Origin of the sequence: Phytopseudomonas straminea, from assembly GCF_900112645.1 — a bacterium.
In the GTDB taxonomy this organism is placed as follows: Bacteria; Pseudomonadota; Gammaproteobacteria; order Pseudomonadales; family Pseudomonadaceae; genus Aquipseudomonas; species Aquipseudomonas straminea.
This window is the reverse complement of sequence record NZ_FOMO01000001.1, coordinates 623,883-681,153: the sequence shown is the minus strand read 5'-3', so window position 1 is coordinate 681,153 and position 57,271 is coordinate 623,883. Positions and strand designations below refer to the sequence as shown.

The window sequence follows — 57,271 nt, the reverse complement described above, 5'->3', positions numbered from 1 at the left end:
TCCGCCGGGGAAGTCGCTGGAGTGGTTCGTGCCTGCCACCAGGCCGGCGTGGCGCTGGTGCCACAAGGCGGCAATACCGGCCTGTGTGGTGGGTCGATCCCCGACGACTCGGGGCACCAGGTGGTGCTGTCGCTGACCCGCCTGACCCGGATTCGTGACGTCGATGCGGGTAACGAAACCATCACCGTCGAGGCCGGCGTGGTGCTCCAGCAGGTGCAGGAAGCCGCCGCCGCGGTGGGCCGCCAGTTTCCCCTGTCGCTGGGCGCCGAAGGCAGTTGCACTATCGGCGGCAACCTGGCGACCAACGCCGGCGGCACCGCCGTGCTGCGCTACGGCAACATGCGCGACCTGACCCTAGGCGTCGAAGTGGTGCTGCCCGACGGGCGACTCTGGAATGGCTTGCGCGGCCTGCGCAAGGACAACACCGGCTATGACCTCAAGCACCTGTTCATTGGCAACGAAGGCACTCTGGGCATCATCACTGCGGCGGTACTCAAGCTCTACCCGGCGGTGCGCAGCCGCACCACGGCCTGGGTCGCGCTGCCCAGCCCGCAGGCGGCGGTGGCGCTGATCGGTCGTATGCGTGCGTTGTGCGGCGATCGGCTGACCGGGTTCGAACTGATGTCGCGGCAGAGCGTGGCGTTCGTGCTGCGCCACGTACCGGGTTGCAGCGATCCCTTCGCCGAGGAGCATCCCTGGTACGTGCTGATCGAACTTAGCGACACGCTGCCCGAGGCGCCACTCAACGCCATGCTGGAAAGCGGCCTGGGTGCAGCATTCGAGGAAGGTGAGGCGCTAGATGCCGTGGTGGCCAGCAGCGAGGCGCAGGTCGCGGCATTGTGGAAGCTGCGCGAGGGCATTTCCGAAGCGCAGAATCACGAGGGGCCGAGCCTCAAGCACGACATCAGCGTGCCGGTCAGCTCCATCGCCGTCTTCATCGCCCTGGCGGACGAACGCCTGCAGCAGGCGTTTCCCGGCGTGCGCATCGTCTGCTACGGCCATGTCGGCGACGGCAATCTGCACTACAACATCAGCAAACCGGTGGGCAGCGAGGATGCCCCGTTCAAGGCTCAGGCCGAGGCGATCATGCAGCAAATCTACGATGTAACCGCGGCGTTCGCCGGCAGCATCAGCGCCGAGCACGGCATCGGCCAGGCCAAGCGCGAGGCCGCGCAGCGCTACAAGGACCCGCTGGAACTGGAGCTGATGCGCAGCCTCAAGCAGACGCTTGATCCCGCCGGGCTGATGAACCCCGGCAAGCTGCTCTGACCCGGCGTCTGGAGTTCGCGCTGGGCCTGGCGGATACTGCGGGCCTCTCGTGACTGCAATAAGGACCTGCCGTGCGTCTGCTGCTACTGCCCCTGCTCGCCATCGCCTTGCCGGCGCTGGCCGATGTGCGTATCGACGATCTCACCGACAAGCGCAGCGACTGGGAAACCTACCGCTTCCCGCTGCTGGTCGGTGACAGCCCGGCCATCGCGCGCATCAACACCTTCCTGCATGTGCGCGAACTGCAGGCATTGCCCGGGCGCTTCGCCAAGTCGCCGTTCGAGAAGGTGCGGCCCAAGGAGGGCGAAATCGGTGGCGTGAACAGCCTCGATTATCAGGTGGTCGGTCAGGGCCCGGGTTATCTGTCGCTGAACGTCGACAGCGAGTACACCGCTGCCTACAGCAGCCAGAATTCGACTGCCTACAACTTCGACCTGGCCAGCGGGCGACCCATCGGCCTGGCGCAGTTGCTCACTCCTCAAGGGTTGGCGCGCCTGCAAACCGAGCTGCAGGGCAAACGGGCCAAACGCATGCAGGACTTTCTCAAGGCCATGCCGCCCAGCAAGCCGGTGGACCCGGACGAGCTGAGCGACGACGAGCAGCAGCAGGAAGACCAGCGCGCCCTCTACAGCGAATGCCTGGAGAGCCTTGGCGAGGCCAGCTTCGACTTCGACCGTCTGCAGCTGAGCACAGACGGCATGACGGTGATTGGCGGCAGCTGTGCCAACCACGCCAGCCGCGCGCTGGACGAGCTGGGCGAGTTTCCCGAGAGCATCAGCTACCAGGCCCTGAGCGCCGACATGAGCCCCTACGGCCGCTGCCTGCTGCTGGAAAAACGCAGCGACTGTGCTCTGCCGGCGAATAGCACGGCGCAGGGCGTTTACCACGGCAGCCTCGGCGCCTATCCGATCACCCTGGTGATCGAGCAGCTGTATAGCGACCGCAGCCTGACCGCCAGCTACTTCTACGACAAGCACGCCAAGTACATCGAGCTGGGCGGTGAATTCCAGCAGGATTCGCTCACCCTGCACGAAAGCGGCGAACCGCCGGCGCGCTTCGAGCTCGAATTCCAGGCCGACGGCAGCCTGACCGGCACCTGGCAGCAGGGCGAAAAGCGCGCGCTGGCTGTCAAGCTCAGCCCGTAACCCGCGACGAGGAGGATAAGGTATGTGGCATCTGGTCTGTGGTGACAACGCCGTCGCTGGCGTGAGCCATGTGATCGGCCCGGAGGCGACCGAGGCCGGCCTGCGTGTGCTGCGCGACGACCTGGCCGTCGGCCCGCTGGGCGATGTCGACGCGCCGTCCTGTGCGGCCCGCGCGGCGTTCTGGCGTGGGGTATGGCCGGCGGGCGTGACGCCGGTACCGGATTTCGAGGCGGACCTGCCCGCCGATGCGCAGTGGCTCGCCGATCTGGCCCGTCAGCAGCGGCCGGTGACCGTCTGGCACGGCGACAGCGCCAGCGAGCAATTGCTGCTGGCGCGGGTGGCCAATGCTCTTGAAGGTAGCGGCGTCGCGCTGATCGAGGTGGCCTGCGGCACCGGCAACAGCTGGGTGCAGAGCCGCAAGGCGGTGGCCATGCATGCGCCGCAGGCGCTACTGGAGCTGGCCAACCCGCAGCCGGTCGGCCCCGAACGCCTCGCCGAGCTGGCGGCGCAGTGGCGTGCTGCGGTCACCGATGGCGGGCTGATCCATCGCTGGCAAACCGGCGCGTTCAGCGCTGAGGACTACCAGTCCATCGACGCGGCGCTGCTGCGCCACGCTCGCGCCGAGCCACAACCTTTGGCACGGGTGATGGCGGAGGTGATGGCGCGCTGCGACGGCTTCTTCGCCACCGACTTCTTTCTGTTCTGGCGTGCCCGCGAGCTGGCCGGCAGCGGCCAGCTGGTGCTCGGTGGTGAGCCGGGCGATCACGGTTATTCGGGCTTGCAGGTACGCCGCAGCAGCTGAGTTAGCTGCTGAAGAACTCACCGGGCGTGGCGCCGAACTGCTGGCGAAAGGCGGCGATAAAGGCCGAGGTGGAGTCGTAGCCGCAGAGCAGGGCGACATCGGTGACCCGCTCGCCGCGCTCCAGCGGAGTCAGCGCGCCAAGCAGGCGCAAGCGCTGGCGCCAGGCGCGGAAGGTCAGGCCGGTGTCGCGCAGGAACAGGCGGCTGAGGGTCTTTTCCGACACGCCAAGTTCGTTTCCCCAGGCGGCCAGGGTGCGGTCGTCGTCGGGCCTGTTCTGCAGGCGGCTGCAGAGTTTCTTCAGCCGCGCATCGCTCGGCAGCGGCAGCGACAACAGCACCTCTGGCGCCGCACGCAGGCGGTCGAGCAGCACCTGGGCCAGGCGCCCGTCCGGGCCATCTTCGTCGTACTCCACCGGCAGCTCGCAGAAACTGCGGATCAGCTCGCGGGTCAGCGCATCCACGCCCAGTACCCGGCAGCTCTCGGCGACGCTTTCAGGGTTCTCGTCCTGCAGATACAGGCTGCGCATTTCGGTGTTCGGCGAGCTCAGCACCTCGTGCTCCAGGCCGGCGGGAATCCAGATGGCCCGCTGTGGCGGCGCGACGAAGCTGCCGGCGGCGGTGCGCACGTGCAGTACGCCCTGGATGGCATAGGTCAGCTGCACCCACGGATGGCTGTGGCGCGGCGTGCCGGTCTGGCGCAGCAACGACTCGTTGCGCGCATAAAGCGGCCGAGGCAGGCGTTCCAGCTGAGGAATACTGCGTTCTGCGATGCTGTTCTGTCCGTTAGGCGACATGATCTGACTTTATGGCGTTAGTCGGCAATTGCCGCTCAGGGTAGAGTGGCGCCCTTTCTGTGGCAACTTTGCCATCGCCTGCCCGGAGTCCTGCCCATGGCCCGTTCCCGTTTACTGCCCGACAACTTCACCCTGACGCTGATCGCCGTCGTGCTCACCGCCACCTTCCTGCCGGTCAGCGGCCAGGCGGCCGTGGCGTTCGGCTGGATCACCAACCTGGCCATCGGCCTGCTGTTCTTCCTGCACGGCGCCAAGCTGTCGCGCGAGGCGATCCTCGCCGGCGCCGGTCACTGGCGTTTGCACCTCTTGGTATTCAGCTGCACCTTCATCCTCTTTCCGCTGCTCGGCCTGGCACTCAAGCCGCTGCTGTCGCCGCTGATCGGCACCGAGCTGTACCTGGGCATGCTCTACCTGTGCGCGCTGCCGGCCACCGTGCAGTCAGCCATCGCCTTCACCTCGCTGGCGCGCGGCAACATCCCGGCTGCGATCTGCAGCGCGGCGGCGTCCAGCCTGTTCGGCATTTTCCTCACCCCACTGCTGGTGGCGCTGCTGATGGACGTGCACGGCAGCGGCGGCTCGATGCTCGACGCCATCGGCAAGATCACCCTGCAACTGCTGGTGCCCTTCATCGCCGGGCAGATCGCCCGCCGCTGGATCGGTGCCTGGGTTGGTCGCAACAAAAACTGGCTCAAGTACGTCGACCAGAGCTCGATCCTCCTGGTGGTCTACACCGCGTTCAGCGAGGCAGTGGTCGAAGGCCTGTGGAATCAGGTGTCCTGGCCGACCCTGGGTCTGCTGATTTTCGCCTGCTGCATTCTGCTGGCCCTGGCGCTGGGCATCACCGCACTGCTCGGCAGGGTGTGCGGGTTCAACCAGGAAGATCGCATCACCATCCTGTTCTGTGGCTCGAAGAAGAGCCTGGCCACCGGCGTGCCGATGGCCCAGGTGCTGTTCGCCGGCGGCAGCATCGGCCTTATGATTCTGCCGATGATGCTGTTCCACCAGATCCAGCTGATGGTCTGCGCGGTGCTCGCCCAGCGCTACGCGCGCCGCCCGGAAGTCGCCATCGAGGCACAGGCCGCGCAGCCTGCGCCCGTCGCCAAGGCGCCGTGACGCGTATCGCGCCGAGGCCCGCTAGAACAGTTTGTGCACGAAGCTGAGCACGAACTTGTTGCCCTCGGTGCGGTTCTCGGCGTCCTGCTCGAAGTAGCTGTTGGCAGTCACGATGGTCTCCTTCGAAAAGCTGTAGGTCAGGCCCGGCCCGATGGCCCAGACCTTTTCACGACGGCCGCTGACATCGCGGCCGTCGATCTCGGTATCCGTGATCTGCTTGAGCCAGTAACCGGTCAGGCCGACGCTCAGTTGGTCGGTGAGTGCGTACTGGGTGGCGAAGTTGGCATGCAATGCCTGGCCGGCCTGGGTGCTCGACACGTCGCCGAACGACGTTAATGGATCGCGGTTCTTGGCATTCCACAGGTACCAGAAGCGCCCGCTCACCGACCACCTGGGTGTGAACCAGTAGGTCGCCGCGTAGTAGGGGTTGAACGACCAGAAGTTGCTGCCCGGGTTGACCGCCTTGTCGCGGTCGTAGGCGCCGGTGGGGAGGATCACTTCGGCTTCGATACGTTGGGCGAACAGCGGCGAGCCGTCAGCGCGAGTACTTACCGGCGATTGCAGGAAGGCCCCCAGCACGATGTCGCCCACACCTTCGCGCGAGCTGAGCACGGCGTTGTCGAGGCCGTCGTCCACCTTGGCGTGGGCCAGCCAGGGCACGATCACCGTGGCGCCGGGCATCCAGCCATTGGCCAGCGGCTGGGCCAGGTGGATGTACTGAGTGACCGGCGCGAAGGTTTCGATTTCCTGCTTGGGCAGCGGCAGCTTGTCGCCGTTCTGGTCGTTGAAGCGCGAAGCCTTGCCGTAGACCAGGTACTCGACCACGTAGCCGCCCGGCCCGCCGGGCAGTGGCGCGCCGTCGTAGAAACTGGTGGAGCCAAGGTTGACCGTGGGCAGGTCGTAGGCCTGGGCGGTGCCCGCCAGGGTAGCCAGGCCGAGGGTCAGAGCCGAAAGACGTGATGCGTGCATGGTGGTGATCCTTCTTGTTGTTTTGGTAGATCGCTGCGCCGCGTTGGCGCGACTCACACGTAGCTGGCTGCCAGCCCGCCATCGACCGGGATGTTGGCGCCGCACACCCAACGCGCCGCATCCGAGCAGAGGAACAGCACCACTGCAGCTACTTCGTCGGCCAGGGCCGGGCGTTTCATGTGGCGGCCGTCGCGCTCCAGGCGTTCATCGCTGAGCATCTGTACGAAGTCGCCGAGGATCGGCGTGAACACCGGGCCGGGGGCCACGCAGTTCATGCGCACGTCGTGCTCGCGGAACCAGGGCGAAGCGTTCTGGTACGACCAGACGATCATCGCCTCCTTGAAGTACTGGTAGCAGGTGGCCTGCTCGACCGGATTGGCATCCAGCCAGTCACTACCGGCCTCGAAACCCGCGGTGGCGGCCAGCGCTTTGTGGGCTTCAAGGCGCTGCTGCCATTCGGCGCCAAGAATCGACGCAGCATTGACGATGCAACCGCCAGCCAGACGCGGCAGCAGGCCTTCGCTAAGGTGACGTAGGCCCAGGTAGTTGACCCGGCCGACCAGTTCGGCGGGCGCGGTACCGGGCACGCCGGCGATGTTGCACAGGCCGTCGATGTGCCCGGGCAGGCGGGCGATCACCTGGTCGATGCTCGCCGGGTCGCCCAGATCCACCTGGTGATAGGCGTGCACGCTGATCTGTGGCTCGTTACGGTCCAGAGCGATCACCCGCGCACCGGCGCAGCGCGCCAGGCGGGCGACTTCGGCGCCGATGCCGGAAGCGGCGCCGGTGACGATCAGGGTCTTGTCGTGCAGATTCAGGTTCATGGTGCGTCCTCTTGTTCTTGTTGTGAGTCAGTCGGGTGAGACGTCAGAAGGGGTACTGCGGCGGCGTGTCCTTGACCGTCACCCACTGCCACTGCGTGAACTCGTCCCAGTTGGCCGGGCCGCTCATGCTGCCGCCGTTGCCGGAGTTACCGCGGCCGCCGAACGGGTTGACGCCGTCGTCGTTCACCGTCTGGTCGTTGATGTGCAGCATGCCGGCGCGCAGCTGGGCGCCGACCGCCATGGCGCGGCCCACGGAGCGCGAGATCACTGCCGCGGCGAGGCCGTACTCGGTGCGGTTGGCCAGGTCGATGGCCTCTTCGTCGTTGGCGAAGCTGGCCACGCAGGCCACGGGACCGAACATCTCGGTATCGAAGGCCGGCATGCCCGGCGTCAGGTGGCTGAGCACGGTGGGTTGGTAGAACAGGCCGTCGTACTGACCGCCGGTATGCAGGTGAGCGCCGGCCACCACGCTGTCGAGCACCAGTTGATGGGTACGCACCAGCTGGTTCTCGTTGATCATCGGGCCGAGCTGCACATCGCCGCCGGCCGGGTCGCCGACGCGCAGGTGCCGGGCGCGCTCGACCAACCCTTCGACGAAACGCTCGTGCAGCGACTCGTGCACCAGGATCAGCCCACTGGCCATGCAGATCTGCCCCTGATGAAGAAAGGCGCCCCAGCTGGCGCAACTCAGGGCGCGCTCCAGATCGGCGTCTTCGAGGATGATCAAAGGGTTCTTGCCGCCGAGCTCCAGGGCCACCTTTTTCAGATGGCGGCCGGCGGTTTCCGCCACCTTGCGGCCGGCAGCGGTGGAGCCGGTGAAGGAGATCATCCGCACATGCGGGTCGCTGCACAGCGCCGCGCCGGCATCGGCGCCGCCGGGTAGCACGTGCAGCACGCCCTCTGGTAGGCCGGCCAGCTCGAACAGGCGGGCGATCAGGAAACCACCGGCAATCGGCGTCTGCGGATCGGGCTTGAGCACCACTGCATTGCCGGCGGCCAGGGCCGGCGCCACGGCGCGGATCGACAGGATCAGCGGGAAGTTGAATGGCGAAATCACCCCCACTACGCCGTGGGGCAGACGCCGTGCGTAGGAGAGCGTGCCGGTGTTGCTCGGCAGTACCAGGCCGTGGGGTTGCATCACCTGGCCGGCGGCGAGCTGCAGGAACAGCACCGCTTCGCGCACCTCATGCTGGGCCTTGGGCAGGATGCCGCCGGTTTCCCGGGCGATGAACAGCGCACACTCGTCTGCCTGGGCCTGCAGTAGCTGAGCGGCGCGCAGGAAGATATCGGCGCGCTGGCGCGGTGGCACAGCCTCCCAGGCTGGCTGTTGGGCGGCTGCCGCGGCGGTAGCCATGGCGACGTCCTCAGCGCGAGCCTGGCCGGTGGTGGCCAGACACTTACCGGTAGCCGGCTCGCTGACTTCGTTACGCCCGCTCGCTATTGGCGTGCGCCAGGTGCCGGAAAACAGCCGGGCCTCCCAGATCTGCTCATCCAGCAGGGCAGGGTTCGATTCTGAACGGGGCAGTCGAGACATGGTGTCTCCTTGGAGTATTGTTGTTTTGAGTGATGTGCCGATGGCATTGACACTGATCGCAAGGAGCGTGCCCAGCCGTATCGCGGTATTGGGTGGCGCAGAGAATCCATAACAATTTCAATAAGCTGGCTGTATTCATCGAATTTCTACGATCCATCAGGTGTGGTTTTGAAAGGCTCGCTGTTAAGCAAATGAGCAATCCAGAGCCTGCCCGCCACGGATCGAAGTGATGAATTGCGTAAGCGAGGAGTCGTGCGTGATCGATACCCGTCGTATTTCCCTGGATGCGTTGCAGATCACCGAAGTACCGCACTACCGAGGTGCCAGCGATGCGCTGGACTGGCAGAGTGCGCCGACACTGCGTGACCTCACCGAGTGCCTGTTCTTTTCTCCGGGGGACGGACGCATCTGGCTCAACGATCAGCGCATGGTGCTGCTGCATTGCGAGGCATTGGGCGCGCTGCGCCGCGAGCTGATCGACAGCCTGGGCATGGAGCGCGCCCGCGGTTTGTTCACCCGCGTTGGCTACCTCTCCGGCGCCCGGGATGCGCGCCTGGTGCAGCAGCGCTGGGCAGGCGCCGAGCCGGCCTCTATATTCGCCGCCGGCATCCGCCTGCATGGGCTCGAAGGCATGGTCAAGGTCGAGCCGCTGCACTTCGAGTTCGATGTCGACCGCGGCCACTACGACGGCGAATTTCTCTGGCACCACGCCCACGAAGACGACGAGCACATCGCCGCCTACGGCATCGGCAACGACCCGGCCTGCTGGATGGAAATCGGTTATGCCACCGGCTACGTAAGCGGGCTGTTCGGCCGCCTGGTGGTGTTTCGCGAGGTGGAATGCCGCGCCATGGGCCATCAGGTGTGCCGCGTGCTGGGCAAGACCGCCGAGCTGTGGGGCGATGTGGAAGAGGACCTGCGCTATCTCAACGCCTCAGCCGAGGAAGGCGAGGGCGGCGGCCTGGAACGCGCCGCCTACCAACCGTTGCCGGCCAGCGCGGGTGAAACCGACGAAGGCCGCATGATCGGCGCTTCGGCTGCCTTCAACGCCGCCTTCCAGTCGCTGCAGCGGGTGGCGCGCACGCCGGCCACGGTGTTGTTCGGCGGCGAGTCCGGGGTCGGCAAGGAACTGTTCGCCAGCAACCTGCACCGCATGAGCGAGCGCCGTGATGGGCCGTTCGTGGCGCTCAACTGCGCGGCCATCGCTGAAAGCCTGATCGAGGCCGAACTGTTCGGCGTCGAGCGCGGCGCCTTCACCGGCGCCAGCCATTCGAGGCCTGGCCGCTTCGAGCGCGCCCAGGGCGGCACGCTGTTTCTAGACGAAGTCGCCTGCCTGAGTCTGCCGGGCCAGGGCAAGCTGCTGCGCGCCCTGCAGGAGCGCGAGATCGAACGGGTCGGCGGCACTTCGGTGATCAGCGTCGACGTGCGGGTGATCGCCGCCACCAACGTCGACCTGCGTGCGGCGGTGCGCCGTGGCGAGTTTCGCGAGGATTTGTACTATCGCCTCAACGTCTACCCGATCCATATTCCGCCGCTGCGCGAACGGCGCGACGATATTCCGCTGCTGGTGGATTTCTTCATGCGCCGCTACTGCGAGCACTACGGGCGCACGCCGGTTGGCCTGACCATGCGTGGCCTGAAGGCGCTGCTCAACTACAGCTTTCCCGGCAATATCCGCGAGCTGCAGAACCTGATCGAGCGCGGGGTGATCGCCAGTAACGACGGCGCACCCATCGATCTCAACCACCTGTTCCGCGACGAGGAGCTGCCGGCCGAGTTCTATTCGCTGTTGCAGCAGGGGCGCCTGGTACAAGACCAGGAGCAGCCCGGCGAGGTGGATCTGCTGACCCGCCTTGGCTGCCCGGATTTGCCTGATGCCAGCCTGTCGCTGGAGGCCGTTGAAAACCAGCTGCTGGAGCAGGCCCTGCAACGCAGCGCCGGCAACCTGGCTGCAGCGGCGCGGCTACTGGGGTTGAGCCGGGCGCAGTTTGCCTATCGGCTCAAGCGGGCGCGGGGAAGCTGAGAGCGTTCGCGGGCATGGTCCGCTCCTACAGGTCGGAGGGCTCATACACATCCTGTGGGAGCGCGCCATGCGCGCGAAGCGATATCAAGGGCTAGACTGACCTCGCTGAATCAACACGGAGGTCGATTCATGCCGATGCCATCCAAACCCGGTTATCGCGCCCTGTGCCGAGGACGCGCTTCCTGCCCGGGATCGGCCTATCTGATCACCACCATCACCCGTGATCGCCAGCCGATATTCAGCCATTTCCCTGCTGCCTGTGCGGCTGCCCGCTGCTTTGAGACTCCATCGCTTTTGCGCGACAGCCATATGCTGGCCTGGGTGCTGATGCCGGATCATGCCCACTGACTGATTCAGCTGGGCGAGGTGGACAGCCTGGCTGCTTTGGTGAATCGGCTGAAGTCGTCGAGCAGTCGGTTGGTGGGCAGGTGCGCGGGCACCGAGCGGGGGATCTGGGTGGCAGGCTTCCATGAACACGGTCTGCGCGCCGAGGAGGATTTGCTCGGTGTGGCGCGCTATATCGTGGCCAACCCGCTGAGGGCGGGGTTGGTCAGGCGTATTGGTGACTACCCATTTTGGAATGCGGTCTGGCTTTAGGGTTGAGGTGACTGCCTTATTTTTCGCGGGCATGGCCCGCTCCCACGGAATCTGAGCGCCCCGCCAAACCTGTGGGAGCGGGCCATGCCCGCGAAGGGCCTATCGAGCACCATCAATCTCACTGACAGCACGCGATAGGCCATTCACCTCAAGCCGGCGCCTTCTCCCGCTCCTTTTCCGACGGCTCCTCAATCCGATACCACGCCACATACAGCGCCGGCAGGAATAGCAACGTCAGAAGGGTGGCGCTGAAGATGCCGCCGATCATGGCGTAGGCCATCGGGCCCCAGAACACTTCGCGGGCGATGGGGATCATGCCCAGGCTGGCGGCAGCGGCGGTCAGCAGGATCGGGCGGCGGCGATGGTGGGTGGCGTCGATCACCGCTTGCCAGGGCGAGTCGCCAGCGTGTTCGAATTCGTCGATCTGGGTCACCAGAATCACCGAGTTGCGGATGATGATGCCGATCAGCGCCAGTACGCCGAGAATCGCCACGAAACCCAGCGGCGTGCCGGTCGGCACCAGGGCCAGCACCACGCCGATCAGGCCCAGAGGCGCCACGCTGAACACCAAGAAGGTCTTGGCCACGCTGTGCAACTGGATCATCAGGAAGGTGACCATCAGGAACAGCATCAGCGGCAGCACGCTGGCGATCGGACCCTGGGCCTTGCCGCTTTCTTCCACGGTGCCGCCGGTATCGACGCTGTAGCCGTTGGGTAGCCCACCCGCGAATTTCTTGATGTCCGGCGCCAGGTTAGCGACCAGGTCGGTGGGCTGGATGTCGCTGACTACGGCGGCCTTGAGGGTAATGGTCGGCTTGCGGTCGCGACGCCACACCAGCGGTTGCTCCAGCTCGTAGCCGACGGTGGCGAAGGCGCGCAGCGGAACGGCCACGCCATTCGGGTTGACGATCTGCAGGTTCTCCAGGGTTTGCGGCGAGCTGCGTTCGCTGTCTTCGGCGCGGCCGATCACGTCGATCAGGTAGATGTCGTCCTTCACCTGGGTGACCGTATTGCCGCTGACCACGCTGTTAAGCAGGTTGGCGACGTCCTCGGAAGACAGCCCGAACTGGCGCGCCTTGTCCTGGGCGACGTCGATGCGCAGCACCTTACCGGGCTCGTTCCAGTCGTAAACTATCTCGCCGATGTCCGGGTTCTTGTCCAGCAGGGTGGCCAGCTCCAGGGCGTGCTTGCGCACCTGATCGACGTTCGGCCCGCTGATCCGGTACTGGATCGGCCGGCCCACTGGCGGGCCCATCTCCAGAGGCTGCACGAAGGTGCCGATGCCGACGAAGTCCTCGCGCAGGCGCTTGTTGAGCTTGGCCACCAGGCGGTCGCGGGCATCGATGTCCTTGGCGACGATCACCAGCTGGGCATAGAAGGGGTTCTGCAATTGCTGGTCGAGCGGCAGGTAGAAGCGCAGGGCGCCCTGGCCGATGTAGGTGCTCCAGCGGGCGATGTCTTCATCGCCCTCCAGGGTGGCTTCGAGGCGGTCGACCTGGGCGCGGGTCTCGTTGATCGAGGCGTTCTGCGGCAGGTTGAGGTCGACGAGCAGCTCCGGGCGATCCGAGGCAGGGAAGAACTGGCTTTGCACCATCGTCATGCCGGCCAGTGAGGCGGCGAACAGGGCGATGGTCAGGCCGATGGTCCACCAGCGGTGCCGCATGGCCAGCAGCAGGCCGCTGTCGAAGGCTCGGGCAATGCGGCCCGGGCCTTTTTCCTTGGCCTGCAGGCGCTTGGGCAGGATGTGCACGGCGATCACCGGGGCGAACACCACGGCCACCAGCCAGGACAGCAGCAGTGCCACGGCGATCACGGCGAACAGGGTGAAGGTGTACTCGCCCGCCGAGCTGGAGTTGAGGCCGATGGGCACGAAGCCGGCCACCGTGACCAGGGTGCCGGTGAGCATCGGAAAGGCCGTGGAGGTGTAGGCGAAGGTGCCGGCATCGTGCAGCGAGTCGCCTTTCTCCAGGCGGGTGACCATCACTTCGACAGTGATCATCGCATCATCGACCATCAGCCCGAGGGCGATGATCAATGCACCCAGGGAAATACGCTGCATGGTGATGCCGCTGTATTCCATGAACATGAACACCATGGCCAGCACCAGCGGAATCGAGCAGGCGACCACCAGGCCAGCGCGGATGCCGAGGCTGACGAAACTCACCAGCATGACGATCACGACCGCTTCGAACAGCGCACGGGTGAAGCCGCTGACCGCCTCTTCGACCACCTCGGCCTGGTCGGACACCACGTGCACGCCCACCCCTACTGGCAGTTCGGCGGTCATCTCGTCCATGCGTGTATGCAGAGCCTTGCCGAAGGTCTGGATATTGCCGCCGTCGCGCATGGCGATGGCCAGGCCGATGGCCGGTTTGCCGTTGTAGCGGAACAGCGCTTGCGGCGGGTCGACGTAGCCGCGGGTGATTTCCGCGATATCGGTCAGCCGGTAGAAGCGGTCGTCCAGGCGCAGGTTGACGTTGCGCAGGTCGGCTTCCGAGGCGAACTGGCCGCTGGTGCGCACGGAAATCCGCTCCGGCCCGGCTTCGATCACCCCGGACGGCGTGACCGCGTTCTGCGCCTGCAGGCTCTGGATCACCTGGCTCTGGTCGATACCCAGGGAGGCCAGCTTGCGGGTCGAGAAGTTGAGGTAGAACACCTCGTTCTGCTGGCCGACCATCTGCACCTTGCCCAGGTCCGGCACGCTACGGATCTCGGCGCGCACTTTTTCCACGTAATCGCGAAGCTGGCGCATGCTCAAGCCGTCACCGGTGAAGGCGTAGATGGAGCCGAACACGTCGCCGAATTCGTCGTTGAACGACGGGCCCTGCAAGCCTTGGGGAAACTCACCGCGAATGTCGTCGATCTTCTTGCGGACCTGGTACCAGATGTTGTCGATGTCGCCAGCGCTGGTGGTGTCGCGCAAGAACACCATGACGGTCGACTCGCCGGGCCGTGTGTAGCTCTTCACGTAGTCGAGCGAGTCCAGTTCCTCGAGCTTTTTCTCGATGCGGTCGGTGACCTGGTTGAGGGTTTCGTCCACCGTGGCGCCCGGCCAGCGAGTCTGAATGACCATGGTCTTGATGGTGAACGCCGGGTCTTCCTCGCGGCCCAGGTTCATGTAGGAGATCACGCCCATCAGCAGCGACACGAACATCAGGTACCAGACGAACGACTGGTGGCGCAGCGCCCAGTCCGAGAGGTTGAAGCCGTCCTTGCGCGGCGCCTGCTGGGTCATGGTGCGACGCCCTCATCGATGCGGATCTGCTGGCCGTCCCTGAGTTCGCTCAGGCCGGCGCTGACTACCTTGTCGCCGGCCGCAAGGCCTTCGACGCTGATCTGTTCGCCTTCGCGGCCGACCACCTGCACGGTGCGCGGGTGCACGGTGTTGGCCTGGGTGTCGATCACCCATACGCGGCTCTGGCCGTCGACTTCCTGTACGGCGGCGGCCGGCAACAGGCTGCGCGGCTGCTGGGCGCGGGTCATGCTGATCGCCACCGCAGTGCCCAGGCGCAGGCCGGGCGGTGTTTCTTCCAGGGTCAGGCGGGCGCGGCGGGTACGGGTGGCGGCATCGGCGCGCGGCTCCAGTTCGCGCAGCCGGCCGCGGGTGGCGATGCTCGGGTCGAGCTGGGAGGCGACGTTGAACTGCACTTGATCGTCCAGGCCGTCGGCCAGCTCCACGGGCAGGTCGAACACCGCTTCGCGCAAGTCCGGGCGGGCCAGGGTGACCACTTCCTGGCCGGCGCCGACCACCTGGCCAGCCTCCACGTGCCAGGCGGTGACCACTGCATCGAAGTCGCTTTTCAGGGTGCCGTAGTTCAGCCGGTCGCGGGCCTGGCGGGTGGCCGCTGCGGCCTGGTCGCGGTTGCTGCGGGCGTTGCTCAGTTCGGTCTGGGCTTGCTCCAGGTTGGCCTTGGCGCCGACGCCGCGGTCGAACAGTTCCTGTTGGCGCCGGGCATTGGCCTGGGCGTTGATCCACTGCGCTTCGGCGCGTGCCTGGTCGCCTTCGCTGGCGCGCAGAGCGTTCTGCTGGTCGGTGGGGTCGAGGGTGGCCAGCGGCGTGCCGGCCGTCACTTCGGCGCCGGCGTCCACCATGCGATGGGAAACCCGACCGCCGACGCGAAAGCCCAGGGTGCTCTGCACCCGCGCCTCGATGGTGCCGGCAAAGCGGCCAAGCACCTGCTGGTCCTGCTGCTGCACTTCGGTGTAGAGCACCGGGCGGATCGGCTCGGGTTTCTCGTCTTCGGCGCAGCCGGCGAGCAGGGCGGCGAGCAGCACTAACGGGATAGCGCGCTTCATGGCTGCTGCTCCTGCTGTTGCTGCTGATTCTGTGCACGAGCCTCGGCGATTTCCACCTTCTGGCCCGGATGCAGCAGTTGCCCGCCAGCCACCACCACGCGGTCGCCGTCATTCAGGCCGGCGCGGATGATCACCTTGTCGGTCAGGTAGCGGCCGACCTGCACCGGGTGCAACTGCACGGTATCGTCCTCACCCAGGCGCCACACCGCGGGCTCGCTTTCCGCCTTGGTCAGCGCCGACCAGGGCAGCTCGACGCTGCGCACCACCGGGTTGCTGACATGGGCGCTGACCGCCGAGCCCAGGGTCATCGCTGCCTGCACTTCTTCGAGGCTGACCTTGACCTGCACCGTGCCGCTCTGCGCCGACACCTGCGGGTTGACCTCGCGCACCACGCCACGGGCGGTCACCTCGGGGTTGTCGAGCAGGCTGACCTGCACCGCCTGGCCAGGCTCGACCAGCAGCGCTTCAAAAACGTTGAACACCGCATCGCGGGCGCCTTCGCGGGCCAGGCCGAAGATCGGCGTGGCGGCCTGCACCACCTGGCCGACTTCGGCCTGGCGGGCGGTGATCACCCCGTCGCTTTCGGCGCGCAGCTCGGTGTAGCCGGCCTGTTCGCGGGCGTCGGCCAGTTGCGCTTCGGCGGCAGCCAGGCTGTTGCGCGCGCTGCGGTCGCTGGCCACGGCGCTGTCGTATTCACTGCGGCTGGTGTAGCCCTTGGGCAGCAGTTGCTGCTGGCGCCACAGGTTGGCGGCACTGAGCTTGACCTGGGCGCGGGCGGCTTCAGCGGCCGCTTCGGCGGAGCGCACCGCGTTGCGCTGGTCCTGCGGATCGAGGCGCGCCAGCACCTGGTCGGCCTTCACCGTGTCGCCGACATCCACCAGGCGCTCGGTGATCTTGCCGCCGACGCGAAACGACAGGTCGGTCTGCACCCGCGCCTGCACGTCGCCGGTGACGGTGGCATCCGCCGCGTAGTCCACCTGGCTGACGGTCGCCACCTTGACCCGCGGACTCTTCGGCGCGGGCGGCGGCTCGTCGCTACAGCCGGCCAGCAGCGCGAAAGCCAGCAGGGCCACGGCAAGGCGAGGCAACGCAGAGGTCGGTACGGGCGGCATGGAGGCTCCGGCACAGCAGGGACGCGAAGGTGTGTGCAGATGCGACCATGCCAGGCGACGAACGGTTCAGGCAACCGTTTCAGGGCAACGTGCGCCGGGTAGCGTTGCACTACCCGGGCTCAAGCAGCAGCGAGCCGAGGGCCGGCCCGCTGCTGCGGTCAGGCGGCGCGCTGCCGGGCTACGCGACGCCTGCGCGCCAGCAGCCAGACGATCAGCCCGAGGGCGACCAGCGCGCCGGCCAGCATGCCGAGGCGGGCCAGTAGCAGGAGGTTGGAGGCCGGGCCGCCCTGGCGGATGGTCTGCACATCGTCGGCGCTGACCGCCTGCTTGCCGTCGCCGTACTGTCGCACCAGGTAGTTAGCCAGCGCGGCGATCTCGTCGTTGTTCAGGCGATTGAGTGCATTAGGCTGGTCGCCAAATGGCGGCATGAACACGTGGCCCTGGGTGGTCTTGCGGTCGACTCCATAGAGGATAGTCGCCAGCAGGTTGCTGGTGTTCACGCCGGTCAGCGCCGAGTTGCTGAACAGGCTCGGGTAGTAGGCGTCCGTGGTGCCCTGGCCGTTGTAGCCGTGGCAGGAGGCGCAGCTGCCGGAGTAGATGCGCGCGCCCTTGGCGTCCTCGGCGTTTTCCACACCGCGCAAATCACTCAAGTGGTTGCCGGCCTGGCCCTGGTTGAAGCGTGACTGCTCGCCGCTGAAACCGTCGGCACTCGCTACGGCCGGCACGCTCATCACGTACTCGGCGATGGCGCGCAGGTCGTCGTCACGCAGGTGCTGGAAGCTGTGGCTGATCGCCTCGGCCATACTGCCGGCGGCCTGCGCCTTGCCTTCCAGGTGGCCGGTCTTGAGGTACTGCACCAGCTCATCGGCCGTCCAGCTGCCAATACCGCTGTTGCGGTGCGGCGTGATGTTCGGCGCGTACCAGGGGCCGACTTGGGCGCCGGCGAGGAACCTGTCGTTCTGCTCCTGCATCAGCAGGCCGCGCGGCGTGTGGCAGGTGCCGCAGTGCGCCGCGCCTTCGACCAGGTAGCGGCCGCGGTTCCAGGCGGCCGAGTGCTCGGCGTCATCGCTGAGCGGCTGGTCGTCGTGAAACAGCAGGTTCCATGCCTTCATGGACAGGCGGATGTTCATCGGGAACGGCAGGCTGGTTTCGGCCACCGGCTCGTCGACCGGCGCCACGCCCTGCATGAAGTAGGCGTACAGGGCGTGCACGTCGTCATCGCTGAGCTTGGCGTAGGCGGTGTAGGGCATCGCCGGGTAGAGGTTGGCGCCGTCAGCGCGCACGCCCTTGCGCAGGGCGTCGGCGAACTGCTGTTCGATGTAGTAGCCGATGCCGAACTGCTTGGACGGGGTGATGTTGGTGGCGACGATTTCGCCAACCGGCGAGGCCATCACCAGCCCGCCGGCCATCGGCTTGCCGCCATGGGCGGTGTGGCAGGCCACGCAGTCCGACGCGGTGGCGGTGTACTCGCCACGCTTGACCAGCTCCTCGGGGAAGCTCTGCGCGGCGGCCAGGCCCGGTAGTACGATGAAAGCGGCGGCGAGCAGGGTGTTGAGGCGGTTCATGCTCAGGCCCCCTTCAGCTGGCTGACGATGGCGTCAGCGGCGCGCAGGCCCAGCGCCACCATGGTGATGGTGCTGTTGCCGCAGGCGGTGCTCGGCATGGCGCCGCCGCCGGGTAGGAACAGGTTGTCGTGGTCGTGGGCGCGGCAGTGGGAATCGACCACCGAGTCGCGCGGGTCCAGGCCCATGATGGTCCCGCCCATGATGTGCTTGCTCTGGGCGAACTTGGGCGCGACCTTCACGTCGGTGGCGCCCATGGCTTCGGCGATGCGCAGGGCGATGGGCCGCGAGTAGCGCTCGAAGGATTTGCGCACGTAGTCGCCGACGTCGTAGTGAATCGCCGGCTTGGGCAGGCCCAGCCAGTCCTTCTTGTTCGACAGGGTCAGGCGGTTGTTGGCGTCCGGCAGCATCTCGTGGGCGATCACCACGTTGGCGGTGCAGGCGGTCAGGCGGCGGATTTCTTCGTCGAGCGCCTTGCCGACCAGGCCCTTGCCAAGAGCTTCGAAGGTGACGAAGCGGTTGCGCGCAAAGTTGTTGAAGCGGAAGTAGGCACCGGCGTGCTCGCTGCGGAAGTCGCCTTGGGAGGTCTGCATGATGCCGCTGTTGACCACCGGGCCGACGCCGGACCAGTACGGCTCGGCCAGGGTCAGGTTCAGGCTGATCTGCGGGTGGTCCATCATGTTGCGGCCCACCTGGTCGGAGCTGTTGGCCACGCCGTTGGGGTTGCGCTCATCGGCCGACATCAGCAGCAGCTTGGCGGTTTCCAGGCCATTGCAGGCCAGCACGAACAGCTTGCCGCCGAGGCGATGACGCTGCTTTTCCTTGTCCAGATAATGCACGGCCTGGATGCGGTTACCTTCGCCAGTCTCGACCTGGTAGACCACCGCATCGGTGGTGATCACCGCGCCCTTGGCTTCCAGGCGACCGAGGGCCGTGGCGGCGTCGTACTTGGCGCCCACCGGGCACACCGGTACGCAGTTGTTGTTGGCGCAGCAGGCCGGGCGGTCGTCGTAGGGCATGCCGCTGTTGCGCGCCTGGGCCACCGGCACGTTGCGGTAGCCCAGAGTCTGCACCACTTCGGTGAAGCGCTGCTCGCCGGGGCTGAACGGCAGCGGCGGCATCGGGTATGGCTTGGAGCGCGGCAGCGGCGGCCACTGATCCTCGGGCTTGGACGGGCCGCAGATGCCCAGCTTGTATTCGGTGCGTGTGTAGTAGGGCTCCAGCTCCTGGTAGTCGAAGGCCCAGTCGCGGCCCACGCCGTACAGGGTGTGCAGGCGCATGTCCTCGGGCGTCAGGCGCCAGCTGGTGCCGGCCCAGTGCCAGGTCGAGCCGCCGGCGTAACGGATGAAGGTCTGCGCGTAGGCGTCGGGGCCGCTGAGCTGCAGGTAGGTGTCGTCCGGCTTCTCGAACGAGGGCATCGGGTGCGGCGCCCAGGGGCGCGGCGGGTAGCAGGCCGTGGAGTCGCCCTTGAGGCCCAGGGGCAGGTTGCGAAAGTTCTCGACGATTTCGGCGCGGGTGACTCGCGGGCCGGCTTCGAGGAGCAGCACGCTAAGGCCGGCGTCGAGCAGTTGTTCGGCGATGGTCACACCGACCACGCCGGTGCCGACGATCACGACGTCGGCGCTGTTCAGGCTTTTCATTTTTCTGGAATTCTTCGAGGGGATCAGAAACGGGGCAGCGGGCTCAGGGCGACGGTGACCTGGCTCCAGCCATTGGGCGCGCTCAGCCCGTAGGACGGGATGGCAACCACATCGGCGGTGGTCTTGAAGGTCAGTGCTTCTTCATAGGTGAACAGCTGGGCGTCCGCCGCGGGCGAGGACACGCCGCTGTACCAGGCGAAGATCACCCAGTACGCCAGCTCGCGCAGTTCGCCTTCGGGAACATCGGCGAAGAAATCTTCCACGGTGCGGGCCTGGCGCTGCTCGGCGATGGCGATGATGCGGTTCATCATGTCGGTCAGCTGCGGGTACTTTTGCTGCGCGGCGTCGGCGATGCGCATGCCGACCGCGGCGCTGAGCTGGTGGTTGATCAGCAGCGTGGAGAGGCGCATGAAGCGCGTATAAGGCGCGGGGCTCTCGGCCGACAGGGCCCAGGCGGGCAAGCCGGCGAACGCCGCACAGCCGCCCGAGACCAGCAGCGTACCCAGCAATTGGCGACGCGAAAGGTTCATTGATGAGTCTTCTGATAGTTAGCAAAACAACTATTTTAACGTCATGTAACCAGATGTGTGCGACTTTTCCGCGCACCGTTCAGGTCGAGGTGCCGGCGGCCATTGATCGGGCGTGCTAGGAAAACTTTCCGTGCTCAATTACTGTATGTAAATACAGTATTCGTGAGATCTCCCATGTCTGATTTCGTCCGCGGGCGCGGCACCGCCAGCAAGCCGCACAATCGCTTCGCGCCCACCACCAGCGAGGCCGAGGACGACGGCTGGTATCAGGAACAGACGCCGCTGACCTTCGTCACCGAAGTCCGTCATGAAAAGGCTAAGACGGTGATCAGCCGCAACAGCTCGCCGGACGTGGGCTTCGACCGTTCGGTGAATCCCTATCGCGGCTGCGAGCACGGCTGCATCTACTGTTTCGCCCGGCCCAGCCATGCCTATTGGGACCTGTCGCCGGGCATCGATTTCGAGACCAAGCTGATCGCCAAGACCAACTTGGCCGAGCGCCTCGAAGAGCAGTTGAGCAAGCCGGGCTACGTACCGGCGCCCATTGCCTTGGGCATCAATACCGACGGCTACCAGCCCATCGAGCGCGAACACCAGCTGACACGCCAGGCTCTAGAGATCCTGCTGCGCTATCGCCACCCGGTGAGCATCATCACCAAGAGCGCGCTGATCCTGCGCGACCTGGATCTGCTCGAAGAGCTGGCCAGCCGTAATCTGGTCAGCGTGGCGTTTAGCGTCACCACCCTGGACGACGAGCTCAAGCGCATCATGGAGCCGCGCACCGCAGCGCCCAAGGCGCGTCTGCGGGCGATGAAGGCCCTGCACGAGCATGGCGTGCCGGTCGGCCTGATGGCTGCGCCGATGATCCCGATGATCAACGACATGGAGCTCGAGCGCCTGCTCGAAGCGGGCCGTGAAGCCGGCGCCAGTTCGGCCGGCTACGTGTTGCTGCGCTTGCCCCTGGAGATCGCCGATTTGTTCGAGCAATGGCTGCAGACCCATTTCCCCGACCGCGCCGAACACGTGATGAGCCTGATCCGCCAATCCCGCGGCGGGCAGAACTACGACAGCCGTTTCGGCGCGCGAATGAAGGGGGAGGGGCACTTCGCCGAGCTGCTGGCCCAGCGCTTTCGCCTGGCGCGCCGCCGTTATGGGTACGATGGCAGCAAGCGCGGCGTACTGGATTGCTCGCAGTTCGCGCCGCCAGGGCAGCAGATGGGCTTGTTCTGAGCGAGCCGGTTTCCGGGTGTCGCTGCGCTCGACCCGGGCTACGGGCTCTGTAGCCTGGCGTTGAGCGTAGCGATACCCAGGTTGGCTATTGGCCGTGTCATGGATGATTAGCTCGGCGCACGACCCAGCGAAAATACGGTCGATATATCCGGCCGCTCGACGATTTATCGCGCCGACGTGTCCTGAAGGGATTTGCCACAGTCAAATGCCCCAATCCCTTGCCGGTGATCCTGCCGGCTGGGAAGCTGTGCGCTGTCGCACGCGCCGTCCCCCATCCGTAAGCGAGGTAATGCTATGCCTGGTAATCGTCGTCCTGCTGATAGCAAATCCGAAAAGAACGCCGCATCGGCCGCCGAGGCGCTGGATCATCTGGTCGATGGCTTCCTGCGTTTTCGTCAGGATGTATTCCCGCAGCAGCAGGCGCTGTTCAAGAAGCTGGCCCATGCCCAGTCGCCGCGCGCCATGTTCATCACCTGCGCCGACTCGCGCATCGTTCCCGAGCTGATCACCCAGAGCGAACCGGGCGACCTGTTCGTGACCCGCAACGTCGGCAACGTGGTGCCACCCTATGGCCAGATGAACGGCGGCGTGTCCACCGCCATCGAATACGCGGTCGCCGCCCTGGGCGTGCAGCACATCATCGTCTGCGGCCACTCCGACTGCGGCGCGATGAAAGCTGTACTCGATCCGGCAACCCTGGAGCGCATGCCCACGGTAAAGGCCTGGCTGCGCCACGCTGAAGTCGCCAAGACTGTGGTGGCCGACAACTGCGGCTGCGCTGACCACACCACCCTGGGCGTGCTCACCGAGGAAAACGTGGTGGCCCAGCTCGACCACCTGCGCACCCATCCCTCGGTGGCCTCGCGCCTGGCGGCCGGCCAGTTGTTCATCCATGGCTGGGTGTACGACATCGAAAGCAGCGAGATCAAAGCCTACGATGCCGAAACCGGCGAGTTCCGCCAGATCGGCGACGGCCCACTGCCGATGGCCACGCCGCGCGCGCGTTATCCACAGGGCTGAGGGCTCGTAGGATAGTGCGAGCCGCGTAGGTGACGCGTCGTCCACCTTACGCCTGTGGGAGCGGGCCATGCCCGCGATTCGCGCGCATGGCGCGCTCCCACAGAATGTAGATCCGTAGGATGGGTGAAACCCATCACCGCATTGATGGGTTTTACCTACGCGGCCCGACCCATCCTACAATCCGAGTCGAACAAGCGAACCCGACGGGTTGTGCTAGGGTCTTTAGTCGGTCGGTGGGTTGCGCGACGAGCGCGGCCCCCGGCAATCACCGACAAGAACAAGACGATGCCGGCCCGCCATGTCCCGATCGCAGAGAACGCTCGACCCGTCCTATGAGCTGATGGATGACCACGAAGGTCATTCGCTGATCTATCGCCAGCACGGCTTTCCCAGCCCGCTGGTGCGCTGGCATTTCCACAAGGAATACGAGCTGCACCTGATCGTCGCCAGCGCCGGCAAGGTTTTTATCGGCGACTACATCGGCAATTTCTCTCCCGACACCCTGTTTCTCACCGGCCCCAACCTGCCGCACAACTGGATCAGCCAGATGGCGCCGGGCGAAGCGGTGGCCGAGCGCGACATGCTGGTCAACTTCACCGACGAGGTGCTGGAAAGCGGCACCGCGGTGTTCGCCGAGCTCAAGGACCTGCAGCCGCTGTTGGCCCGCGCCCAGTACGGTATCGAGTTCCGTTGCCCGCACACCATCGGCGAGGCGCGCCAGTTGCTGCAGCGCATCGCCGATTCCCAGGGTATGACCCGGTTGGGTAACTTCTTCATTCTCATGGAGCTGCTCGCCGCCTGCGACGATTACCAGTTGCTGTCCGATCGCACCGCTGCGCAGCTGGCCGACGAACACCATGTCGACCGCATCAACCGCGCCGTCGACTACATCTTCCAGCGCTATGCCCAGGAGTTGAGCCAGGAGGAAGTGGCCGAGTACCTCGGGATGACGCCCACCTACTTCTCGCGCTTCTTCAAGCAGGCCACCGGGCGCGGCTTCGTCGAGTTCGTCAATCGCCTGCGGGTGAGCAAGTCCTGCGAGCTGCTGACCCAGAGCGACAAGCCGGTGACCGAGGTGTGTTTCGAGTCCGGCTTCAACAATATTTCCAACTTCAACCGACGCTTCCAGCAGCTCAAGGGCATGACACCCAGCGGCTACCGACGGTTGGTCACCCAGCGCTTTACTGCGCAAAACCTGTACTGAATCCTTCACGCCTATCTACGGCAAAACAGCCAGAAGCAGCGTTTTTGAGGCTGAGCCTGGCTTTTTCTGCTGGCCAGCTTGCTCCACTCTCAGTGCAAAAAAGTATCGGTCAAAGTGCAGTCGAGGCGTTGTTCGCGTTCGGCGCTAGGGGTGTAATCCGGGTCGGCCCACAAAAACAATAACGTCTCCCGAGGCTCACCGGGCCAGGGAGAGGAGTTCAAGACCATGAACCATACGCTCAAAGTATTCGTAGCCGCTTCATGCCTTTCCCTGACCGTCGGCGCCCAGGCTGCCGAGACCGTGACCATCGCCACGGTCAACAACAGCGACATGATTCGCATGCAGCGCCTGGCCAAGACCTTCGAAGAACAGCACCCGGACATCAAGCTCAAGTGGGTGGTACTCGAAGAGAACGTGCTGCGCCAGCGCCTGACCACTGACATCGCCACCCAGGGCGGCCAGTTCGACGTGCTGACCATCGGCATGTACGAAGCGGCGCTGTGGGGCGAGAAGGGCTGGCTGGAGCCGATGAAGGATCTGCCTGCCGATTACGCCCTCGACGATGTGTTCCCCTCCGTGCGCGAAGGCCTGTCGGCCAACGGCCAGCTCTACGCACTGCCGTTCTACGCCGAAGCCTCGATCACCTATTACCGCACCGACCTGTTCGAACAGGCCGGGCTGAAGATGCCCGAGCAGCCGACCTGGGAGCAGATGGCCGAGTTCGCCGGCAAGCTGCACCAGCCGGACAAGGGCCAGTACGGCATCTGCCTGCGTGGCAAGGCCGGCTGGGGCGAGAACATGGCGCTGATCACCACCGTGGCCAACGCCTACGGTGCGCGCTGGTTCGATGAACAGTGGAAGCCGGAATTCACCGGCAGCGAGTGGAAGAACGCGCTGAACTTCTACGTCGACACCATGAAGAAATACGGCCCGCCGGGCGCCTCGAGCAACGGCTTCAACGAGAACCTGGCGCTGTTCAACAGCGGCAAGTGCGCCATGTGGGTCGATGCCAGCGTGGCCGGCTCGTTCGTTACCGACAAGTCGCAGAGCAAGGTTGCCGACTCGGTGGGCTTCACCTTCGCGCCGACCCAGGTCACCGACAAGGGCGCCTCGTGGCTGTACTCCTGGGCGCTGGCGATCCCCACCAGTTCCAAGTCCAAGGATGCCGCCAAGACCTTCAGCGCCTGGGCTACCTCCAAGGCCTACGCCGAGCTGGTCGCCGAGAAGGATGGCGTCGCCAACGTGCCGCCAGGCACCCGCGCCTCGACCTACAGCGATGCCTACATGAAGGCCGCGCCGTTCGCCAAGGTGACCCTAGATTCGCTGAAGAAGGCCAACCCGGCCGACCCGAGCGCCAAGCCGGTGCCGTACGTGGGCATCCAGCTGGTGACCATTCCCGAGTTCCAGGCCATTGGAACCGCCGTCGGCAAGCTGTTCGCCGCCGCCCTGACCGGGCAGATGCAGCCCGAGCAGGCGCTGCAGGCCGCGCAGCAGAGCACCGAGCGGGAAATGAAACGCGCCGGGTATCCGAAGTAACGGCACCGTGATCGTTCCCACGTCGAGGCGTCGAAACGTCGGCGTGGGAACGTATGTCGGGACGCTCCGCGTCCGCTGACCCGGTGTTACGCGGCGCGGAGCGCCAAAGGCGGCGTTCCCACGCGGAGCGTGGGAACGATCAATACCTAACCGCTCATTGCGGAGCCCCCATGGATAACACAACCCTCGACTCCCGCTCGCCAGCGGCTGGCGAAGCCGTCGCCACGCGGCGCAAGCGCCTGGCGCCCGGCTGGTTCCTGGTCAGCCCTTCGGTGGTTCTGCTGCTGATCTGGATGATCGTGCCCCTGGGCATGACCATCTACTTCTCGCTGATCCGCTACAACCTGCTGTACCCCGGCGAGAACGATTTCGTCGGCCTGGAAAACTTCGAATACTTCGTCACCGATGCTGCCTTCCTGTCCGGCGCCGGCAACACCCTGCTGCTGGTCGGCAGCGTGCTGTTGATCAGCGTGGTGTTCGGCGTGCTGATCTCCGCGCTGTTGGAAGCCAGCGAGTTCTTTGGTCGCGGCATCGTGCGGGTGCTGCTGATCTCGCCGTTCTTCATCATGCCGACGGTCAGCGCGCTGCTGTGGAAGAACCTGATCTTCCATCCGGTATCGGGGATTCTCGCCGCCGTATGGCAGTTCTTCGGCGCCCAGCCGGTGGACTGGCTGGCGCACCATCCGCTGTTCTCGATCATTCTCATCGTGTCGTGGCAGTGGTTGCCGTTCGCCATCCTCATCCTGATGACCGCCATGCAGTCGCTGGATCAGGAGCAGAAGGAGGCCGCGCGCCTCGACGGTGCCGGCCCGCTGGCCATCTTCTGGCACCTGACCCTGCCGCACCTGGCACGGCCGATCGCCGTGGTGGTGATGATCGAAACCATCTTCCTGCTCTCGGTGTTCGCCGAGATCTACACCACCACCAGCGGCGGGCCGGGTTACGAATCGACCAACCTGGCCTACCTGATCTACACCCAGGCGCTGCTGCAGTTCGACGTGGGCATGGCCTCCGCCGGCGGGCTGATCGCCGTGGTCATCGCCAACATCGCCGCCATCGTGCTGATCCGCATGATCGGCAAGAACCTGACCGACCGGCAGTAGGAGCAGAGCATGCTGACGCTAAAACAATCCCGTCGCCTGCAGAGCGTGCTGGTCGGTACGCTGGCCTGGGCCGTGGCCGCGCTGATCTTCTTCCCGATCTTCTGGATGGTGCTGACCAGCCTGAAGACCGAGCTGGATGCCTTCGCCACGCCACCGCAGTTCATCTTCACCCCGACCCTGGAGAACTACCTGCACATCAACGAGCGCAGCGACTACTTCGCCTACGCCTGGAATTCGGTGCTGATCTCCTTCGCCGCGACTCTGCTGTGCATGCTCATCGCGGTGCCGGCGGCCTACTCGATGGCGTTCTTCGAGACCAAACGCACCAAGGGCACGCTGCTGTGGATGCTGTCGACCAAGATGCTGCCGCCGGTGGGCGTGCTGGTGCCGATCTACCTGCTGGCCAAGCAGTTCGGCCTGCTCGATTCGCGCATCGCGCTCATCGTCATCTACACCCTGATCAACCTGCCGATCGTGGTGTGGATGGTGTACACCTACTTCAAGGACATTCCCGGCGAGATCCTCGAAGCGGCGCGGCTCGATGGTGCCACCACCTGGCAGGAGATCGCTCGCGTGCTGCTACCCATCGCCCGCGGCGGCCTGGCCTCGACCATGCTGCTGTCGCTGATCCTGTGCTGGAACGAGGCGTTCTGGTCGCTCAACCTGACCAGCTCCGCCGCCGCGCCGCTGACCGCGCTGGTGGCCTCCTATTCCAGCCCCGAAGGCCTGTTCTGGGCCAAGCTTTCCGCCGTTTCGACCCTCGCCTGCGCGCCCATCCTGATCTTCGGCTGGATCAGCCAGAAGCAGCTAGTGCGTGGTCTGTCGTTCGGCGCCGTCAAATAAGAGGTTTACGTCATGGCTGATTTGAAAATCCGCAACCTGAAAAAAGGCTTCGACGGCACGGCGATCATCAAGGGCATCGACCTGGATATCGAGAACCGTGAGTTCGTGGTGTTCGTCGGCCCGTCCGGCTGCGGCAAGTCCACGCTGCTGCGCCTGATCGCCGGGCTGGAGGAAGTCTCCAGCGGCACCATCACCCTCGATGGCACCGACATCACCGACACCGCGCCGGCCAAGCGCGACCTGGCGATGGTGTTCCAGACCTACGCCCTGTACCCGCACATGACGGTGCGCAAGAACCTGTCCTTCGCCCTCGACCTGGCCCGGGTCGGCAAGCAGGAGGTCGAGGAGAAGGTCGCCAACGCCGCGCGCATCCTCGAGTTGGGCGCGCTGCTCGATCGCAAACCCAAGCAGCTCTCCGGCGGCCAGCGCCAGCGTGTGGCCATCGGCCGCGCCATCGTGCGCAACCCGAAGATCTTTCTGTTCGACGAGCCGCTGTCCAACCTCGATGCCGCCCTGCGCGTGCAGACCCGCCTGGAGCTGGCGCGCCTGCACAAGGAGCTCAAGGCAACGATGATCTACGTGACCCACGACCAGGTCGAGGCCATGACCCTGGCCGACAAGGTGGTGGTGCTCAACGGCGGCCGCGTCGAGCAGGTCGGCTCGCCGCTGGAGCTCTACAACCACCCGGTGAACCTGTTCGTCGCCGGCTTTCTCGGCACGCCGAAGATGGGTTTCCTGCGTGGCCAGGTGGAAGGCGTCGACGGCGGCCGCTGCCAGTTGCGCCTGAGCTGCGGCGCCGCGCTGGACCTGCCGCTGGCTGCCACCGGCCTGCGCAACGGTGACCAGATCACCCTCGGCATCCGCCCCGAGCACCTCAACGTGGTGCCGGCCGGGCAGGGCCGCCTGCAGGCCACCGCCGACGTCAGCGAACGCCTGGGCAGCGACACCTTCTGCCACGTGCGCGTCGGCGAGGAAGACCTCACCGTGCGGGTGCGCGGCGACTTCTCGCCGGCTTACGGCGAAGCCCTGGCGCTGGATTTCGACCCGGCCCACTGCCACGTCTTCAACGCCGATGGCCTGGCCATCGACAAACGCATCCAGGCCGGCCAGGCCGCCTGACGCGCAGGAATCGCCCCATGAAACTCAATCGCAAGAACCTCTCCGCACTGGCCCCCGAAATCGACGTGCCAGCCTACGACCCGGCCGACGTGCGCCAGGGCATCGCCCATATCGGCGTCGGCGGCTTCCACCGCGCCCACCAGGCGATCTACACCGAAGCCCTGCTCAACCGCGGCGAAGCCCGCGAGTGGGGCATCTGCGGCGTCGGCCTGCGTCGCGAAGACCGCGCCATGCAGCAGGCCCTGGCCGAGCAGGATCACCTCTACACGATGTTCGTGCTGGGCGACGAGCCGGGCCTCGAAGTACGCGTGGTCGGTGCCATCAACGGCATGCTGCTGGCCGAGGACTCGCCCGCCGCGTTGATCGACAAGCTGGCCGACCCGGCGATTCGCATCGTCTCGTTGACCATCACCGAAGGCGGCTACTGCATAGACGACAGCACCGGTGAGTTCATGGCCCACCTGCCGGACATCCAGCACGACCTGGCGCACCCGGAGGCGCCGCGCAGCGTGTTCGGCTTCCTCTGCGCGGCCCTGGCCAAACGCCGCGCCGCCGGCACCCCGGCGTTCACCCTGATGTCCTGCGATAACCTGCCGCACAACGGCGCGGTGACCCGCAAGGCGCTGCTGGCCTTCGCCCATCTGGCCGATCATGAGCTGGCCGGCTGGATCGACAGCCACGTGAGCTTTCCCAATGCCATGGTCGACCGCATCACGCCAATGACCAGCGATGCTCACCGCGCCCAGCTGGCCGAGCGCCATTGTGTCGCCGACGCCTGGCCGGTGGTCTGCGAGCCGTTCCTGCAGTGGGTGCTGGAAGACAAGTTCGTCAATGGCCGGCCGGCCTGGGAAAAGGTCGGCGTGCAGTTCACCGACGACGTCACGCCCTACGAGGAAATGAAGATCAAGCTGCTCAACGGCAGCCACCTGGCGCTGACCTACCTGGGCTTTCTCAAGGGCTACCGCTACGTTCACGAAACCATGAACGACCCCTTGTTCCGCCGTTACGTGCGCACCTTCATGGACCTGGACGTGACCCCGCAGCTGGCGCCAGTACCGGGCATCGACCTGGACGACTACAAGGACACCCTGATCGAGCGCTTCTCCAACCAGGCCATCGCCGATCAGCTCGAGCGCGTCTGCTCGGACGGCTCGTCGAAGTTTCCCAAGTTCATCGTGCCGACCATCAACCGGCTGATCGAAGATGGCCGGCCGCTGGAGCGCGCGGCCCTGGTGGTCGCGGCCTGGGCGCTGTATCTCAAGGGCGTCGACGAAACCGGCACCACCTACCGCATCCCCGACCCGCGCGCTGAGTTCTGCCAGGCGCTGGTGGCCGACGATGACCGGGTGCGCGAGCGGGTGCTGGGCGTCGAGGTGATCTTCGGCACCGCCATTCCGCAGTCCGCGGCCTTCGTCACCGCCTTCGAACTGTGCTACGACAGCCTGCGCAAGCTGGGCGTGACGCGCACCCTGCAGACCTTGCTGGGTGACTGAGCCATGTACCTCGGCATCGATTGCGGCACCCAGGGCACCAAAGCGCTGATTCTGGATATCCACAGCGGCAAGGTGCTCGGCGAGGGCAGTGCGGCGCACCGGCTGATCAGCGGCGCCAATGGCCGCCGCGAGCAGGACCCTGCCGACTGGCTGCTGGCCTTCGAGCAGGCCACCGCCCAGGCCCTGCAGCAGGCCGGGGTGGCGGGCAGCGAGATTCTCGGTATCGGCGTGTCCGGCCAGCAGCACGGCCTGGTGCTGCTCGATGCCAAGGGTGAGGTGCTGCGCCCGGCCAAGCTCTGGTGCGACACCGAGTCGACTGCCGAAAACGCCCACCTGCTGGATTTTCTCGGCGGTGACAGCGGCTCGCTGGAACGCCTGGGCGTGGCCATCGCACCGGGCTACACGGTGTCGAAACTGCTGTGGACCCGTGACCATCACCCCGAGGTGTTCGGCCGTATCGCCCACATCCTGTTGCCCCACGACTACCTCAACTACTGGCTGACCGGGCGCGCCTGCGCCGAGTACGGCGATGCCTCCGGCAGCGGTTATTTCAACGTGCGTACGCGCACCTGGGACACCGAGCTGCTGGAGCTGATCGACCCGGAGGGCGCCCTGGTGCGGGCGCTGCCGGAGCTGATCGAATCCGACCGGTGCGTCGGTTCGATTCGCCCGGAAATCGCCGAGCGCCTGGGCCTAAACCCTTGGGCGCTGGTGGCCAGCGGCGGTGGCGACAACATGATGGGCGCCATCGGCACCGGCAACATCGCCCCGGGCGCCATCACCATGAGCCTCGGCACCTCGGGCACGGTGTACGCCTACGCCGATCAGCCGCGCGTCAGCCCACACCCGCAGGTGGCGACCTTCTGTTCGTCCTCCGGCGGCTGGCTGCCGCTTATCTGCACCATGAACCTGACCAACGCCAGCGGCGCGATCCGCGACCTGCTGGGGCTGGATGTGGAAACCTTCGGCGCCCTGGTCGGCGAGGCGCCCATAGGCGCCGGAGGCGTGCTGATGCTGCCGTTCCTCAATGGCGAGCGGGTGCCGGCGCTGCCGCTGGCCACCGCCAGCCTGCATGGCCTCACGAGCGACAACCTGACCCGCGCCAACCTCTGCCGCGCAGTGGTGGAAGGCACCACCTTCGGCCTGCGCTACGGCCTCGATCTGCTCAAGGACAGCGGCATTCGCAGCGACAGCATCCGCCTGATCGGTGGCGGTGCGAAGAGCGCGACCTGGCGGCAGATCGTCGCCGACATCATGGGCGCGCCGGTGGCCTGCCCGCAGCACACCGAGGCGGCGGCGCTCGGTGCGGCGATTCAGGCGGCCTGGTGCGTGAGCCATCAACACGGCGAGGCGTTGAGCCTGCAAAGCCTATGCGAGCGCTGCGTGAGCCTCGATGACGCTCGCAGCGCCGAGCCCGACGAGCTGCGCAGCCGTGCCTACGAGGGCGTCTACCAGCGCTATCGCGAGCAGGTGCGCGCGCTGCAATAATCCACGCCGGCGATACATTCGCCGGCTTTTTCCCTGCGCGAAGGCGCCTTTCCGTGACGCGGAGATCCCATGTACCTGGTATGCGGCGAAGCCCTGTTCGATTTCTTCTGCAACCCCGGCGAGCGCAGCAGCGAGCTGAATTTCAAGGCCTTGGCCGGCGGCTCGCCGTTCAACGTGGCGGTCGGCCTGCGCCGCCTCGGTGTCGAGTCGGCGCTATTCGGCGGCATCTCCAGCGACTACCTCGGACAGCGCCTGCGCCAGGTGCTGAGCGAGGAGGGCGTCAGTGATCGTTACCTGCTCGCCAGCGACGCGCCGACCACCATGGCCATGGTCGCGCTGGATGCCCAAGGCTCGCCGCAGTACATGTTCCGCGGCGAGGGCTGCGCTGATCGTCAGGTGCTGGCCGCGCATTTGCCGGTGCTCGACGAGACGGTGACGGGCCTGCACGTCGGCTCCTATTCCCTGGTGGTGGCGCCGGTTGGCGACACCTTGCTGGCGCTGGTGGAGCGCGAGAGCGGGCGGCGGCTGATCAGCCTGGACCCCAACGTGCGTCTCAATCCGGCACCCGATATCGAGCGCTGGCGGCAGCGAATTGAATCTTTTGCCGCCCACGCGCATCTGATCAAGGTCAGCGAGGAGGACCTGGAGCTGCTGTATCCCGGTGTCTCACCGTCGACGAGCATCGAGCGCTGGTTGGCCCAGCGTTGCCAGGTGGTGTTCCTGACCCGCGGCAGCGAGGGTGCGAGCGTGTTCAGCCGGCAGCATGGGCACTGGTCGTTACCGGCACGCCAGGTGGTCACCCGTGACACCGTGGGCGCCGGCGACACCTTTCAGGCGGCGATCATCGCCTACCTGGTGCAGCATGGGCTGGACAGCCCGGCTGGCGTGGCCGGCTTGTCGCGCGAAGCGCTCTCGGCGATGCTCGATTTCGCCGTGCAGGCGGCGGCGCTGACCTGCTCACGGGTTGGCCCGCAACTGCCGTATCGGCATGAGCTGGCGCAGTAAAGGCCGTTCAGGGGCGCGAGGCGTAGTAGGCAATTTTCAACGCCGTACTTGCCAACGCACGCGTCCCTCGGCATGTAATCGAATTCGCAGGGCCGGGAGGCTGGCCCGAACCAAGGAGTCTTCATGCCGTACCTTTCTTCATCGATGGATGTCACCCAACTGCCGAGCTGGCAGGCCCTGGTCGCCCACCGTGCGCGTCTTGCCGACTTCAGCATGCGCCAGGCCTTCGCCGCCGACCCGAAGCGTTTCGACACCTTCAGCCTGAGCGGCTGCGGGCTGTTCCTGGATTACTCGAAGAACCTGATCAACACCGAAACCCGCGAGCTGCTGGTCAACCTGGCACGTGAAGTCGGGCTGGAAAAGGCCATTCGCGCGCTGTTCGAAGGCGAGCTGCTGAACAACACCGAAAAGCGCCCGGCCCTGCACACCGCGCTGCGCCGCCCGCTGGGCGACAAGGTGGAAGTTGACGGCGTCGATATCATCCCCGAGGTGCAGCGCGTGCTGCAGCAGATGACCGAGCTGGTCGGTCGCATCCACGACGGCCTGTGGCGCGGCTACACCGAGAAGCCGATCACCGACGTGGTGAACATCGGTATTGGTGGCTCCTTCCTCGGCCCGCAGTTGGTTTCCGAGGCGCTGTTGCCGTTCGCCCAGCGCGGCGTGCGCTGCCATTACCTGGCCAATATCGATGGCAGCGAATTCCATGAGCTGGCCGCCAAGCTGCGCGCCGAGACCACCCTGTTCATCGTTTCGTCGAAGTCCTTCGGCACCTTGGAAACCCTGAAGAATGCCCAGGCGGCCCGCGGCTGGTACTTGGCCCAGGGCGGTTCCGAAGCCGAGCTGTATCGGCACTTCATCGCCGTGTCGAGCAACCGTGAAGCGGCGGTGGGTTTCGGCATTCGCGAAGAGAACATCTTCCCGATGTGGGACTGGGTCGGCGGCCGTTACTCGCTGTGGTCGGCCATTGGGTTGCCCATCGCGCTGTCCATTGGTATGTCCAACTTCAAGGAGCTGCTGTCCGGCGCCTATCGCATGGACGAGCACTTCAAGACCGCGCCATTCGAGGAAAACATGCCGGTGTTGCTGGCGCTCCTCGGCGTCTGGTACGGCAATTTCTGGAATGCCCAGAGCCATGCCATCCTGCCGTACGACCACTACCTGCGTAACATCACCAAGCACCTGCAGCAGCTGGACATGGAGTCCAACGGCAAGAGCGTGCGCGGTGATGGTCAGCCGGTCAGCGTCGCCACTGGCCCTGTGATCTGGGGCGGTGTGGGCTGTAACGGCCAGCACGCCTACCACCAGTTGCTGCACCAGGGCACCCAACTGATTCCGGCGGATTTCATCGTGCCGGTGAGCAGCTACAACCCGGTCGCCGATCACCACCAGTGGCTGTACGCCAACTGCCTGTCGCAGAGCCAGGCGCTTATGCTTGGCAAGTCTCGTGAAGAGGCCGAGGCCGAGTTGCGCGCCAAGGGCATGAGCGAGGAAGACGTGCAGCGCCTGGCGCCGCACAAGGTGATCCCCGGTAACCGGCCGAGCAACACCCTGGTGATGGAGCGCGTCAGCCCGCGTCGCCTCGGCGCGCTGATCGCCATGTACGAGCACAAGGTGTTCGTGCAGAGCGTCATCTGGGGCAATAACGCCTTCGACCAATGGGGCGTGGAGCTGGGCAAGGAGCTGGGCAAGGGCGTCTATTCGCGCATGGTCGGCAGCGACGAGCCGAAGGCCGAGGACGGTTCCACTCAAGGCCTGATCGACTTCTTCCGCGGTCGCCACCGCGGCTGATCCTGCCATGCAGCCCTATCCCGTACAGCAGGTTTGTGCGGGATAGGGTTCGTCTTGCTCTCCTACCCACACCCTTGTTTCTCGATCAAAGGCGCCGGGCTGTCACGGAAAAGACATCTGCGCGTTTTTGAATGGTCGCTATCAGGCCCATGTTAGAGCGGCTGGGTAAACCATCGCGTTTATCCACGCATGGTGGCATGCGGTTACAAAAGCACCGCCGATATTAGGCGGATTTCTTGCGATTAAGGTTGGTTTAAGCCTTCATGGGTAAGTTCGTTTGCTATGTGACCTATGAGTCACGAATCAAACTGCCACTAGATGGCAAGTCAATATCACGACTGAAAACCAGGAGGCACCATGAGCGAGCGTGTTCGTTCCATCCGATCCGCCACACCCCCAGCAGCCGGCAAGCAGAGCGCAGACGAGGCCCTGCAAACCCTGCTTGATGGCTTCCAGCGTTTTCGTAACGACGTGTTCCCCGAGCAGCGCGAGCTGTTCAGCAAACTGGCCAACCAGCAAAGCCCCCGGGCCATGTTCATCACCTGTGCCGATTCGCGCATCGTTCCCGAGCTGATCACCCAGAGCGATCCCGGCTCGCTGTTCGTGACCCGTAACGTCGGCAACGTGGTGCCGCCCTACGGCCAGATGAACGGTGGCGTTTCCACTGCCATCGAATACGCGGTGATGGGCCTGGGCGTGCAGCACATCATCATCTGCGGCCACTCCGATTGCGGCGCCATGAAGGCGGTGCTCAACCCGCAGAGCATCGAGCGCATGCCTACCGTCAAGGCCTGGCTGCGCCATGCCGAGGTCGCCAAGACCGTTACCCAGCAGAGCTGCAGCTGCGCCGAGCACCAGGAACTTGGCGTGCTGACCGAAGAGAACGTGGTCGCTCAGCTCGATCATCTGCGCACTCATCCTTCCGTCGCTGCGCGCCTGGCCAGCGGCCAGTTGTTCATCCACGGCTGGGTCTACGACATCGAGAACTGCACCATCAAGGCGTACGACGCCGAGCGTGGCGAGTTCCTGCCCCTCGATGGCGAAACCACCCCCAATGCCAGCCCGCGAGCCCGTTACCTGGCCTCGTAACGCTAATGACAGGACGTCACCCGGTGGCCATGAATCGACCCGCGGATTAACCGCCCACAATCGACAGCCGTTCTGGCTTGTTGCCTGACCTCAGGCAACAAGCTCCTTGGGTTCTGACTGCCTTACACCTGCTGACGGCGAGCCATAGCTCTCCGTCATGACCTTTCGTGCGCCGGATCTGCAGGAGACCGCACCATGACCCTCGCTTCATTCAAATCCGCTCTGCCACGCGATGCCCTGGCATCCATCGTGGTTTTCCTCGTCGCCCTGCCGCTGTGCATGGGTATCGCCATCGCCTCCGGCATGCCACCGGCCAAGGGCCTGATCACCGGCATCATTGGCGGCCTGGTGGTCGGCTGGATAGCCGGCTCGCCGCTGCAGGTCAGCGGCCCGGCGGCGGGCCTCGCCGTGCTGGTGTTCGAGCTGGTACGCACCCACGGTATCGCCATGCTCGGGCCGATCCTGCTGCTCGCCGGTCTGCTGCAATTGGTCGCCGGGCGCCTGCGCCTGGGATGCTGGTTCCGCGTTACCGCCCCGGCGGTGGTGTACGGCATGCTCGCCGGTATCGGCATCCTTATCTTGCTTTCGCAGTTCCACGTGATGTTCGACGTGAAGCCCCAGGCCTCCGGCCTGGACAACCTCATGGCCTTTCCCGCGACTCTGAGCCAGGCCATTCCCGGCCTCGGCGGCGGCAGTGCGCTGGCGGCGGCCCTGCTGGGCTTCGGCACCATCACCTGCATGTTCCTGTGGGACAAATTGCGCCCGCAAAGCCTGCGCTTTCTGCCTGGCGCGCTGATCGGCGTGACGCTGATGACCGCCGTCAGCCTGTGGCTGGGCCTGGGAGTGGCACGGGTCGAGGTGCCGGCCAACCTGAGCGATGCCATCGACTGGATACAGCCGGCCGACCTGTTCAACCTCGCCAACCCGCAGATCATCCTGGCGGCGGTGGTGCTGGCCTTTATTGCCAGTGCGGAAACCCTGCTGTCCGCCGCGGCGGTGGACCGTATGCATAATGGCCCCCGTTCCAACCTGGACCGTGAACTATCCGCCCAGGGCGTCGGCAACATGCTCTGCGGCGTGCTCGGCGCGCTGCCGATGACCGGCGTGATCGTACGCAGCTCGGCCAACGTCCAGGCCGGTGCACGTACCCGCCTATCGACCATCTTCCACGGTGCCTGGCTGCTGGCCTTCGTGATGGTGCTGCCGGCGGTGCTGCAAAGCATTCCCGTCGCCTGCCTGGGCGGCGTGCTGGTGTACACCGGCTTCAAGCTGGTCGACATCAAGGCCATTCGCGGCCTGGGCCGTTACGGCCGTGCTCCGGTGTTCATCTATGCGGCCACCGCCCTGGGCATCGTCACCGTGGACCTGCTGACTGGCGTGCTGATCGGCTTCGCCCTGACCCTGCTCAAGCTGGCCGGCAAGGCCTCGCGCCTGAAGGTCAGCCTCAACGAGCTCGGCCCCGACGAAGCGGAACTGCGCCTGACCGGCTCGGCAACCTTCCTCAAGGTGCCGCACCTGGCCAGTGTGCTGGAAGGCATCGCGCCGACCACGCGCCTTCACGTGCCGCTCGACAAGCTCAGCTACGTCGACCATGCCTGCATGGAACTGCTCGACGACTGGGGCCGCGCCGCCGAGCAGCAGGGCGGGGCGCTGCTGATCGAGCGCCATGGCCTGACCCGTCGCCTCGAAGGCCGCGCGCTGAACATGCGCCGCGCCATGGCCTGAGGGGCTCCTGGCCGGCTGTCAGCGTGACAGCTGGCCGCAGGGTGCAACGGCCACCTGGCGCCGCGTATCTGGTACCTTTCCCCGCTGCGCATCGCCAGATGGCCGATTCCTGTGCCCCTAGGCACAGCTCTCCCGCCGAGCCGGGGGCATCGGGTCATTCAGGGCGATACCTTTTACCCTGACCATCGTGGCCACCATGACTCGCAAGCACATCGCTATCTTCGCCCTTATCGCCGCCGCGGCCCTGGTGCTCGGCCTGATCGCTAGCCAGGCGCTGCGCGGCAAGTCAAACGACGCTGCTGCCCTGCTCGACGCCGGCCTCGTCATGCTGCCCCAGCCGCGCCAGGTGCCTGCTCTGGATTTCCTCGACCAGGACAGCCAAGCCTTCTCCACCGGCCAGCTCAAGGATCAGTGGAGCCTGTTGTTCTTCGGCTACACCTTCTGCCCGGACATCTGCCCGGCGACCCTGGCGCAACTGCGCCAACTGCGCACGCAGATCCCGGAAGAGACCTGGAACAACCTGCGCATCGTGCTGGTGAGCGTCGACCCGGCCCGCGACACGCCGGAGCAGATGAAGAAATACCTGGGCTACTTCAACGCTGGCTTCATGGGCCTGAGCGGCGAGCCGGACACCATCCAGAAGCTGTCCAGCGCGGTAAGCATCCCCTTCATTCCTGCCGATACCAGCAAGGAAAACTACACCGTCGACCACAGCGGCAACCTCGCCATCATCGGCCCGGACGGCACCCAGCGCGGCTTCATTCGTGCGCCGATCAATATCGACAAGCTGGCGGCGCAGTTGCCTGGGTTGGTCGGCGGAAAATGATCGGCGGTGGTTGATGGGTTTCACCCATCCTACGGATCTCGACGAGTCTGGGCGCGATATATTGATAGCGCCGCTATTTTGTAGGATGGGTGAAACCCATCAGCAAACACAAACCGACCCAAGGACGGGAACGTTGATGACCAACTACCGTCGCCACTACCAGGCAGGTGGCACCTATTTCTTCACCTTGGTTCTCGCCGATCGCCGCCAGGACTGGCTGGTCTCCCATATCGCCGCCCTGCGCCAGAGCATCCATCAGAAACAGCAACGTGCGCCCTTCGCTCTACAGGCCTGGGTGGTGCTTCCCGAACACTGCCGCCTGCTGATGCGCCTACCCGAGGGCGACAGGGATTTCTCCAACCGGTTGCGCCGCATCAAAGGTGATTTCTCCCGGCAGATTCCGCTTCCTGCGGACCTGCGCCAAAGTCAGAGAGCCAAGGGCGAACGTGGCGTCTGGCAGCGTCGCTTTTGGGAACACGCCATTCGGGATGAAGATGATTGGCGGCGGCATATGGATTACATCCATCACAACCCGGTCAAGCATGGATTGGTGGCGCGGGTGAGCGATTGGCCGCATTCGTCGTTTCACGCATATGTGCAGCGTGGTGTGTATCCGCCGGATTGGGGATGGGCAGCGGAGGTGGAGATGGCGGCGGGGGAGTAGATGCAGAATGGGTTACCGAGGGAGCACTGATGGGTTTCACCCATCCTACGTTTCGCGGTCGACCCGTAGGATGGGTGCAACCCATCAAGTTCCTAAAACCTATTTGGCGAACAGCTGGCTCATGTCCTTGAACGCCTTGAACTCCAGCGCGTTGCCGCAGGGGTCGAGCAGGAACATGGTGGCTTGTTCGCCGACCTGGCCCTTGAAGCGGATATAGGGCTCGATCACGAAGGCCATTTCGCGTGCCTGCAGGCGCTGCGCCAGGGCTTCCCAGGTTGGCCAGTCGAGGATCACGCCGAAGTGCGGCACCGGCACGTCGTGGCCGTCCACCGGGTTGCTGATAGCCGATTCCTGGTGCGGCATTTTCGGGGCTTCGTGGATCACCAGCTGGTGGCCGAAGAAGTCGAAATCCACCCAGTGATCGCTGCTGCGGCCTTCGGCGCAGCCAAACACTTCGCCATAGAAATGCCGGGAGGCGTCCAGGTCGTAGACGGGGATGGCCAGGTGAAACGGGGACAGTGCCATGTGTGAGCTCCTCAGGTCGGTGTCACCGATTCTAGATGCAAGGATTTTGATTAAAAGCGAATATCCTTGCCGTCGAGCTCAAAAGAAATCGATCAATGATCCGAGAATTGAAGACCTTCGTAGCCGTGGCCCGCTACGGCACCTTCGCGGCCGCCGGGCTGCGGGTGGGCCTCACTCAATCTGCCGTCAGCGCGCAGATGCGCGTGCTGGAGCAGAGCCTGGGCGTGCGCCTGTTCGATCGCAGCGGGCGCAGTGCGGTGCTCAGTGCTGGCGGGCGCCACGCCTTGCCGCTGGCCGAGCAGATGCTCGGCCTGTATGCGCAGATGGCGCTGCCCACCGCGCTCGAGGAATGGCGGGGCGAGCTGAAGATCGGCGCCATTGCCAGCGTACAGACGGGATTGCTGCCCGAGGCCCTGGTGCGCTTTCGCGCCCGGGCTTCGCAGGTCGAGCTGAAGCTGGTGCCCGGCGTATCCCTGGATCTACTCGGCCAGGTGGATGCCGGCGAGCTGGACCTGGCGCTATTGATCCGCCCGCCCTTCGAACTGCCCAAGGAGCTGATGCAAGTCGACCTGGCACGTGAGCCCTTCGTACTGATCGCACCGCCCGGCATGGAGGGTGATGACCCGCTGCAACTGCTGCGTGAACAGCCCTTCGTGCGCTATGACCGGCGTTCCTTCGGCGGCCGCCAGGTCGAGCGTTTCCTGCGCGAACAACGCCTGGCGCCCCGCGAAGCGCTGGAGCTGGATGAACTGGAAGCCATCGTGCGTATGGTCGAATGCGGCCTGGGCGTGTCGCTGATTCCCCGCGCCGGCCTGTGGTGCCAGCGGCCGCAGACGCTGCGTGTGGTGGAGTTGGGTGAGCTGACCTTTCACCGCGAGCTGGTGGCGATCCTGCGTCGTGCCCAGCGACAGCCGGCACTGGACTGGCTGCTGCAGTGCCTGGCCAGACCACTGCCGGGTGAATCGGATTTATGATCGGCGTTTCTGCCTAGCGGAGGTGTGACGGATGAACAAGGATATCAGCGAGATCAACGGCGCCTGTCATTGCCGCGGCGTGCGTTTTCACGTGACCCTGAGCGACGGTCTGCATACCGCACGGCGTTGCACCTGCTCCTACTGCCGGATGCGTGGCGCGGTGGCAGTGTCCGCCGAGCTGGCCGGTTTTCGGATTCTTCAGGGTACGGAGCTGCTGAGCACCTATCGTTTCAATACCGGGAGCGCCGAGCATTTCTTCTGCTCACGCTGCGGTATCTACACCCACCACCAGCGTCGCTCCAATCCCCATCAGTACGGTGTCAACGTCGCCTGCCTGGAGGGCATCAGCCCGTTCGATTTCGAGGAAGTGCCGGTCAGCGATGGCATCGCCCATCCCAAGGACGACCCCAGCGGAGCAGGCCCGCGACAGGCCGGGATGCTGCGCTTTATTCCCGCCGACTGAGAACCTGTCCACGATCTGCTACGCGTCGGCCCTACTGCGTTAAAAACAGGCTGGATTGCCAGCCCAGTCGGAAAGCCACTTGCAGCTAACGCACTTTAGTGCGGCCCCGAAGGGGCGAGCGAAGCGAGTAATGCTCATTTACAGCTCGTAAAGTCGGGCGCGACTCCGACCGCTACTCGCCTGTTTTTGTGGGGCCGCCTAGGCCTTGTATGGCTCTAGCTCGCGAGATCGTGAAAAAGCTCTGAGAAATCAGCGCTGCAGACATGAAAATGCCGCGTGGCCCGGAGGCGACGCGGCATTGGATGCAACAGTTGCGTAGCGACGATCAGAACGCCGGAACCACCGCGCCTTTGTATTTTTCCAGGATGAAGGCTTTTACTTCATCGCTGTGCAGGGCCTTGACCAGCTTCTGCACGGCCGGGCTGTCCTTGTTGTCTTCGCGGGTCACCAGAATGTTGACGTATGGCGAGTCGCTGCCTTCGATGGCCAGGGCGTCCTGGGTCGGGTTCAGCTTGGCTTCCAGGGCGTAGTTGGTGTTGATCAGCGCCAGATCGACCTGGGTCAGTACGCGCGGCAGGGTCGCGGCTTCCAGTTCACGCACCTTGATGCCTTTCGGGTTCTCGGCGATGTCCTTCGGGGTGGACAGGATGTTGGTCGGATCCTTCAGGGTGATCACGCCGGCCTTCTGCAGCAGCAGCAGGGCGCGGCCGCCGTTGGTGGCGTCATTGGGGATCACCACATTGGCGCCTTGCGGCAGGTCTTTGAGATCCTTGATCTTGCTGGAGTAGGCGCCGAACGGCTCGACGTGCACGCCACCGACGCTGACCAGGCTGGTGCCACGGCTCTTGTTGAACTCGTCCAGGTACGGCTGGTGCTGGAAGAAGTTGGCGTCGAGGCGTTTCTCGGCGACCTGCACGTTGGGCTGCACGTAGTCGGTGAAGACTTTCACGTCCAGCTCCACGCCTTCTTCGGCCAGGGCCGGTTTGACGAAATTGAGGATCTCGGCGTGTGGGACGGCCGAGGCGGCGACGCGCAGGGCTTCAGCCTGGGCAGCGCTGGAGAAGGCTGCGACGACAGCCAGGGCAGTAAGCAGTTTTTTCATCGTTGACTCCTTGAAGTGAGATGGCGTGGCGGCAGGCTGCCGCTGGCCCTTCCAGCTGTTTTATTTACGAGAGAAGTGCACCACCAGGCGGTCGCCGATGGTTTGCAGAATCTGTACGAGCACCACCAGTAGCGCCACGGTCACGAACATCACGTCCGGCTGGTAACGCTGGTAGCCGTAACGCACCGCCAGGTCGCCCAGGCCGCCGCCGCCGATCAGGCCGCTCATTGCGGTGTAGGACACCAGAGTGATGGCAGTGACGGTGATGGCCGCCAGAATGCCTGGCAGGGCTTCGGGCAGCAGGGCGTTGAAGATGATCTGTCGGGTGCTGGCGCCCATCGCTTGGGTCGCTTCGATGATGCCGCGGTCTACCTCGCGCAGGGCGGTTTCCACCAGGCGCGCGAAGAATGGTGTGGCGCCGACCACCAGCGGTGGAATGGCCCCGGCGACGCCCAGAGAGGTGCCGGTGATCACCACCGTGACCGGGATGAGCAGGATCAGCAGGATCACGAACGGCACCGAACGCAGCACGTTGACCACCAGGGATATCACCGCGTATAGGCCTTTCTGTTCGAACATCTGCCGCGGGCCGGTGAGGAACAGCAGCACGCCAAGGGGCAGGCCGAACAGCACGGTGAACAGCATGGAGCCGCCGAGCATGTTCAGGGTATCGATACTGGCCTGCCAGATTTCCAGCCAGTCGACGTTGGGCAGTAAGGTTTCCATCAGCGCAGGACCTCCAGGTGCACGTCAGCCGCTTCGAAGCGGGCGAGGGCGGCGTCGATGTCGCCGCCGGTCAGCGCCAGGGTCAGCTGGCCGTAGGGCGTGTCCTTGATGCGGTCGATGCGCCCGGCAAGGATGCTGTAGTCGATGCCGGTTTCCCGGGCGACCTGGCCGAGAACCGGCGAATAGGTGGACTCACCGATGAAGGTCAGGCGCAGGATGCGGCCCTGCACATGGGCGAAATCGTCGCGTTGGTCGTCCTCGTCGACGTGCTCGGCTTCCTGCACGAAGCGTTTGGTGGTGGCGTGCTGCGGGTGCAGGAACACCTCGGCCACCGGGCCCTGTTCGACGATCACGCCGGCATCCATCACCGCCACGCGGTCGCAGACGCGGCGGATCACGTCCATCTCGTGGGTGATCAGCACGATGGTCAGGCCCAGTTCGCGGTTGATCTCGGCCAGCAGTTGCAGCACCGAGGCGGTGGTCTGCGGGTCGAGGGCGCTGGTGGCCTCGTCGCAGAGCAGAATCTTCGGCCGGGTGGCCAGGGCGCGGGCGATGCCGACGCGCTGCTTCTGGCCACCCGAGAGCTGCGCCGGGTACTTGTTGGCGTGATCCTTGAGGCCGACGCGATCGAGCAGGGCAGCGACGCGCTGGTCGATTTCCTTCGCCGGCATACCTGCCAGTTTCAGCGGCATGCCGACGTTGGCGGCAACGGTTTTGGAGGACAGCAGGTTGAAGTGCTGGAAGATCATGCCCACTTGCTGGCGGAATTTGCGCAGGCCGTCGGCGCCCAGGGCGGTGACGTCCACACCGTCGATGTCGATGCGCCCGCCGGAGGGCTCCTCGAGGCGGTTGATCAGGCGCAGCAGGGTGCTCTTGCCGGCACCGGAATGGCCGATGATGCCGAACACTTCGCCACGTTCGATGTGCAGGTCGCAGGGTTGCAGGGCGGGAATATCGCGGCCACTGACGCGGTACGCCTTGTGAACCTGATGAAAGTCGATCACGCGTTAAACCTTTTGGGTTCTTCGTTCTGCCGGGTAGGCATGAGCATAAAAATGATTGCCAGTTTACCCGGCGCTGCTTAGGCCTCAAAAATCTTTGTAGGCCTATGTTTATAGCTAAATGGCTGGTTTAGCAGCCGGAGTCGGGGCCTTACTGGCCCCTTGCACGCAGCACCAGACGCGGCACCTGAACCGGTTTGACGGCGTGGCTGAGCACAAGTTTGAACGTTGGGTCGAGCTTCATCACCCGTGCTTCGAGCAGCGCCGTCACGCGGCGCAGGTCCTCGGGGCTGCGCACCTGGATATGCACACTGCGGTCAAAGGCCACCACGTCGGCGGCCACGGCATCCAGACGTTCTGCCAGCGCCGCCTCGTCGCGGCTGTCGAGCATCGCCAGGCTGACATCGCTGCGCTTGGCCGTCGGGTCGATCAGCTGCGCCGGCAACGCTGCGGGCGCGTTATCGGCGGCGCGGCTGGCGGCCGCCTGGGTTTCCGCGGCCTGGCGCAGCAAGCGCAGCTGCTCCTGGCGGGCGGCCTGGGCCTGTTCACCGGCCTGGCGGGCCTGCTCGACGGCGCTCAGTTCGGCCTGGCGAGCCTTGCCGATGGCGCCGTCCAGACCGGTGGTCAGGGCTGGCGCCTTGGGCATCAGGGTGCGCGCGTGGGCCAGGGATTTGGCGGCCTTGTCCAGGTCGCCGGCTTCCAGGGCCTTCTGGCCTTCCTTCAGGTACGCCTCGGAGAGTTGGCGCTGGGCCTGCAACACGGCAGCGGGCTCACCGTCCGCCTGCAGCACCTGCAGCTGGGCTTCGGCCTCGGCCAGTTGGCCAGCGGCCAGGTGCGCCTCGAACTGCTGCTGGGCACTGGGCGTCGCTGCCACTGTGGCCGGCGCTGGTGCGGGCGCGGCGGCCTGCTGACTGTGACTCTGGCAGCCAACGGTCAGCAGGGCCAACGCGGCCAGGGCAACGCAGCGTAAAGGAAACGATGTCATGACTGCGAGTCTCGGTTTGTGCAAAAAATACGCAATTCTACACGGCGGCCGGCGGGCCACCAAATGTGCCATCACGGTCGCTCGGTCAGGCCTTGCGGCGCGGCAGTAGAAAGCTCAGCAGGAACAGGCTGGCGGCCGACACCACGATCGACGGCCCGGCTGGCGTGTCCTTGAACCACGACAGGCTCAGACCACAACACACCGCAATGATGCCCAGCAGGCTGGCGCCGAAGGCCATCTGCTCGGGCGTGCGGGCGTGCCGCTGGGCGGCGGCAGCGGGGATGATCAGCAGCGAGGTGATCAGCAGCACGCCGACGATCTTCATAGCCACGGCGATGACGATGGCGATCAGCAGCATCAGCCCCAGGCGGATGGCGGCGACCGGCAGGCCTTCCACACGGGCCAGTTCCTCGTGCACGGTGATCGCCAGCAGCGGGCGCCACATCAGCACCAGCAGTATCAGAACCAGGGCGCTGCCGGCGAGGATCCAGGCCAAGTCGGTGGGGCTCACTGCCAGCAGGTCGCCGAACAGGTAGCCCATCAAGTCGATGCGCACGTCACGCATGAAGCTCAGCACCACCAGGCCCAGGGACAGGGTGCTGTGAGCGAGGATGCCGAGCAGGGTGTCGCTGGCCAGCGGCTGACGGGTCTGCAGGGTCACCAGCAGGATCGCCAGCAGTACGCAACCGACGGTCACCGCGAAGGTCGGGTTGACGTCCAGCATCAGGCCCAGCGCCACGCCGAGCAGGGCGGCGTGGGACAGGGTGTCGCCGAAATAGGCCATGCGCCGCCACACCACGAAGGAGCCGAGGGGGCCGGCGACCAGGGCCAGGGCGAGGCCGGCGAGCAGGGCGTTGAACAGAAAATCAGCCATGCTTGCAGCCGTCTCCATGGATGTGAGGGCGGACCGGGCCGTGGATGGTCAGGCCGGGTTTGTCGCTGACCACGGCGCCGTGCAGGTCGTGTTCGTGGTCATGGTGGTGGTGATAGACGGCCAGGCTCTGGGCGTCGCGGCCGAACAGCTCGACGAAGGCCGGATCGAAGCTGACCTGCTCCGGATGGCCCGAGCAGCACACGTGGCGGTTCAGGCAGACCACCTGGTCGGTGGTGCTCATCACCAGGTGCAGGTCGTGGGAAACCATCAGCACGCCGCAGCCATGGCGGTCGCGCAGGCGGGTGATCAGCCGGTACAGCTCGGCCTGGCCGGCGACGTCGACGCCCTGCACCGGCTCGTCGAGCACCAGCAACTGCGGTTCGCGCAGCAGCGCACGGGCCAGCAGCACACGCTGCATCTCACCACCGGAAATGCCCTGCAGCGGGCTGTCGAGCACTTGGCTGGCGCCCACTTCAGCCAGCGCGGCCTGGGCGCGGGCACGATCCACGCCCGGTACCAGGCGCAGGAAACGCAGCACGCTGAGCGGCAGGGTCGGGTCGACGTGCAGCTTCTGCGGCATATAGCCGATGCGCAGCTTGGGCTTGCGCCACACCATGCCGCTGTCCGGAGTGAGCAGGCCGAGCACGGCGCGCACCAGGGTGGTCTTGCCGGCGCCGTTGGGGCCAATCAGGGTGACGATTTCGCCGGGCTGGATGGTCAGCTCGACCTTGTCCAGCACGGTCTGCCCGGTGAAGGCGACGGTCACGCCCTCGAGGCGTATCAGCGCGTCGCTCATTTGTTGCCCTGGCAGCCTGCGCACAGACCGACGACTTCCACGGTCTGGTTTTCCACCGCGAAACCGACGCCCTTGGCGCCGCGCACGATGGCCTCGCTGATGGCGGTCTGCTCCAGCTCCACGGCGGCACTGCAACTGCGGCAGATCAGGAACTGGCTCTGGTGCGCGTGGGCCGGGTGGCTGCAGCCGACGAAGGCGTTGAGCGAGGCGATGCGATGCACCAAGCCGTTTTCCAGTAAAAAATCCAGGGCGCGATAGACAGTGGGCGGCGCGGCGCGGCGGCCGTCTTCCTCGCTGAGCACGGCGAGAATGTCGTAGGCGCCCAGCGGCTTGTGGCTGGCCCACACCAGCTCCAGCACACGCTTGCGCAGGGCGGTCAGGCGCAGGCCCTCGCGGGCGCAGATGGCCTCGGCTTCAGCCAGCGCATGGCTGACGCAGTGGGAGTGATCATGGGGGCGCGATGCCAGTGGTGGCACGACGCTGACGGGTTTGTACATGGCGTGGCCTCGAAACGTAGGACGTTATTCTATTACGCATCGGCGCCGCGATGCCACGCATCGGCCGGTTTGCCCGTCGCCTCGCTTCGACGTGTGGTGAAAAGAGATGTTATTGTATTACTCCCTTTCGCCTGTGACCGATTCCTCCGCCTATGTTGCCGCGCCTGCCTTCCCCGCTTTCTCTGATCCTCTCCCTCGCCCTGCTGGTTGCCGCCGGCGCCGCCCAGGCCGAGGTGCGCGTGCTGACCAGCATCAAGCCCCTGCAGCTGATCGCTGCCGCAGTGCAGAGCGGCGTCGGTGAGCCTGACGTGCTGCTGCCACCGGGCGCCTCGCCGCATCATTACGCGCTGCGCCCCTCGGATATGCGTCGGGTGCAGGAAGTCGATCTGGTGTACTGGGTCGGCCCGGACATGGAGAGCTTCATGCCCCGCGTGCTGGCGACCCGCGAGAAGCCCAGCGTGGCCGTGCAGAGCCTGCCGGGCATGACCTTGCGCCACTTTGGCGAAGAGCATGGCGGTGATCACGATCACGATCACGAGGCTGGGCAGGCCACCGCCGACGAGCACGACCATGACCATCGCCCCGGCAGCCTGGACGCTCACCTGTGGTTGTCGTCGGCCAACGCCCGAGTGATTGCCGCGCGCATGGCGGCTGATCTTGCCAAGGCCGACCCGGCCAACGCCGCACGCTACCAGGCCAATCTCGAATCCTTCGGCAAGCGCCTGGATGCCCTGGAGCCGCGCCTGCACGCGCAACTCAAGCCGCTGGCCGAAAAGCCGTTCTTCGTGTTCCACGAGGCGTTCGACTATTTCGAGGCCGCCAACGGCCTCAAGCACACCGGCGTATTCAGCGTCGCCAACGAAGTGCAGCCAGGCGCCCGCCATGTGGCGGCCATGCGCGAGCGCCTGCAGGAAGTCGGGCCGACTTGCGTGTTCAGCGAGCCGCCGTTGCGTCCGCGGCTGGCCGAAACCCTGACTGCCGGCCTGCCGGCCACCCTGGCCGAGCTGGATGCCATGGGCAGCCAGGCGCCGCTTGATGCGACAGGCTACGAAAGCATGCTGCAGGCGCTGGCCGATGGTTACAGCGCCTGCCTGGGCAAGCTCTAGGCTAAAGGCGCTGACCGGGCTGCAAGCGCGCCCGGTCAGTGGCGTGAAACTGCCAGGAGCACCTTTCCAGAAAGGCTCATTCGCTATCCTGGCGGGTCGTCATACGCCGGCGCCACAGGTAGATCGCCAGCGCCACCGCTGCCAGTCCGGCGAGCGCCAGGGTGCCATTGCCCAAGTCATGCTCGAGCAACGACTCGCCCAGCACCACGAAGGCCACTGCATAGAGGCCGGTGATCGTCCCGGACACGGCGAAGTAGATCCAGAAAGGTACGCTCGCCATGCCCAGCAGATAGTGCTTGATAAAGAGCGGCACGCCTGGTGCCAGCTTGACCAGCAGTGCGAAACGCAGGGCGCCTGTGCCTTCCTCGAAATCCGGTATGTCGTAGCGGGTGCGTTCGAGCAAGCGAGCCAGCCACGGGCGTAGGCCGCTGCGGGCGATCCAGTAGCAGAACAGCAGGTTGCCGCACAGTGCTACAGCGCTGCCGGCCAGGCCGACAAGGGTGCCGAAGGTCGCGCCGGCGACGATGAAGAAGGGCGTGATCGGCACGCCCAGCGCCGGCAGCAGTGCCATGGCCAGAAAGAAGGGCACCACGCCGGCGTCTTCACGCCAGGCGATGAACGCCTGATGGTCCCAGGCATGCCAGAGCACCGCGCCAAGCACCAGCAGGGCGATCGCGCCCAGCGCACGTCGTACCCAGGAAATAACGGTGGAGCGGCGATGGTGCTTGGGCGAGGCTGATCGCATGGTGGCCCTGCAAGGTCGTGCGCCTGACCCGACCTAGGACGAGCCCATGATGAAGGCCTGCCGCAGCAGACGAAGAGAGCTGCAGCATAGGAGCAAGGGTTCGGCAGGAACAAGGATGGCGCCCGGCCAAGGCGCCACCATTTCGTCACATTCTGCGTCTACAGCGCGAACGGCAATGCCAGGCTGACCTGCTGGCGTGCGGCCAGGCGACGTTCGAACTCGCCCGGATCATGGATCAGCACGTCCTGGCCGGCGAAGGCCTCGGCGGCGATCAGCCGCGACAGCCAGAAACGCACGCAGGCGATGCGCAGCATGGCCGGCCAGATCTCGGCTTCGGCGGCGGTGAACGGGCGCAGCGCGGCGTAGGCGCCCATCACCGCGCGGGCGCGGCCTTCATCCAGACGGCCTTGTTCGTCCGAGCACCAGTCGTTCACGGTGATCGCCAGGTCGTAGAGCATCGGCCCCGAGCAGGCGTTGTAGAAGTCGATCACGCCGCTCAGATGGGTGCCTTCGAACATGCAGTTGTCGCGGAACAGGTCGGCGTGCAGGTTGGCGCGCGGCAGTTTGCGCACCTGCTCCTGCACGGCGGCGATTTCCGCCAAGGCACTTCCCAGCAGGGCGGTGGCCTCAGGCGTCTGATGGGTGGCCAGCACCTTGCCTTCGCGCAGCATCCACTCCAGGCCACGGTCGCTCTTGCGTTGCAGCGGATGGTCGCGGGTCGCCAGGTGAATGCGTGCCAGCAACTCGCCGACTTCATGGCAATGCTGGGCGTTGACGTCGCGAATGTGCCTGCCGCTCAGGCGCGGTTGCAACAGCGCCGGCTTGCCGGCCAGGGTGCGTAGCGCCTCGTTGCTGTCGGTTCGCAGGGCATACGGAACCGGTAGCCCTGCGTCATGCAAGATGTCGAGCAGCTCGATGAAGAACGGCAGGTCCTCGCTGGGGCCGCGCTCGACCAGGGTCAGCACGAACTCGCCCTGTTCCAGGCTGACGAAGAAATTGCTGTTCTCGCTACCGGCCTCGATGCCCTGGAAGTCGAGCAGGCGACCGAGCCCGTAGGGCGCGAGAAAGGTTTCCAGTTGCGGACGTTGCAGCGGGGTGAACACCGACATGAATTGACTGCCTTACCAGCTGAAGATTTCCCAGGCCGGAATCAACATATCCGGCGAATCGGAACGCACGAAGTTGCCGTCGCTGCCGTCGGCCCGTACCAGGAAATAGGGTTTGCCACCTTTCGGGGTGACCTTGATGGCGTAGAGAAACCCGTTGACCCGGTATTCCTCCACGGTGCGATCGCCGTCCTGGCGGATGGTTACGTCGGGCTCGGCCGAGGGCGCATCACTGGCCTGCGCGGCGAACGGCACGGCTGCCAGCACGGCAAGCAGGATCAAGCGATTGAATGGTCCCATGGTAACCTTGTCCCTTTGATATCAACGGTGCTTTGTATTCTAGCGCCACGCCCGCCGAAAAGGTTGATTGCCCTCATGAGCCAAGCTCCCCTCGTCCTGGTCGACGGTTCTTCTTATCTGTACCGCGCCTTTCATGCCCTGCCGCCCCTGACCAACTCCAAAGGCCTGCCCACCGGTGCGGTGAAGGGCGTGCTGAACATGCTGCGCAGCCTGCGCCGCCAATACCCCGACAGCCCCTTCGCGGTGGTGTTCGACGCCAAGGGCGGCACCTTTCGCGATGAGCTGTTCGCCGACTACAAGGCCAACCGCCCGCCGATGCCCGACGAGCTGCGTCTGCAGGTCGAACCGTTGCACGCCAGCGTGCGCGGCCTGGGCCTGCCGCTGCTGTGTGTGGAAGGCGTGGAAGCTGACGACGTGATCGGCACCCTGGCCCGGCAGAGCGCCGCCGAAGGCCGTGACGTGGTGATCTCCACCGGCGACAAGGACATGGCGCAGCTGGTGTGCAAGCACGTCACCCTGGTCAACACCATGACCGGCAGCGTCTACGACATCGAGGGCGTGAAAGAGAAGTTCGGCGTCGGTCCCGAGCTGATCATCGATTACCTGGCGCTGATGGGCGACAAGATCGACAACATTCCCGGCGTGCCGGGCGTCGGCGAAAAGACCGCCCTGGGCCTGCTGGTCGGCGTCGGCGGCGGCCTCGACGTGATCTACGCCAACCTCGACAAGGTGCCCGGCCTGCCGATTCGTGGTGCCAAGACCCTGCCGGCCAAGCTCGAAGAGCACCGCGAGATGGCCTACCTGTCCTACCAGCTCGCAACCATCAAGCTGGACGTGCCGCTGGACCTGAACTGCTCGCAACTGATGCCCGGCGAGCCGGACATCGAGGCCCTGACCGCGCTCTACGAACAGCTGGAGTTCAAGGGCTGGCTCGACGAGCTGCTGCGCCAGAACAAGTCTGCCGCACCCAAGACCAAGGCAGCTGCCCGCTCCGGAATGGCGCCGCCTGCTGGCGATCTGTTCAGCGCGACGGCCAGTGCTGACGCGGGCGAGGTGCCAGCGGTCCAGGCTGCCGCCACGCCGGCTGCTGGCGAAGATCAGCCATCGGTGGTCACCGGCGAGTACAGCACCATCCTCGACCAAGGGGAGTTCGATACCCTGCTGGAGGACCTCAAGCAGGCCGAGCTGATCGCCTTCGATACCGAGACCACCAGCGTCGATGCCCAGCAGGCGCAATTGGTCGGCCTGTCCTTTGCGGTCAAGGCCGGTGAGGCGGTATACGTGCCGGTGGCGCACAGCTACATGGGCGTGCCGCAGCAACTGGACCGCGACGCGGTGCTGCGCGCCCTCAAGCCGATTCTCGAAGACCCGGCCAAGGCCAAGGTCGGCCAGCACGCCAAGTACGACATCAACGTGCTGGCCAATGCCAGCACGCCGATCAACGTACAGGGCGTGGCCTTCGACACCATGCTCGAGTCTTACGTGCTGGACTCCACCGCCACCCGCCATGACATGGACAGCCTTTCGCTCAAGTACCTGGGCCACAGCACCATCCGTTTCGAGGACATCGCCGGCAAGGGCGCCAAGCAGCTGACCTTCGACCAGATCGCCCTCGAGCAGGCCGGGCCATACGCCGCCGAGGATGCCGACGTGACCCTGCGCCTGCACCAGAACCTGTGGGCGCGCCTGGAAGAGATTCCGAGCCTGGCCGGCGTGCTGCGCGATATCGAGATTCCCCTGGTGCCGGTGCTTGCGCGCATCGAGCGCAACGGCGCGCTGGTCGATGCCAAGCTGCTCGGTGAGCACAGCCAGGAGCTGGGCGAGAAGCTGGTGGCGCTGGAGCGCCAGGCTTTTGAAGTCGCCGGCGAAGAGTTCAACCTCGGCTCGCCCAAGCAGCTGGGCGCCATCCTCTATGAAAAGCTCGGTTTGCCGATCATCAGCAAGACCGCCAAGGGCCAGGCGTCGACTGCCGAAGCGGTGCTCGCCGAACTGGCCGAGCAGGACTACGAGCTGCCCAAGGTACTGATGCAGTACCGCAGCCTGAGCAAGCTCAAGAGCACCTACACCGACCGCCTGCCGGAGCAGATCAACCCGCGCACCGGGCGCATCCACACCAGTTATCAACAGGCCGTGGCGTCCACCGGGCGGCTGTCCTCCAGCGACCCGAACCTGCAGAACATCCCGGTGCGCAGCGCCGAAGGCCGGCGCATTCGCCAGGCCTTCGTAGCGCCGAAGGGCTACAAACTGGTGTCGGCGGACTACTCGCAGATCGAGCTGCGCATCATGGCCCACTTGTCCCGCGACGAAGGGCTGATGAACGCCTTCCGTGACAACCTCGACGTGCACACCGCGACCGCTGCGGAAGTCTTCAAGGTCGAGCTCGATCAGGTGACCAACGACCAGCGGCGCAGCGCCAAGGCGATCAACTTCGGGCTGATCTACGGCATGGGCGCGCAGAAGCTGGCCAAGGACATCGGCGTCGATGGCAAGACCGCCAAGGCCTACATCGAAACCTACTTCACCCGCTATCCGGGTGTGCGCGAGTACATGGATCGCACCCGTCACCAGGCGGCGGAGCAGGGCTACGTGGAAACCCTGTTCGGTCGGCGCCTGTACCTGCCGGCGATCAAGTCGAGCCGCCCGCAGGAACGCGCGGGGGCCGAGCGCACGGCGATCAACGCGCCGATGCAGGGCACGGCTGCGGACATCATCAAGAAGGCTATGGTCGCTGTGGATGAATGGCTGACCGAATCCGGCCTGGATGCCCGGGTGATCCTGCAGGTACACGATGAGCTGGTACTGGAGGTTCGCGAGGACCTGGTCGAGCAGGTCAGCGTGCAGATTCGCCCGCTGATGGGCGAAACCGTGAAGCTCGATGTGCCGCTGCTGGTCGAAGTCGGCGTGGGCAATAACTGGGACGAAGCGCACTGAACGGCAAATAAAACGGGACGCCGTTGCGTCCCGTTTTCAATTAGTACTGGCCGGTCTTAATTGGAATAAAGACCAAACAAAGGGATCTAAGCACCGCTGAACTTTACTTCTGCCCACCCGGTCAGAGTTTGGGAATGGCCCATAAAGCCCTTCGATGCTCCTTTGTTGTGTTAAGTGTTGGCAGACATCTGAGCCCCGCCCTAGCGGTTCAGACCCTTAAACCCCGATCTTCTCCCTCCCCATACGAAGTTCGGGGTTTTTTTTGCCCGCAGGAAAGTGCTGGCAGCCTTCGTTCCCCGTTTTCTTTTCTGGAGCCTAGCCGCTTCTCGCCAGAGCGCAACGCAAAACGCCCCGCATTGGCGGGGCGTTCAAGAAGTAGCCTGGCGTTGAGCGCAGCGATACCCAGGAGACGCTGATAAGCACGACAACACTCATCCTGCTCCGGGGTATCGCTACGCTCAACCACGGGCTACGGGAGTGAGGTTATCCCTGGGGTTGCTCTTCTTCCTCGTCGCCCAGCAGGCCCAGCCAGTGGCCGAGCACAGCCTGCGCCTCTTCCACACCAATGCGCTTGGGTGCCGAGAACAGCTGGATGCTGACGTGCTCGCCCCAGCCCTTGCGAATCTCCTGCTGCACCTTGAGCAGCGCGTTCTTGGCCGCGCCAAAGGCCAGTTTGTCGGCCTTGGTCAGCAGGATGTGCATGGGCATGCCGCTGGCGCCGGACCAGTCGAGCATCATGCGGTCGAACTCGGTCAGCGGGTGGCGGATGTCCATCATCAGGATCAGCCCGCGCAGGCTTTCGCGACTGCCCAGATAGGCCTCGAGATGCTTCTGCCAGTGCTGCTTGAGCGGAATCGGCACCTTGGCGTAACCATAGCCGGGCAGGTCGACCAGGCGGCGTTCGTCGTCCAGGCGGAAGAAGTTCAGCAGCTGGGTGCGCCCCGGGGTTTTCGAGGTGCGTGCCAGGCTGGCGTGGGTCAGGGTATTCAGCGCGCTGGACTTGCCGGCGTTGGAGCGGCCGGCGAAGGCGACTTCATAGCCCTGGTCGTCCGGGCACTGGTCGACCTTGGCGGCGCTGATCAGGAAGGTGGCTTGCTGACACAAGCCGATTGCGGGGTTCTTTGCGTGCATCGGAGTTTCCGGTGGAGGGGCGTGCATCGCGGCAGTCTATCAGGCTGGGGGCCTGCTGACCCGCGCAGCCTGACTGCCGTGAGGGCACGTCATTTCAAAGCGGCTGTGCCCACAGGGTCACGTCGAGGCGGTATTCGGCGCCCGGGGCGAGGATCAGCGAGTCGTCCAGCACGTTGGCGTGCTCGATGCAGAGCATGCCCTGCCAGGCGTCATCGGCGAATTGCGACAAGCGCTTGGCCTTGTCGATCCACGGGTTCCACACCACCGCCGAGGCCGAGCCCTGGCTGCGCATGAAGATGTGTCGCTTCCAGATGGGGTCGACGATGCTCAACTGCGGTGGCGTATCGAGGTAGATGCGGTCGGTTTCACCGCTGAAGGTCACCGCGCCGTCCTGTCGTACGTTTTTCCAGTCCTGCAGCGTGTCGACGTAGCCGCAGCCCTCCAGCCCTTCGATACGCACCTGGCGAATGTCGCTGACCGCCAAGTAGGTGTGCAGCGCCTGGCTGATCGGCAGTTCGCTATCGCCCAGGTTGCGGGTGGTCAGGCTAAGTTTTAGGCGCTCGCCGAGGTGAATGTCCAACTGCAGCTCGGCGGCATGCGGCCATTCGGCGATCGGCTCGGCGGCGGTGTCGAAGGCGAACGACAGGGTCACGCCATCTTCTTCGGTGTTCAGGCCGATCAACTGCCAGTCGCGGTCACGCACCAGGCCGTGGGCCGGCGCATCGGCCGGACGCGAATGGGCGTTGCGGATCGCCTCGGGGTTGCGTTGCAGGTCGCCGAACCAGGGCCAGCACACCGGCACGCCGCCGCGCACGTTCTTGCCGGCGCTGTAGGCCGCTTCGTCGCTGAGCCAGATCAGCGGTTCGCCCTTGGCCGGCTGATAGCTCAGGATCTGCGCGCCCTGTTCGCTGACCACGAGTTCGGCGCCGGCATGCTGGATGCGCCAGCAGGCCAGATCGCCCAGTTGAATGCGTTCGTTGGAAGTGCTCATGGGGGCTGCTCCTGAATAGGTTGGCTGTTGGGCCACGGCGCGGCGGGGAGGTTCGCCAGCACCATGAAAAACGCCCGTCGAGACGGGCGTTTTGCGTTGCCGCACAGTTTACGAGCCGTAGACCTGGGTCGGAAGCCAGGTGATCAGCGCCGGGAACTGGTAGGCGATGACCAGCATCATCAGCTGGATGATGATGAACGGAATCACCCCGCGGTACATGGTCGCGGTACTCACCGTACGGGGTGTGACGCCGCGCAGGTAGAACAGCGAGAAACCCAGCGGTGGGGTGAGGAACGAAGTCTGCAGGTTGAGCGCGATCATCACCCCCAGCCAGACCGGGTCCAGGCCCATGGCCAGCAGCACCGGGCCGACGATCGGCACCACCACGAAGATGATCTCGATGAAGTCGAGAATGAAACCGAGCAGGAAGATCACGAGCATGACCAGGAAGAACGCGCCGAGCACACCGCCGGGCAGCTGCTGGAACACGTCCTCGATCAGCGCTTCACCGCCGAAGCCTCGAAACACCAGGGAGAACAGTGAGGCGCCGATCAGGATCAGGAACACCATACTGGAAATTTCCGTGGTGCCCTGGGCCACGCTGCGTAGCTGCGGCAGGCTCAACTGGCCCTTGAACAGCGCAAGCAGAGTCGCGCCGACGGCGCCGATGGCAGCAGCCTCGGTGGGCGTGGCGTAACCGGCGAGAATCGAGCCGAGCACCGCGATGATCAACGCCAGCGGCGGCACCAGAGAGCCGAGCAGCTTGCCCCATTGCACCTCGCCCAGCTCTTCCTTGGGTACCACGGGCATCTTCTTCGGCTGGAAGATCGCCACCAGGATCAGGTAAACGACGTACAGCACCACCAGCAGCAGACCCGGTATCAACGCGCCCATGAACAGGTCGCCGACCGATACCGTCTTGGGCGAGAAGATGCCCATGCGCAGCTGGGCCTGCTGGTAGGCGCTGGACATCACGTCACCCAGCAGCACCAGTACGATGGATGGCGGAATGATCTGCCCCAGGGTGCCGGTGGCGGCCAGAGTGCCGGTCGCCACCGCGGGGTCGAAGCCGCGCTTGAGCAGGGTCGGCAGGGCCAGCAGGCCCATGGTCACCACCGTGGCGCCGACGATGCCGGTGCTGGCGGCGAGCAGCGCGCCCACCAGGCACACCGAAATCGCCAGACCGCCGCGGATGCCGCCGAACAGGCGCGACATCGAGTCGAGCAGGTCTTCGGCGACCTTGGACTTTTCCAGCATCACGCCCATGAACACGAACAGCGGCACGGCCAGCATGGTCTGGTTGTTCATGATGCCGAACAGGCGGTTGGGCAGGGCGCTCAGGTACCCGGCGTCGAAGGTGCCGGTGACCACGCCGATACCGGCGAACAGCAACGACACGCCGGCCAGGGTGAAGGCCACCGGGTAGCCGCCCATCAGCACCAGGCAGATGCTGACGAACAGCAGGATCGACATGACTTCAGCCATGTTTCACCTCCTGCTCCGGCAGCACGCCACACAGCAGGTAGATCGCCTTGATCAGGTTGGAAATGCCCTGCAGCGTGAGGCTGACCACCAGCACCAGAATGATGCTCTTCTGCAGATAGACGAATTTCAGGCCGCCCGACTCGCTCGAGCCCTCGCGGGTCGACCAGGAATTGGCCACGTAGTCCCAGCTTGCCCAGCCGAGGAACAGGCACACCGGCAGCAGCAGGAACAGGGTGCCGAGCACCTCCACCAGCGCCTGCCGGCGGCCGCTGAACTGCTGGTAGAAGATATCCACACGCACATGGGCGTTACGCTGCAACGCCCAGGCCGAGGCGCCCATGAACACCAGCGCGTGGGCGTAGAGCACGGCTTCCTGCAGCGCTGTGGCGCCTAGGTTCATGCCGTAGCGCAGGGTCACCACCAGGGCCGTGCCGAGTACCAGAAACAGGGTCAACCAGGAGCAGGCCTGGCCGAAGCGGAAGTTCACGGCGTCGATGACCCGTGCGATCCCCAGGGGAAGTGAAGGCGTGTTGGACATGATGCGTCCTTATAGTTATCGGAAAAGAGCAAAAAGCGGGGGATTTTAGGCAGCGCCTCGCGTATCGGGCAATGCGGCGCGGGCGGGCCTACGAGAGTTGAAAGGCGCTTTGAGAATGGCGTTCTTGAGCCCTCGGGTGTCATTGATGGCACTTGGCTAGACACGGGTTGAAACACTTGCCCGGTCTGCCCGACCAATGGGCGGGAATAGGATAGCGCGCGGGCGGTTGGCGGACCGCCGCGGTTACATAGAGGCCTGAACGGCCCAAGGTGATTATTACAACAACAAGGAGCTACCTATGAAACGTCGCCAAATTCTGGCTGCAGCAGGTGTCGGCATTGCCGCCGGAGCGCTGGTCGGTTGCAAGGAGGAAGCCGGCGCCGCCGATGCGTCCAAACCGGCCGCCGAGGCCAAGACCTTCAACTGGAAAATGGTCACCTCCTGGCCGAAGAACTTCCCTGGTGTGGGTGTGGGCGCCGAGCGCTTTGCCAAGCTCGTCGAGCAGATGAGCAACGGTCGCCTGAAGATCAAGGTCTACGCTGCCGGTGAGCTGGTGCCGGCTCTCGAAGTATTCGATGCGGTCTCGCGCGGCACCGCGGAAATGGGCCACGGCGCGCCCTACTACTGGAAGGGCAAGGTGCCCGCCGCACAGT

50 protein-coding genes and 1 pseudogene (2 of these 51 only partly in view) are annotated in these 57,271 nt (G+C 65.2%); 26 read left to right on the top strand and 25 right to left on the bottom strand.

Annotated features, from left to right (window positions below; all coding sequences use genetic code 11):
• From BM279_RS03085 to BM279_RS03075, 3 genes are all read left to right on the top strand, one after another.
• A protein-coding gene (locus BM279_RS03085) for an FAD-binding oxidoreductase (RefSeq protein ID WP_093500813.1) crosses the window boundary here: on the top strand, window positions 1-1,269 show its 3' portion. 150 nt of this gene lie to the left of the window's left edge; the window shows 1,269 of its 1,419 coding nt (coding positions 151-1,419); its start codon lies off the left edge, out of view; it ends in the stop codon at window positions 1,267-1,269.
• Window positions 1,270-1,340: 71 nt separating this feature from the next.
• Entirely contained in the window at window positions 1,341-2,414 is a 1,074-nt protein-coding gene (locus tag BM279_RS03080; RefSeq protein ID WP_093500810.1) for a hypothetical protein, read from the top strand.
• A 22-nt stretch (window positions 2,415-2,436) separates the two neighbouring features.
• Window positions 2,437-3,216 (top strand): DUF1835 domain-containing protein, encoded by a 780-nt coding sequence (locus BM279_RS03075; protein ID WP_093500807.1) that lies wholly within the window; start codon window positions 2,437-2,439, stop codon window positions 3,214-3,216.
• A gap of 1 nt (window position 3,217) precedes the next feature.
• Here BM279_RS03075 and BM279_RS03070 read toward each other — a convergent pair whose 3' ends face one another.
• Entirely contained in the window at window positions 3,218-4,009 is a 792-nt protein-coding gene (locus tag BM279_RS03070; protein ID WP_093500805.1) for an AraC family transcriptional regulator, read from the bottom strand.
• 96 nt (window positions 4,010-4,105) lie between these two features.
• Here BM279_RS03070 and BM279_RS03065 point away from each other — a divergent pair, with 96 nt between their 5' ends.
• Window positions 4,106-5,122, top strand: a complete 1,017-nt coding sequence (locus BM279_RS03065) for a bile acid:sodium symporter family protein (protein WP_093500803.1) — start codon at window positions 4,106-4,108, stop codon at window positions 5,120-5,122.
• A gap of 21 nt (window positions 5,123-5,143) precedes the next feature.
• Here the strand turns inward: BM279_RS03065 and BM279_RS03060 are convergent, their stop codons facing one another.
• The 3 genes from BM279_RS03060 to BM279_RS03050 are packed head-to-tail and all read right to left on the bottom strand — an operon-like array spanning window position 5,144 to window position 8,449.
• Window positions 5,144-6,091, bottom strand: a complete 948-nt coding sequence (locus tag BM279_RS03060) for a SphA family protein (protein ID WP_093500801.1) — start codon at window positions 6,089-6,091, stop codon at window positions 5,144-5,146.
• A 53-nt stretch (window positions 6,092-6,144) separates the two neighbouring features.
• The gene (locus tag BM279_RS03055) at window positions 6,145-6,909 is read right to left on the bottom strand and encodes a coniferyl-alcohol dehydrogenase (protein WP_093501228.1); all 765 of its coding nucleotides are present in this window, start codon (window positions 6,907-6,909) and stop codon (window positions 6,145-6,147) included.
• Between the two features lie 49 nt (window positions 6,910-6,958).
• The gene (locus BM279_RS03050; RefSeq protein WP_093500799.1) at window positions 6,959-8,449 is read right to left on the bottom strand and encodes a benzaldehyde dehydrogenase; all 1,491 of its coding nucleotides are present in this window, start codon (window positions 8,447-8,449) and stop codon (window positions 6,959-6,961) included.
• A 256-nt stretch (window positions 8,450-8,705) separates the two neighbouring features.
• Here BM279_RS03050 and BM279_RS03045 point away from each other — a divergent pair, with 256 nt between their 5' ends.
• Window positions 8,706-10,472: a sigma-54-dependent Fis family transcriptional regulator gene (locus BM279_RS03045; protein WP_093500797.1), complete on the top strand. Its 1,767-nt coding sequence runs from the start codon at window positions 8,706-8,708 to the stop codon at window positions 10,470-10,472.
• A gap of 129 nt (window positions 10,473-10,601) precedes the next feature.
• Window positions 10,602-11,069, top strand: a pseudogene (locus BM279_RS23730) (REP-associated tyrosine transposase).
• Window positions 11,070-11,217: 148 nt separating this feature from the next.
• Here BM279_RS23730 and BM279_RS03035 read toward each other — a convergent pair.
• From BM279_RS03035 to BM279_RS03010, 6 genes are all read right to left on the bottom strand, one after another.
• Complete coding sequence (locus BM279_RS03035) at window positions 11,218-14,304, bottom strand: efflux RND transporter permease subunit (RefSeq protein ID WP_093500795.1); 3,087 nt, start codon at window positions 14,302-14,304, stop codon at window positions 11,218-11,220.
• Window positions 14,301-15,365 carry an efflux RND transporter periplasmic adaptor subunit gene (locus BM279_RS03030; protein ID WP_093500793.1) on the bottom strand — a complete coding sequence of 355 codons (1,065 nt, stop codon included), beginning with the start codon at window positions 15,363-15,365 and terminating at the stop codon, window positions 14,301-14,303. Before BM279_RS03030 ends, BM279_RS03035 begins: the two co-directional genes overlap by 4 nt.
• Window positions 15,362-16,477: an efflux RND transporter periplasmic adaptor subunit gene (locus BM279_RS03025; protein WP_093500791.1), complete on the bottom strand. Its 1,116-nt coding sequence runs from the start codon at window positions 16,475-16,477 to the stop codon at window positions 15,362-15,364. The genes BM279_RS03030 and BM279_RS03025 overlap by 4 nt, the downstream gene beginning before the upstream one ends.
• A 158-nt stretch (window positions 16,478-16,635) precedes the next feature.
• Window positions 16,636-18,042: a cytochrome c gene (locus BM279_RS03020; protein WP_093500789.1), complete on the bottom strand. Its 1,407-nt coding sequence runs from the start codon at window positions 18,040-18,042 to the stop codon at window positions 16,636-16,638.
• 2 nt (window positions 18,043-18,044) lie between these two features.
• Entirely contained in the window at window positions 18,045-19,679 is a 1,635-nt protein-coding gene (locus BM279_RS03015) for a GMC family oxidoreductase (RefSeq protein WP_093500787.1), read from the bottom strand.
• A gap of 23 nt (window positions 19,680-19,702) precedes the next feature.
• A complete protein-coding gene (locus tag BM279_RS03010) occupies window positions 19,703-20,209 on the bottom strand; it encodes a sorbitol dehydrogenase family protein (protein ID WP_093500785.1) in 507 nt (168 codons plus the stop codon).
• 174 nt (window positions 20,210-20,383) lie between these two features.
• Here BM279_RS03010 and BM279_RS03005 point away from each other — a divergent pair, with 174 nt between their 5' ends.
• From BM279_RS03005 to BM279_RS02935, 15 genes are all read left to right on the top strand, one after another.
• Complete coding sequence (locus BM279_RS03005; RefSeq protein ID WP_093500783.1) at window positions 20,384-21,439, top strand: PA0069 family radical SAM protein; 1,056 nt, start codon at window positions 20,384-20,386, stop codon at window positions 21,437-21,439.
• 294 nt (window positions 21,440-21,733) lie between these two features.
• Complete coding sequence (locus BM279_RS03000) at window positions 21,734-22,459, top strand: carbonic anhydrase (protein ID WP_093500781.1); 726 nt, start codon at window positions 21,734-21,736, stop codon at window positions 22,457-22,459.
• 298 nt (window positions 22,460-22,757) lie between these two features.
• On the top strand, window positions 22,758-23,663 hold the full coding sequence (locus BM279_RS02995) for a helix-turn-helix domain-containing protein (RefSeq protein ID WP_093500779.1): 906 nt from the start codon (window positions 22,758-22,760) through the stop codon (window positions 23,661-23,663).
• A gap of 225 nt (window positions 23,664-23,888) precedes the next feature.
• Window positions 23,889-25,199, top strand: coding sequence for an ABC transporter substrate-binding protein (locus BM279_RS02990; RefSeq protein WP_093500777.1), 1,311 nt, complete (start codon window positions 23,889-23,891; stop codon window positions 25,197-25,199).
• 170 nt (window positions 25,200-25,369) lie between these two features.
• Window positions 25,370-26,302, top strand: coding sequence for a carbohydrate ABC transporter permease (locus BM279_RS02985; protein ID WP_013793411.1), 933 nt, complete (start codon window positions 25,370-25,372; stop codon window positions 26,300-26,302).
• A 9-nt stretch (window positions 26,303-26,311) separates the two neighbouring features.
• Window positions 26,312-27,145 carry a carbohydrate ABC transporter permease gene (locus BM279_RS02980; RefSeq protein WP_027904257.1) on the top strand — a complete coding sequence of 278 codons (834 nt, stop codon included), beginning with the start codon at window positions 26,312-26,314 and terminating at the stop codon, window positions 27,143-27,145.
• A gap of 12 nt (window positions 27,146-27,157) precedes the next feature.
• A complete protein-coding gene (locus BM279_RS02975; RefSeq protein ID WP_093500775.1) occupies window positions 27,158-28,264 on the top strand; it encodes an ABC transporter ATP-binding protein in 1,107 nt (368 codons plus the stop codon).
• Between the two features lie 17 nt (window positions 28,265-28,281).
• Complete coding sequence (locus BM279_RS02970) at window positions 28,282-29,757, top strand: mannitol dehydrogenase family protein (RefSeq protein ID WP_093500773.1); 1,476 nt, start codon at window positions 28,282-28,284, stop codon at window positions 29,755-29,757.
• A gap of 3 nt (window positions 29,758-29,760) precedes the next feature.
• Entirely contained in the window at window positions 29,761-31,245 is a 1,485-nt protein-coding gene (xylB, locus tag BM279_RS02965; RefSeq protein ID WP_093500771.1) for a xylulokinase, read from the top strand.
• A gap of 69 nt (window positions 31,246-31,314) precedes the next feature.
• Entirely contained in the window at window positions 31,315-32,250 is a 936-nt protein-coding gene (locus tag BM279_RS02960; protein ID WP_093500769.1) for a carbohydrate kinase family protein, read from the top strand.
• A 123-nt stretch (window positions 32,251-32,373) separates the two neighbouring features.
• Window positions 32,374-34,038: a glucose-6-phosphate isomerase gene (pgi, locus tag BM279_RS02955; protein ID WP_093500767.1), complete on the top strand. Its 1,665-nt coding sequence runs from the start codon at window positions 32,374-32,376 to the stop codon at window positions 34,036-34,038.
• Between the two features lie 357 nt (window positions 34,039-34,395).
• Window positions 34,396-35,127, top strand: coding sequence for a carbonic anhydrase (locus BM279_RS02950; RefSeq protein ID WP_093500765.1), 732 nt, complete (start codon window positions 34,396-34,398; stop codon window positions 35,125-35,127).
• 195 nt (window positions 35,128-35,322) lie between these two features.
• Entirely contained in the window at window positions 35,323-36,852 is a 1,530-nt protein-coding gene (locus BM279_RS02945) for a SulP family inorganic anion transporter (RefSeq protein WP_093500763.1), read from the top strand.
• Window positions 36,853-37,048: 196 nt separating this feature from the next.
• Window positions 37,049-37,678: an SCO family protein gene (locus tag BM279_RS02940; protein WP_093500761.1), complete on the top strand. Its 630-nt coding sequence runs from the start codon at window positions 37,049-37,051 to the stop codon at window positions 37,676-37,678.
• Between the two features lie 136 nt (window positions 37,679-37,814).
• Window positions 37,815-38,342, top strand: coding sequence for an REP-associated tyrosine transposase (locus tag BM279_RS02935; protein ID WP_093500758.1), 528 nt, complete (start codon window positions 37,815-37,817; stop codon window positions 38,340-38,342).
• A gap of 99 nt (window positions 38,343-38,441) precedes the next feature.
• Here BM279_RS02935 and BM279_RS02930 read toward each other — a convergent pair whose 3' ends face one another.
• Window positions 38,442-38,867, bottom strand: a complete 426-nt coding sequence (locus tag BM279_RS02930; protein ID WP_093500756.1) for a VOC family protein — start codon at window positions 38,865-38,867, stop codon at window positions 38,442-38,444.
• A 95-nt stretch (window positions 38,868-38,962) separates the two neighbouring features.
• On the opposite strand from BM279_RS02930, the gene BM279_RS02925 reads away from it, so the two are divergent.
• Together BM279_RS02925 and BM279_RS02920 are read left to right on the top strand one after the other, a co-directional pair.
• On the top strand, window positions 38,963-39,841 hold the full coding sequence (locus tag BM279_RS02925; protein WP_093500754.1) for a LysR family transcriptional regulator: 879 nt from the start codon (window positions 38,963-38,965) through the stop codon (window positions 39,839-39,841).
• Between the two features lie 31 nt (window positions 39,842-39,872).
• Window positions 39,873-40,304 carry a GFA family protein gene (locus tag BM279_RS02920; protein ID WP_093500752.1) on the top strand — a complete coding sequence of 144 codons (432 nt, stop codon included), beginning with the start codon at window positions 39,873-39,875 and terminating at the stop codon, window positions 40,302-40,304.
• 325 nt (window positions 40,305-40,629) lie between these two features.
• Here BM279_RS02920 and BM279_RS02915 read toward each other — a convergent pair whose 3' ends face one another.
• The 7 genes from BM279_RS02915 to BM279_RS02885 all read right to left on the bottom strand — a co-directional run bounded on the left by BM279_RS02915 (window position 40,630) and on the right by BM279_RS02885 (window position 46,285).
• Window positions 40,630-41,406: a MetQ/NlpA family ABC transporter substrate-binding protein gene (locus BM279_RS02915; protein WP_093500749.1), complete on the bottom strand. Its 777-nt coding sequence runs from the start codon at window positions 41,404-41,406 to the stop codon at window positions 40,630-40,632.
• 60 nt (window positions 41,407-41,466) lie between these two features.
• A complete protein-coding gene (locus tag BM279_RS02910; protein WP_027908535.1) occupies window positions 41,467-42,132 on the bottom strand; it encodes a methionine ABC transporter permease in 666 nt (221 codons plus the stop codon).
• On the bottom strand, window positions 42,132-43,136 hold the full coding sequence (locus BM279_RS02905; protein WP_093500747.1) for a methionine ABC transporter ATP-binding protein: 1,005 nt from the start codon (window positions 43,134-43,136) through the stop codon (window positions 42,132-42,134). The genes BM279_RS02910 and BM279_RS02905 overlap by 1 nt, the downstream gene beginning before the upstream one ends.
• 148 nt (window positions 43,137-43,284) lie before the next feature.
• Window positions 43,285-44,118, bottom strand: a complete 834-nt coding sequence (locus BM279_RS02900) for a hypothetical protein (RefSeq protein WP_244154102.1) — start codon at window positions 44,116-44,118, stop codon at window positions 43,285-43,287.
• 85 nt (window positions 44,119-44,203) lie between these two features.
• A complete protein-coding gene (znuB, locus tag BM279_RS02895) occupies window positions 44,204-44,992 on the bottom strand; it encodes a zinc ABC transporter permease subunit ZnuB (RefSeq protein WP_093500743.1) in 789 nt (262 codons plus the stop codon).
• A complete protein-coding gene (gene znuC / locus BM279_RS02890; protein WP_093500741.1) occupies window positions 44,985-45,788 on the bottom strand; it encodes a zinc ABC transporter ATP-binding protein ZnuC in 804 nt (267 codons plus the stop codon). The genes znuB and znuC overlap by 8 nt, the downstream gene beginning before the upstream one ends.
• The gene (locus BM279_RS02885) at window positions 45,785-46,285 is read right to left on the bottom strand and encodes a Fur family transcriptional regulator (protein WP_027908539.1); all 501 of its coding nucleotides are present in this window, start codon (window positions 46,283-46,285) and stop codon (window positions 45,785-45,787) included. Before BM279_RS02885 ends, znuC begins: the two co-directional genes overlap by 4 nt.
• A gap of 152 nt (window positions 46,286-46,437) precedes the next feature.
• Here BM279_RS02885 and znuA point away from each other — a divergent pair, with 152 nt between their 5' ends.
• Window positions 46,438-47,391 (top strand): zinc ABC transporter substrate-binding protein ZnuA, encoded by a 954-nt coding sequence (znuA, locus tag BM279_RS02880; RefSeq protein WP_244154101.1) that lies wholly within the window; start codon window positions 46,438-46,440, stop codon window positions 47,389-47,391.
• 76 nt (window positions 47,392-47,467) lie between these two features.
• Here znuA and BM279_RS02875 read toward each other — a convergent pair whose 3' ends face one another.
• The 3 genes from BM279_RS02875 to BM279_RS02865 form a co-directional block, all read right to left on the bottom strand.
• Window positions 47,468-48,136 (bottom strand): TVP38/TMEM64 family protein, encoded by a 669-nt coding sequence (locus BM279_RS02875; protein ID WP_093500739.1) that lies wholly within the window; start codon window positions 48,134-48,136, stop codon window positions 47,468-47,470.
• 158 nt (window positions 48,137-48,294) lie between these two features.
• Window positions 48,295-49,245: a homoserine kinase gene (locus BM279_RS02870; protein WP_093500737.1), complete on the bottom strand. Its 951-nt coding sequence runs from the start codon at window positions 49,243-49,245 to the stop codon at window positions 48,295-48,297.
• 12 nt (window positions 49,246-49,257) lie between these two features.
• On the bottom strand, window positions 49,258-49,542 hold the full coding sequence (locus tag BM279_RS02865; RefSeq protein ID WP_013793388.1) for a DUF2782 domain-containing protein: 285 nt from the start codon (window positions 49,540-49,542) through the stop codon (window positions 49,258-49,260).
• A gap of 75 nt (window positions 49,543-49,617) precedes the next feature.
• On the opposite strand from BM279_RS02865, the gene polA reads away from it, so the two are divergent.
• Window positions 49,618-52,473, top strand: a complete 2,856-nt coding sequence (gene polA / locus BM279_RS02860; protein ID WP_093500735.1) for a DNA polymerase I — start codon at window positions 49,618-49,620, stop codon at window positions 52,471-52,473.
• 483 nt (window positions 52,474-52,956) lie between these two features.
• Here the strand turns inward: polA and yihA are convergent, their stop codons facing one another.
• From yihA to BM279_RS02840, 4 genes are all read right to left on the bottom strand, one after another.
• Window positions 52,957-53,604, bottom strand: coding sequence for a ribosome biogenesis GTP-binding protein YihA/YsxC (gene yihA, locus BM279_RS02855; RefSeq protein ID WP_013793386.1), 648 nt, complete (start codon window positions 53,602-53,604; stop codon window positions 52,957-52,959).
• A gap of 94 nt (window positions 53,605-53,698) precedes the next feature.
• Window positions 53,699-54,595, bottom strand: coding sequence for a D-hexose-6-phosphate mutarotase (locus BM279_RS02850; protein WP_093500733.1), 897 nt, complete (start codon window positions 54,593-54,595; stop codon window positions 53,699-53,701).
• Between the two features lie 108 nt (window positions 54,596-54,703).
• Window positions 54,704-56,080 (bottom strand): TRAP transporter large permease, encoded by a 1,377-nt coding sequence (locus tag BM279_RS02845; RefSeq protein ID WP_093500731.1) that lies wholly within the window; start codon window positions 56,078-56,080, stop codon window positions 54,704-54,706.
• Window positions 56,073-56,618, bottom strand: a complete 546-nt coding sequence (locus BM279_RS02840; protein ID WP_093500729.1) for a TRAP transporter small permease subunit — start codon at window positions 56,616-56,618, stop codon at window positions 56,073-56,075. The genes BM279_RS02845 and BM279_RS02840 overlap by 8 nt, the downstream gene beginning before the upstream one ends.
• Before the next feature lie 298 nt (window positions 56,619-56,916).
• Here BM279_RS02840 and BM279_RS02835 point away from each other — a divergent pair, with 298 nt between their 5' ends.
• Window positions 56,917-57,271, top strand: partial view of a TRAP transporter substrate-binding protein gene (locus BM279_RS02835; RefSeq protein WP_093500727.1) — the start only. The gene runs 743 nt beyond the window's last position; 355 of the gene's 1,098 nt are visible here — the first part of the coding sequence; its start codon is at window positions 56,917-56,919; its stop codon lies off the right edge, out of view.

Bases quoted from the DNA above. Each gene is read 5' to 3' on its own strand.
- BM279_RS03075 (WP_093500807.1), top strand. From the start codon at position 2,437: ATGTGGCATCTGGTCTGTGGTGACAACGCCGTCGCTGGCGTGAGCCAT.
- BM279_RS03070 (WP_093500805.1), bottom strand. From the start codon at position 4,009: ATGTCGCCTAACGGACAGAACAGCATCGCAGAACGCAGTATTCCTCAG.
- BM279_RS03065 (WP_093500803.1), top strand. From the start codon at position 4,106: ATGGCCCGTTCCCGTTTACTGCCCGACAACTTCACCCTGACGCTGATC.
- BM279_RS03060 (WP_093500801.1), bottom strand. From the start codon at position 6,091: ATGCACGCATCACGTCTTTCGGCTCTGACCCTCGGCCTGGCTACCCTG.
- BM279_RS03050 (WP_093500799.1), bottom strand. From the start codon at position 8,449: ATGTCTCGACTGCCCCGTTCAGAATCGAACCCTGCCCTGCTGGATGAG.
- BM279_RS03035 (WP_093500795.1), bottom strand. From the start codon at position 14,304: ATGACCCAGCAGGCGCCGCGCAAGGACGGCTTCAACCTCTCGGACTGG.
- BM279_RS03030 (WP_093500793.1), bottom strand. From the start codon at position 15,365: ATGAAGCGCGCTATCCCGTTAGTGCTGCTCGCCGCCCTGCTCGCCGGC.
- BM279_RS03025 (WP_093500791.1), bottom strand. From the start codon at position 16,477: ATGCCGCCCGTACCGACCTCTGCGTTGCCTCGCCTTGCCGTGGCCCTG.
- BM279_RS03020 (WP_093500789.1), bottom strand. From the start codon at position 18,042: ATGAACCGCCTCAACACCCTGCTCGCCGCCGCTTTCATCGTACTACCG.
- BM279_RS03015 (WP_093500787.1), bottom strand. From the start codon at position 19,679: ATGAAAAGCCTGAACAGCGCCGACGTCGTGATCGTCGGCACCGGCGTG.
- BM279_RS03010 (WP_093500785.1), bottom strand. From the start codon at position 20,209: ATGAACCTTTCGCGTCGCCAATTGCTGGGTACGCTGCTGGTCTCGGGC.
- BM279_RS03005 (WP_093500783.1), top strand. From the start codon at position 20,384: ATGTCTGATTTCGTCCGCGGGCGCGGCACCGCCAGCAAGCCGCACAAT.
- BM279_RS03000 (WP_093500781.1), top strand. From the start codon at position 21,734: ATGCCTGGTAATCGTCGTCCTGCTGATAGCAAATCCGAAAAGAACGCC.
- BM279_RS02995 (WP_093500779.1), top strand. From the start codon at position 22,758: ATGTCCCGATCGCAGAGAACGCTCGACCCGTCCTATGAGCTGATGGAT.
- BM279_RS02990 (WP_093500777.1), top strand. From the start codon at position 23,889: ATGAACCATACGCTCAAAGTATTCGTAGCCGCTTCATGCCTTTCCCTG.
- BM279_RS02985 (WP_013793411.1), top strand. From the start codon at position 25,370: ATGGATAACACAACCCTCGACTCCCGCTCGCCAGCGGCTGGCGAAGCC.
- BM279_RS02980 (WP_027904257.1), top strand. From the start codon at position 26,312: ATGCTGACGCTAAAACAATCCCGTCGCCTGCAGAGCGTGCTGGTCGGT.
- BM279_RS02975 (WP_093500775.1), top strand. From the start codon at position 27,158: ATGGCTGATTTGAAAATCCGCAACCTGAAAAAAGGCTTCGACGGCACG.
- BM279_RS02970 (WP_093500773.1), top strand. From the start codon at position 28,282: ATGAAACTCAATCGCAAGAACCTCTCCGCACTGGCCCCCGAAATCGAC.
- xylB (WP_093500771.1), top strand. From the start codon at position 29,761: ATGTACCTCGGCATCGATTGCGGCACCCAGGGCACCAAAGCGCTGATT.
- BM279_RS02960 (WP_093500769.1), top strand. From the start codon at position 31,315: ATGTACCTGGTATGCGGCGAAGCCCTGTTCGATTTCTTCTGCAACCCC.
- pgi (WP_093500767.1), top strand. From the start codon at position 32,374: ATGCCGTACCTTTCTTCATCGATGGATGTCACCCAACTGCCGAGCTGG.
- BM279_RS02950 (WP_093500765.1), top strand. From the start codon at position 34,396: ATGAGCGAGCGTGTTCGTTCCATCCGATCCGCCACACCCCCAGCAGCC.
- BM279_RS02945 (WP_093500763.1), top strand. From the start codon at position 35,323: ATGACCCTCGCTTCATTCAAATCCGCTCTGCCACGCGATGCCCTGGCA.
- BM279_RS02940 (WP_093500761.1), top strand. From the start codon at position 37,049: ATGACTCGCAAGCACATCGCTATCTTCGCCCTTATCGCCGCCGCGGCC.
- BM279_RS02935 (WP_093500758.1), top strand. From the start codon at position 37,815: ATGACCAACTACCGTCGCCACTACCAGGCAGGTGGCACCTATTTCTTC.
- BM279_RS02930 (WP_093500756.1), bottom strand. From the start codon at position 38,867: ATGGCACTGTCCCCGTTTCACCTGGCCATCCCCGTCTACGACCTGGAC.
- BM279_RS02925 (WP_093500754.1), top strand. From the start codon at position 38,963: ATGATCCGAGAATTGAAGACCTTCGTAGCCGTGGCCCGCTACGGCACC.
- BM279_RS02920 (WP_093500752.1), top strand. From the start codon at position 39,873: ATGAACAAGGATATCAGCGAGATCAACGGCGCCTGTCATTGCCGCGGC.
- BM279_RS02915 (WP_093500749.1), bottom strand. From the start codon at position 41,406: ATGAAAAAACTGCTTACTGCCCTGGCTGTCGTCGCAGCCTTCTCCAGC.
- BM279_RS02910 (WP_027908535.1), bottom strand. From the start codon at position 42,132: ATGGAAACCTTACTGCCCAACGTCGACTGGCTGGAAATCTGGCAGGCC.
- BM279_RS02900 (WP_244154102.1), bottom strand. From the start codon at position 44,118: ATGACATCGTTTCCTTTACGCTGCGTTGCCCTGGCCGCGTTGGCCCTG.
- znuB (WP_093500743.1), bottom strand. From the start codon at position 44,992: ATGGCTGATTTTCTGTTCAACGCCCTGCTCGCCGGCCTCGCCCTGGCC.
- znuC (WP_093500741.1), bottom strand. From the start codon at position 45,788: ATGAGCGACGCGCTGATACGCCTCGAGGGCGTGACCGTCGCCTTCACC.
- BM279_RS02885 (WP_027908539.1), bottom strand. From the start codon at position 46,285: ATGTACAAACCCGTCAGCGTCGTGCCACCACTGGCATCGCGCCCCCAT.
- znuA (WP_244154101.1), top strand. From the start codon at position 46,438: ATGTTGCCGCGCCTGCCTTCCCCGCTTTCTCTGATCCTCTCCCTCGCC.
- BM279_RS02875 (WP_093500739.1), bottom strand. From the start codon at position 48,136: ATGCGATCAGCCTCGCCCAAGCACCATCGCCGCTCCACCGTTATTTCC.
- BM279_RS02870 (WP_093500737.1), bottom strand. From the start codon at position 49,245: ATGTCGGTGTTCACCCCGCTGCAACGTCCGCAACTGGAAACCTTTCTC.
- BM279_RS02865 (WP_013793388.1), bottom strand. From the start codon at position 49,542: ATGGGACCATTCAATCGCTTGATCCTGCTTGCCGTGCTGGCAGCCGTG.
- polA (WP_093500735.1), top strand. From the start codon at position 49,618: ATGAGCCAAGCTCCCCTCGTCCTGGTCGACGGTTCTTCTTATCTGTAC.
- yihA (WP_013793386.1), bottom strand. From the start codon at position 53,604: ATGCACGCAAAGAACCCCGCAATCGGCTTGTGTCAGCAAGCCACCTTC.
- BM279_RS02850 (WP_093500733.1), bottom strand. From the start codon at position 54,595: ATGAGCACTTCCAACGAACGCATTCAACTGGGCGATCTGGCCTGCTGG.
- BM279_RS02845 (WP_093500731.1), bottom strand. From the start codon at position 56,080: ATGGCTGAAGTCATGTCGATCCTGCTGTTCGTCAGCATCTGCCTGGTG.
- BM279_RS02840 (WP_093500729.1), bottom strand. From the start codon at position 56,618: ATGTCCAACACGCCTTCACTTCCCCTGGGGATCGCACGGGTCATCGAC.